Here is a 44,141-nt window from a genome sequence, read left to right on the forward strand (position 1 = left end):
TGAGGGCGCCCTTGCGCAGTTCCAGGGAACCGTCGGTGCGGCGTACCGGCACGAGCGGGATCCAGTTGCCGGGCACCGGTGTCTGCAGCAGGTAGTCCAGTTCGGCGTCCGGTTCGCCGCCCGGCGCGGGCGGCGGTGGCGGGGGTTCGTCGGCGCGGTTGCGGGGCTGGCCGCTCGGGCCGCGGACGGTGCGTTCCACGGCCCAGGCCAGGTTCGCGACCTCATCGCGCAGGTAGCCGACCTCTTCCAGGGCCGGGCCGTCCAGCACCGACGGCGCGGCGGGCGGCACCAGCAGGCCGGGCAGTCCGTCGACTTCGAACAGCTGGAACCGGCCGCCCTCGTCGGCGCGGTCCACCTCGTACTCGTCGCCGAAGGTGGTGGTGTAGGCGAGCCGGTCGATGACTGTCAGCGACCCGAAGGGCACCTCGACGGGCACGACGAGCCAGTCCTGGCTGTACACGAGCGCGAACTCGGCCAGTGCGAGCCGGGCCAGGTCGTGGGGTCTGGCTTCCAGCGCGCCGAGGTTGATCCGCCCGTCCTCGAACTGCCAGTAGCGGTCGGCGGGCATCCCGGCGAAGCGCAGCGGGGTGGCCCACACCGGCCGGGCGGTCGTCGTCGTGCCGCCGGTGCCAGGGGTGGAGGCGACGTGGGTGAAGTGGTACCAGTCGGCACGCCCGCCGGGAAATGCCGGTGCGGTGAGCAGGTGCGGGCCTGCGGCCAGGTCGAAGACGTACTCCAGGCGAGGGCTGACCCAGCAGTCGGGCTCGTCGGCGCCGCGGTACCAGCGCAGCCATTCGGCGGCGGCGTCGCGCGCCCCGGCGGGCAGCCACGGCGCAGTGGCGTCGAGGGCCGTGGCGATGCGTTCGGCATCGGGTATCCGGTCGCCGAACAGCTCCCACAGCTGCGTGGCCGGCTCGTCGAACGGGTCCGCGCCGGGCGCGGCCATGGCGCAGGCGGCCAGTACGTCGGCCGCCAGGGCAGGGTCGGCGAACCCGGCGTCGGCGAGCGCGGTCAGGAACTGCGCGCCTGCGCTGAAGCGCCGCCGCATCCCGGGTTCGGTGCGGGGTTCGCTTTCGACGGCGGCTTCGAGCAGGTCGTCTGGTTCCAGTGGCCGCAAGTGCGGTTCGCCGGGTGGACGCCAGCCGTCGACCCGGTTCGAGGTCCAGGTGACCTGGACCGACACGGGGCTGCCCGCGTCCTCGCCGCGGAACTCGCCGAGCTGCCACTGCCGGGCCAGCAGCCATGCCGGGTCGTGCACGCGGGCCTGCAGCCCGGGCGCGGGGTCGCCGGACACCGACTGCGGTTCGAGCCTGGTCCAGGCGGGCGAGTCGCTGAGGAAGACCTCGGCGAACTGTTCGGGCACCGGGTTGACGCGGGCGCCGAAGGCTTCGTTCATGGCGCAGGCTCCTCAGTCGCCGACGAAGGGGACGGGGTTGTCCAGGGGCTGTGCGGCGAGCTGTTTGAAGTCCAGGACCCGTTCGCCGGCCAGGGAGAAGGCCGGGAACATCAGCGCGGGCAGGACCCGGCCGAGCCAGGAGCTGAACTCCAGGGTGGTGGCGCGCAACCGGGCCAGGTCGAGGGTCTGGGTGAGGGTGGCGGCCAGCAGGTCGGCGGTCCAGTCGGTGTCGGTCGGCGGCACCGCGAGCAGGATCGCCTGTGGGGCGCGGGCGGCGGGCGCGTCGGCGTGTACGGCGACGCCGCTGGTCAGCAGTTGCCGGCCGTCGGCGCGGCGGCGGGGCACGACCTCCACCCATTCATCGACGAGCAGTCCCGCGACCGCCGCGCCTTCGGTGACCTCGTCGTCGGCGTCGACGACCAGGCAGGTGGCGGGTTTGTCGGGCGGTGGGCTGCCGTCGCCGAAGGGCAGGCCGAGCCAGTGCGCGGCGTCGGCGGCCCGGTGCTGCCCTGCGGCCGCGCCGCCGAACTGGGCGACCCGCAGCCGGTACGCGGTGGCGGCCGCGTCGGCGTGCAGGAGCGTGTCGGTGTGGCGGGCCACGGCCGTGCGTACCGTGGCGGCGTCGTGCAGGAACCGGCCGAGTTGCGAGCGGTCCGCGGCGACCGCGCCGAGCCGCCGGGCGAACGGGTCGCCGACGCCGAGCGGCATCCGTGGCACGAGGCGGGGCAGCAGCCGGAAGTCGGCTCCGAAGATCGACTGGGCGACGGCGGGCCAGTCGGGGCGCAGCTGCTCGGCCTTTTGGGCTCGGCGCTGCGCGACCGCCTTGGCCGCGGGCAGGTCGGCTGGGTCTATGCCGAACCTGGCCAGCGTCAGGGCCGGCGGCTCGCCGTCGTCCTGGTTGTCGTCGGCGGCGGCCCGCAGTGTGGCCAGCGCGGCGTTGATCCGGGCCGAGAGGTCAGCGGTGTCGACGGTATGCGACGCGTCTGCGCCGGAAGCGGCCAGGTCCAGCGGTTGCAGCGGCCGGGACGCGACCAGCAGCCGCCGCAGCGAATCGGCCCGTGCGACGAGCCGCCGCAGCGGACCAGCCCATGCCGTGTCGGCCTCGGGCCGTTGTGCACCTGGTGCCCGCGCGGGTGCAGCCGCAGTCCGAGGTCCGTCGCCCGACAGCGCGGTCCGCAGGGTGTCGCCGAGGTCGGGCCGCGCCGCCCGCAGCAGCCGGTGCAGCCGCGCGGGGTCACCGGACGCGTAGACCAGATCTGATGCGGACAGTCCCGCCTGCTCCAGACCGACCCCGGGGGCGACCTCGATCCCGGTCGCCGGGCCGAGTCTGGTCCGCAGCCAGCGCTCCAGCCACGGCTCCGCGGCCGCGAGCGGGCCCTCCGACGCCCAACCCGTCTCCGATGCGGTCGCGGGGCCGCCGGCCAGCACGAGCAGCCGGTGGGTCAGCGCGACCCCGAGGGTCGGGGTGCGGGCGAACTCCGGCTCGGGCGGCGGCACGTCGGCGCCGGCGGCGGCGTCGAGGTTCGCCGCGGCGCGGGCGGTGCCGCCGGACACCATCTGGTGCACGCTTTCGGCCAGCATCAGGTCCGCGGCGGCGTCGTGCGCGGCGGCCGCGTCGTCGAGGACCGCCGCGACGCGCGCGAGCTCGTCGTCGGACACCGTCCACGGCTCGGTGAGGTACGGGTTGTCGGGTGTGCGCATCAGTGCGGCGCGGACCTGGTCGCGGGACAGGTCGAGCAGGCGTACGCCGTCGAGGATGCCGGCGCGGGTCACCGCGTCCGATGCCCTAGCGCCGTCGGGGGTGTCGGCTGCGAGTGGGGCGGCGCCGCGCAGCGACAGTACGAACCGGCCGAGCCCGCCCTCGTGCAGCGCCCGCTCGACCCGGTAGCCGAGCACCGCGCCCAGCGGCTGGCCCTGCCGGACGCCGTCGAGCAGTTGCAGCCCGGTCCGGATCCGTTCACCGGACAGGTCGACGGCGAAGGCCTGCCCTCGGTGGGCGAGGTTCGCGCTGCGCAGCACCCCGGCGGTGGCGGCCTGGGCCAGGCTGGGCGCGTGCACATACCCGCCGCGCGGCGGCCGGGGGGCGCCCGGGCCGGGCAGTTCGTCGACCCAGCCGTAGGCGCCCAGGGTCAGTCCCGTGGCCGCCCGGGCTCGCAGGCCGCGCAGCCGGACCGTGGACAGCGACGTCAGCCACGCGTCAAGGCGGTGCGAGCAGCAGTCCAGGGCTTGCGCGACAGCGATGCGGCGCTGTTCCAGTGGTGCTGCGACGAGTTCCAGCAGGGCCTGCTCGAACCGTGACGTGTGGAACAGCGCCCGGCACCAGGCCTGCAGGGCCGCGACGAGCAGCGCGTCGCTGCCGCGGGCCCTGCCCTCGGCCAGCAGCGAGGTCCGCAGCGCGGCGAACGGCTGGTACTGCGCGAGCGTGCCCGGCCCGGCGTGGCCGAACCTGGCGGCGAGCCGGTCGGCGACCGAGCGCAGCAGGTCCACGTCGGGCTGTGCTGTGCCCAGGACGTGTTCGACGTCGGCGGCCAGTGCGGGTTCGAGCGCGGCGACGGCCGCCGGGAGGTCGCCGCCGGTGGCGTGGCGGAGGGTCCGGCTCTCGGCCTCGTGTCCCATCTCGATCAGCGCCTGCAGCACCGTGGTGATCCGGCGGTCCTGCCCGGCGACCAGGCTTCGGGCGAACCGCTGGTCGCCGTCGTCGCCGTCGGCGACCAGCGGCAGCAGCAGCGGCCGGGTGACCGAACCGAAGCTGACGTAGCCCAGGCGGCCGAAGTTGAGCCCGTACTCGGCGGCCAGCGCGTCGCGCAACGCGATCTCCTGGGAGTACTGGGGCAGGTCGCCGCCGAGCGGGTCGTAGATCGTCATGGCGGCGATGAGTTCGTCGAGGTCGGGCAGCCCGGCGCGCATCCGTACGCCGAGCATGGTCGGGGCGGTGCCGAGCACGTCGAGCAGGTTCGTGGCCGCGGTCGGGGCGTCGGAGGTCGCCGCGAGCGTGCCGCGGGCCTTGTCCAGGGTCCGCTGCAGGCCGGGCATCGTCCCGCTGACCTCGGCCGGTCCGCCGGTGGCCACGACCGGCAGCACGCCGTAGGGCTGGTTGCCGATGCGCAGCGCGGGCAGCGGACCGCCGCCGCGTACGTCGCGCTCGAACGTGTCGCGCAGCGCGGACCTGGTGTCTTCGCCCAGGGTCGGCCCGGTCGGGGTCGGCATGGTCGCCGTGTCGAGGTAGGAGTCCCAGGACGCGGGCCAGATCGTGACGTGCGCGGCGCGGGCCAGCCGCTCGCCGGTCCGGTCGGCGCCGTCGAGTCCGGCGAGCACCGCCGGGTCGATGCCGAGCGCGGCGCTGAGCCGGGGCCCGTCCGCGTCGGACGGTGGCGCAGTCAGGTTCTCCGCTGGTGGTGACGGGGGCCGGCGGTGGTGCCAGGTGGAGCGGTCGTGTTCGGTGTTGTTGGTCGGTGTGCCGGGTGCGAGGAACTCCACACCACCGGTGACCCGGTGCGCGGTGAGCAGCGACTCCAGTTCGGCGCGGCCGTCGTCGCCGCGTACGCCGAACACGAGCAGCCGGAACGGCCCGCTGTGCCCGTCGACCGGGACGGTGAACGCCATCCCGGCGGCCTCCGCGGCCGCGTGGTCGACCGTCCACTCGGCACCTTCGGGCACCCGCAGACCGGACGCCGCCTCCACGAAGCCGCCATCGGGCCGGGCGCCCATCACCAGCGGGTTCACCACCGGGGTGCTGCCGCCGACACCGACCAGGTCACGGCCCTGGTAGAGCATGCCGACGAACCGGTCCGGCAGCGCGCGGGCCACCGGCGCGGGCCGCCGGCGGGTGGGGACGACCGGATCCGCCGTTTCCGGCGCGATGCCGGGGCCCGGCGGGGTCAGCGCGGTGGCGACCCAGGCCGCCCGGTCCGGGCGCACCGCCTGCTGCAGCACCGCGTACGCCTGCTCGACTGGCGTGCCGGCCCGCACCTGCTGCCAGTACGCGACCCCGGCGGCCCGCTCGGCGTCGTCGAGCCCGCGGTCGAGCCGGTCCACGTGCAGGTCGTCGGGATACACCCGCACGCGAAGGCCTGTGCCGTCGGCGGTGTAGCGCGTCTCCAGCCGGACCGGCAGCAGCACCAGCGGCCGGGCGTACGGGGCGGTCAGGTCGACCGCATCGGGCAGCGTCACGGGTCTCAGCTCCTGTCCAGGGCGGGTGCGATCAGGTCCCAGGCGTCGAACACGGCCCGGACGGGGTCCTGCAGCAGCAGGTGCGCGGTGTCGGCGGCGGTGCCGCCCCAGCCCAGCGCGGCCGGACCGGAATCGGGCGACGGTTGCAGGAAGGCCCCGCCGGCCAGCGTGAAGTGGTTCCAGGCCAGCTCGTCGCGCGACGCCGGGTCGGGGGCGTCGGCGCTGACGTCGAGGCCGAACCGGGGCGCCGTCGGGTGCTCGGCCAGCAGGAACCACCACCGCTGCGGGCCGCCTGCCGCGGCGCGCACCTGCTCGGCGGTGATCCGGAATCCGACCAGCAGCGTGTCGGGGACGCGGTGCTCGGCGAACACCACGGCCGCGACGTCGCCGCGGCCGCCGAACACGGGCCGGCCCGCGGCGTCGACGCCGTCGGACCGCAGCGCGGTCACCATCAGGTCCGGGTGGCGGCGGACCAGCTCACCGCGTACCACCAGGACCAGCATGTCGTCCAGGCCGCCGGTCAGGTGGCTGCCCAGCGGCCCGCCGGTGGCCGGGCCCGCGGTGAGCTCGTCGCCGTCGGCGGACCAGAACCGGCGGAAGCCGACCCCGCGCGGGTCGGCCGGGTAGCCGCGCCAGAGCAGCTCACGAGACATCTCGTGGTTGAGCCCGGTGAGGAACGCCTCGACGAACCGCGGGTTCGAGGCGACCACGGTCACCAGGTCCGGTTCGGGCACCCGGTCCAGCCCCGGCAGCAGCCAGCTCGCGTCGCTGTCGAGCAGCGCCTGGTACATGGGCCGTTCGAACACGGGCGTGGCCTGCACCGGCCGCACCATCCCGTCGTCGAACCAGCCCGCCGGCACCCAGTCGGGCAGCTCACCCAGCCGGTCGCGGACCCGCTGCGGCACCGTCACCGCGGGATCGAGCTGCGCGAGCAGGTGCCCTCGGTCGACGGCCAGCGGGTCGCGGACCGGGGTGCCGGGCCAGGTCAGCGACACCAGGTCGGCGAACAGGGCACGCAGGCGGGCCACGGCCTCCGGGCTCGGGGCGACCGTGGGCAGCGGCTGGTGGATACGCAGGTAGTTGTCGATGAAGTAGGACATGTCCTCGTCGAGGCCGCACAGGTCGGGCAGCTCGCCGCTGGGCAGGCGTTCGCGGCCCAGCCAGGCCAGGATCGCCTCCACGATGCGCTGGTCGGGTACGAACTGCGGCTCCTCGAAGCAGCCGTGGGCGAGCAGGTCCGCGCCCGGCTCGCCGAGACCGGGGCGCAGCAGCTCGGCCAGCACCGGGTCCTCCAGGTGCAGGCGCGCGGCCTCGGCCAGCTGGTCGTCGTCCAGGCAACCCAGTGCCAGCTCGGCCAGCAGCTCCTCGGGCGGCTGCCCGCCGGCCAGCAGTTCGAGCTGCTCGGGGGTGAACCCCAGTCCTTCGAGGATTTCGGCCTCGGTCCGGCCCGGCACCTTGACGCCGCCTGGCAGCTCGCCGCCTGGTAGTTCGCCGCCCAGGTCACCCCCGAATTCACCGCCTGGTTCACCGCCGAGATCGCCACCGAACTCCCCGCCTGGCACTCCCCCGAGGTCGCCGAGGTCGCCGACGAGGTCGGGGGCGAAACCGGGATCGTCGGCGGCCAGCTGCTCGTCGACCAGGTGGATCGGGCCCGGGTCGAACTCGCGCTCGATCAGCTCGGTAACCGGCTCCGGCACGGTGAGGTCGGTGCCGGTGCCCACCGGCACCGGGAGATCGGTCCCGGCCACCTCGGTCTGCGGGATCTCGACGACGACCTCGCCGATGACGCCGGTCCGGCCGGAACCGGCGAGTTCCACCGCCGCGGCCGCGTACGCCGCCAGATCCAGTTCCTCGTGCGCGGCGGCCACCAGCACCTGCGGGTCGTCCTTGGCCGCCTGGGTTAGCAGCGGCGGGTCGACGCAGACCCGGGCCAGGGCGGCCAGCTGGGCGGTGTCGAGCAGTGCGGGCAGCACGTCGCTGTCGGCGAGGATCGCCTGCGCCAGCGTCTGCGGTGTCAGCCCGCTGTCGGGCTCGGTCGCCTTGGCCGCCACCGCGGCCGGTTCCGGTCCCCGGCCGAGCAGGTCGGCGGTGTTCAGCAGGGTCTGCGCGGCCAGCCGGCCGGTGTCGCCGTCGGCGGCCTTGGCCAGCGCGCCGAGCGGGCCGAGCAGCGCGGCGGCCCGGTCGGGGTCGGCGGCCGGATCGGCGGGCAGCGCGGCCAGCACCACGTCGAGGTTGCGGCGGGCCGCCCACGCGTCGACCGCGAACTGCGGGTACACCTCCGGCTCGGACGCGGGCAGCGCGACCGCCGCGACGACCGCGTCGGTCACCGTGGGAGTCTGCTCGACCGCCTGCGCCAGGGCGAGCAGGTCTTCGGGTCCGGCCCCGGGCTGCCCGGTGGCCTGCTGCACGGCCGCGGGGCTGATGGCGGCCGCCGCTGCCGGGCTGACCCGGCTGAGCCACCCGTCGTCGTACGGCCGCTGGAAACCCCGTTGCAGCTGCTCCTCGGTCAGCGCGAGCTCTGCCCCGTACCGGCTGGTCACCCGGCGGAACACGGTGGTGGACACCGCGTCCGGCAGGGACGAGGCCGCCACGGACTCACGCAGCGTCCGGTCGTCGACGGCGTCGGCGCTCACCTCGCCGTGCACCGGGCGGGTCACCTGGAGCAGCTCACCCAGCGGCAGCGGGTCCAGATGGCGGCGGTACACGGAGGCGCCGGTGAAGCGGGCCAGCTGTGCGTGGCGCAGCATCGCGTTGACTCCGGCAAGGTCGCCGAGCTGGGTCCAGGCCGCCTGCATGAGCGCTTCCTGGTCGTGCTGGACGACCCGGCCGCCGAGCCCGGCCGCGATGCGGTGGTCCGGCCGCAGGTTGAGTTCGGCCAGCCAGTCGCCGTCGTCAGGGCTGATACGGCGGCGGCCGGTGTGCGCGCCGCCGTAGATCGGCGGGCCGACCAGCGGCAGCGGCGGGTCGTCCGGCGACGGGGCACGGTCGGCATGGTCGGCGGGCAGGTTGAGCCTGGCCCGCAGCTGCCCGGTCACCGCCGCCGGCCAACCTTCGGCGGCCGCGCTGCCCCACGGGGCGATCAGCGGCCCCGCGACGGGTTGCCGCCGTCCCGCGGCCACCTCCGCGTCCAGCCACGGCCGGGAGGTGTCGACCAGCCGTTCGATCTGCCATGCGGCGCGCAGCGGGCGCAGCCGGGCCGCGAGCGCCTCGAAGTCGCCCTCCGCGCCGGTGCTGAACCACCATGAGTGCAGCACGGGCAGGTCGGTCTCCTGGTCGTCGTCGCCCGGACGGCGAGTCCATGCGGGCCCGAGGCTCCACCCCGGCTTCTGCTGCTGCCCGAGCGCGGCTCGTGCGCCCGCGTCGGTCGCGGGCACCACACACGCGAGGTGGCCGCGGCCGGGGCGCAGCCGTCGCGGGCACATCAGCCGGGACAGGTTGACAGGCCGGTACGCCTCGGTCAGGCGGTCGGCGAGCGACGGCCCGCTATCGGGCGGGCCGAGGACCTGCCCGTGCGCGAACGCCCAAGCCCCGTCCAGGGGCTGCAGCTCCGACAGACGGGCACGCACGACAGGCACGAAACCGGGGCGTGACGGCTGCGGCCGGTAGCGGCCGTCCTCCAGCACGACCAGGGCCAGCCACGGGGCCAGCCGGGTCCCGGCCGCCTCGGGCGCGCGCGGGGTGAACAGCCACGGCAGGTCGGGGCGGTCGAACTCGACGTGGGCGAGGTAGTTCGGCTCTACGCCGACCGCGCCCGCGGCCGGATAGCGGCGCAGCACCTGGCGCTCGTCGATGGCGAGCACGTCACCGGGCCCGTACAGCTCCAGCCGGCGCGACACCTCGCCTGCGGCAGCGCCGTCGGCGAGGACCGGCACACTGACCTGCACGGTGGTGCGCAGCGCACCGGCCGCCGGGTCGCCCGCGGCGGCGGCCAGGCCGGTGCGGACGTGCGACAGGAACGTGTAGGACGCCAAAGCGACGTCGTCGGGGCTGAACGGGCCGGTCATCGCACATCCTCCTGGAGCCGCAGCGGGCGGCCCGCCACCTGGTAGGGGTCGGCCGCGACACGGCGGCGCCCGGCCGGACCGGCGGCCAGCACCTGGGCGGCCGGCGGGTGGACGTGCGCGCCGTCGTGGCGCAACGCGGCGAGGTCGGCCCGGTGCGGGTAGACGGTCTCCCAGCGGTACTCGGTGTGCCGCACTGGTCCATGGGGTGCGGCGTGGAAACCCTCGGCCGTGCTGCCGCACCGGTAGCGGGCGTACGCCGGGGTGGACAGCTTCTGGTCCTCCGTCAGTGCCAGGTACAGGCCCGGCGCGAACAGTTCGGTGACCGCCGCGACCTGCTGCGGGCGCATCCCGCCGACGACGGGCTCGCCGAGGGCGAGCAGGTGCTCGCGGACGGGGCGGCCGCCTAGGTGCGCGATGGGCACGTCCAGCGGGACGGCGCGCTGCCGGACCCCGACGCCGCCGAGCGGGTGCGCGAACACGGCGTCCGCGCCGGGGGCGGTGTCGCGCAGCACCACCAGGTCCTTCGCGGTGGTCGGGGGCAGCACCTGCCATGACGCGGGGTCGGCGAGTTCGTCGCGCAGCACCTGCAAAGGCGAGGCGAAGCCCGGCAGTTCGTCGGGTTTGGCGCCCCATACCAGCGGCCCGACCTCCAGGTCGATGTCGGGCAGGAACGCCAGTTCGAGGGTGGCTGTGCCGTGCGCGATCCACCTTCCCGGACCCTGCAGGTGCAGGGACAGCGCGATCCCGGCGAAGGTCTCCCCCAGCACGCTGACCGCGATGCCGGCCCGGATGTCGACCTCGAAGTGGAACGGAGCCCACTGCACGAGCGCGTCGAACGACAGGTGCCCGTGCGCGGCCGCGACTTCGAAGTCGATCGTCGCCTCGACCCGCGCGCCGAGCATGAACGCGTTGCCGGTCAGCGCGACGTACGCCTCGGCGCGCAGTGACAGCAGCGCCGGTGGGGAGATGTCCACGGCCAGCCGCCGCATGCCCGACAGCTCCGGCGGGGCCGGGTAACCGGGGTGGAAGCCGCCGGCGGAGATCGCGAACCGGGGCTGCGCGCCGTAGGAGAACAGCATGCCGAGGTCGCCGGACAGGCCGAAGCCGGCCAGCCGGGACCCGGCGAGGGAGACCAGGACCAGCGCGCGCTCGGGTGTGATCTCCCCGTACACGGCGGCGCGCAGGTCCACGATGGGCAGTGCCGGGCTGGGCACCGCCACGCGGAGTGCTCCCAGCAGCATCAGCTTCGGCGCGGGCAGCGCGACGACGATGCCGACCTTCGCGGTGAGGAACGAGACCGGGGTGCCCCAGCCGAGCTGGAACGCCGGGCCGACGGCCACCGCGCCGACACGGGCCGGGAAGACCCGCTCCAGCAGCGCGGTGTCGACGCGGTCGAGGTCGTCGGGGAACAGCAGCGCGTCGGCGGTGCCGTCGTGGATACCGGCGATCATCGCTTCGGAGGAGACGGTGCGCGCGACGGCGAGCAGACCCCCGACAGCGTCGAGGGTGAACCCGAAGCCGACCTGGACCGGTGCGGCGAACTCGGAGGAGAACAGCAGCACCAGCGAGAACCCGGGCTCGGTGCCGATCAGGCCGACGGCGGTGACCTGCACCGGCCCGATGGACAATGCGAGGGTGCCGCGGTAGCCGCTGTCGTGGCGGGCCAGGTGCCCACCGCCGCGGAGCACTGCCGCGTTCACCGCGAGTCCGGCCCCGTCGGGCAGGCGGGTCGCCGCGGTCAGCGGGGCGGCGGCCGTCGGATCCACGGCCAGCACCGCACCGGCCCCCAGGACAGTGACGGCGACAGGCCCGAGCGTGCCGGCGAGTTCGGCGGTGAGCTCGATGTCCCGGTCGGGCACGGCCAGAGTCAGGTCACGGAGCGCGACCGCGCTGCCGTCAACGGCCGCCGGCAGGCGTAGCCGCTGGTCCGTGCCCTCGCCGACGGTGACCCCGTGTTCGTTGCCGACGGCGACGGTCAGCCGGGTGGCGGCGTCGGCACCGCCGGCGGCGAGCGCTGCGATCAGCGGGTCGGCCGCCAGCCTCAGCACCGCGTCGGCGGAAAGCCGCACCGACAGCGCCGGGGCGGCCCAGTCGAAGCGGACGGTGAGTTCGGGGCGGTGCAGCGCGACGGGGCCCAGGTCGACGGTGCTGTCGGCGTGGGCGGAGGCGGCGAGCACCGTCCCGGACACCGTCCACTGCCACGCCGCGCCGAGCCCGAACTGCGCCGCCAGGCCGCCGCAGTCGCCCACGGCGTGGCGTACGGCGGCCGCCAACAACTGCTCGGCGGTGCCTGCCTGCGGTATGGCTACGGCAATGCGGCGGCAGGCGGCGGCCGCGTGACCCAGCGCGGCGGCGAGGTGGTGTACCGACTCGGCAGGTTCGCCACCGGCAGCGGCGAGTTCGGCGCGGGCCGCGGCCAGATCCTCGTCCACTTCGGACAGCAGTGCCGGTGTGGCGGCGGCACCCGGCGCGACCGTGTCCAGCAGCCCGCCGGCGGTGTGGGCGAGCAGGCGGGTGAGGCGATCCCGGGCGAACGCGACGACCGCAGGCAGCAACTCGACGGTCGACACGTCAGTTGCCTGCGGTCGCGGCGGACCGGCGGTCCGGGAGGGCGGCGCAGCCTTGCGGAGCCCCGTGGTCTGCGAACCCTGCGCTGCTCGGCATGGTGCTGCCTCCGTCCCGATCGGTGAGTTCGGATCGCTTCCCGATTCACCGTCCAAGGGGCGTGGGAGCGGCCTCAGATACATCAGGCGGCCCCGGAATCCGGACGGGGCCGCCCGTGCGCTCGAACGGCATGTGCGGGTGCATGGCCTGCACGTCAGGGGTGTCGGCGGCGTCGGCGTCATGCGGTGCGGTCGAGGTGGCTGACCGTTCACCGTGATCGGCGTTCACTCTTCATCCACACGTCGCGGTCATGAGGTGCCTGACGCGTGTCGGCGGCGCGTGTCGCCAGCTTGTGCATCGGCGACAACATCACCCGCTTCCGCCCGAACCGCCTGGCCTGCCATCAGACGCCGACGCACAGCCGAAACGCATCGCGCAAAGCGCGAACGGCCTGCGTCGGTGTCAACGGAGCGGTCATCGGCGAGCGGTGGTGTGTCGGTCCTTGGCTGATTCTGCAGCCTGTGTTCGGCCGTATCCCGGGCATCACGTTCCAGCGCATGATGGGTGAGCCGCGTTGGAGAAAGACCTTCGCCGGGCGGTTCGCCAAGGTGCCTTTCTGTGGGTGCTGGAGCAGGCGAGGTGTGGGCGGGCGATCCGGTGACCGCGCAAGACCGTGCGGTGCGCGGGGTGACGATCGCCCAGGCCTTCCGCGCGTACGCCGCTGAGCCGCTCTGGCCAGGTCGAGATGGACCTTGGCTCGCCACCCGACGGCGCCTCGGTGGATCGCACGTCGGTCGGTCCGAACGCGGTCCACTCAGGGAAGACAACGCGGCGCGCACGAGATGGCAGCGGTATGCTTCGGTGCCTCGAGGATCACTTGATCTCTTTGACGAAGCTTCGCTGCCGCCTGCTCAGATACTGACCCAAGCCTTCGAGATCGGGGAAGATTGTGCGCGCGTCGATGCCGGTCCGCTCCAGGCTGTCTAGCAGATCGGGTTTGGCGGCGCTCGGCACAACAAGCTTTTCCAACATCCTCGTCCCAGTGCGGGACTCAACGGCCCGTATATAATCCTCGTGATCCACGACCACTTCATCTCTCGCCTCGCCGAAGTAGACCGAGAAAAGCCCGGTCTGCGCAGCAATTCGCGTATTGCTGTTGTCGGCCGCCAGAAACGCCAGGATACCTGAGAGGTCAGGAATTCCACTTTGATCAAAACGGGGTCGCGCTGAAGGAGTGACGCCGGGCGGAAGGACTGGCTTGCTTACAGCCAGGCGGAATGGCAGGTCCAACTCGCCGACGAACTGCGCCAGGCGCTCCTTGCGATACCCGAGGCCATCGTGGATGCGTCCGATCCAGGGTGGCATAGGAAGCCGTGACGGCGTCGCACACCAGACGGCGCCATCCGTAGAAGGCGATGAAATGGCCGCAAAGTAGAGCGCTGTATAGGCGTTGGTAGTCCAATCGATCAAGCGAGTAGGACTTCCGTAATGTTGGGCGAGTATCAGGATGTCCCAGGCGGATTGGCTGGATCGGTGTGGTAATGACTTGTCGCTGAACTCCCTGAATAGGTCGCGCTCGCTGTCGGCGATGAATTGCCCCCAGTCCTCCGTGCAGGCCGGATCAACTCCGCGGTATATCGACGGCACCAATCCCCAGTTCGCGTCGGCTTGACCGCGGAAGACCATACGTTCGGTGCCAGGATTGTCAACATACTGCGCCAGGTGCGAGAGCTTCTCGATGATCATCGTCGAATACCCCAAATGTTGTAGTGGACACCGGCCGTGCTCATCCGCCCCTGGCCCGAGGGTGCTCTGCGAGCTGACGAGACATCATTCGCAGCGGCGTTCGGCGATGCTTCAGGATGGCCCGGTTATCGACGTCGGTCGTGCAAGGTCGAAGTGCCGGCGACGGCGATGGCGAAGCGGATCGATGTCACGTCGAAACGTACCACCCACGCATCTGGAGCGGCTCGGAGCGGGTGCATTGTCGCCCGTCGACAAGATCAGCCGCCAGCCGGCGGCGAGCCTGCAGCCGAGCGGCAAGTCCTGCTCGACCACGGTGTCCACATCAAACTGGCACCAAGGTACTCCGACGATCTCTTTGAGGTGGTGCAGTCGAAGTTTGTAGTGCGACATGTGGACGCCAAGTTGAGCCGGCTTCACGTGGCCGGCCTGCATCCGCCTGGATGCCAACTCTATGGCGGGAGCCGCGGCCAGCATCTGTACGCAGGGCGGACAGGTGGGCGCCTGGTGATGGTCGTGCTCTTCGATACGTATCGCCTGCGACTCCGTGCCGTTAGACGGTCACGGGTGGGTACCGCGGGCGGACGGAGGCTGATGAGTAAGACGGTCTTGATTGGCAACGGGTTCTCCATCGCCTACAACAGGGAACTTGCGTGTCCCGCAATTCTCGGAACTGTGCTGAAGCGATTTCGGGAAGAGGGCGCCGGCAGCGACGCCGGTAGCGCGCTGTACCGGCTGGCTACAGATGTCGATCCAGCGGCGACGGACGGCCTGGAGGACCTACTTGGTCCGCTGGATGTGGTCGGCGGCGCGCTCATGCACCTCCACGAGCTAGTCGGTCTTGCTGGCAGGCTAGGGCCGTCCGAGGTGACGCGGGGTCTCGGCATGGTCACCGACTTCATGGCGGCGCTATACCAGCGGGGTGTCGGACATGTACTCGAAGTCGTGGCCGAACGCAGCAAGCAGACTGAGGGCGATGCAGACGCCACTGACCATGAGGTGCTGAGGGATTTCCTCCGAGCGGTGGTTGACGCTTCGCCCGGGAGGACCTCCATCGCGACACTGAACTATGACGGGCTGTTATTTTCTGCGCTTCCTGATGATGTCTCTAAGTCCGACATGGCGGAAGGTTATGACGCTAGGTATGTCGCGGTGGTCGAGGGTGGCCCTCTGCTAAAGGGTCAGCCGCTACGTAGTTACGACAACCAACCAGGCCAGTACCGGATTCTTAATCTCCACGGATCACTTGGCTGGCTACATGACCGCGGCCAACTGCTCAGCTTCAGAATCCGCGATCTGGAAAGCGTCGACTATTGGCGCGCGTGGCGTAGTGGCGAATCGACATGGTCACCGGTCGTTGTTCTGACGAACCAGACTTCAAAGACGCGCCGCATCGGGGAGCATCCCTTCCGACTCGCTTATAACATTTTCGAGGCGGAGCTGGTCAACTCGACTCATTGGTTGATCGCTGGCTATGGATTCGGGGATGACGCGCTGAACGAGGCGCTTCGTAGAGCAGCGGCACCACGCGCTGGCCAGCAAAGGCGAACCTGTCTGGTGGTCACCTACGGCGACTGGCCGACCGCCGAGCACCTGCGCGGCGTCCTGGGCGGCGATATCGAGTTGTTCATCTCCCGTGCGGGGATTGCGGGAGTGGTTGCCAGCGAGCATTGGGCGGCGTTCGCGACGTAGTGCGTGACTCGAAAGTGTGAGCGAGGCGCTGATCAGCCGGGGTTCGTCATCGGCGAAACCGGGTTCGCCGAAAAGGGGCGACAAGTCCGCCGGGGTCCAGCGCCAGTACTCCGGCACCATCGTGCGGACGAAGAACTGCCAGCTCGGCGTGTTAATGGCGTATACGTCCCAGCACGGGCGCACGCTGATCGACTGGGAGCGATACCGACCGCAGGGCTGGTGCGACGACACGGCGCGCCGGGCCGAGGCCGCGGTGCCCTCACCAGCGGTGTTCGCGACCAAGCCGGCTCTCGTGCTGGCGATGCTGGGCCGCGCCCCGGGCGGCCGGGCCGGACCGGCAGCGCCCAGCCTGCCCGGCCAGGGCGGGAAGGAGCGGGTCATGTCCAGCATCAAGACGACCTCGGCATGGCGCGGGCCATGCCCGCCATCGTGATCGGACGCATCCTGCTGGATGCGTCCACGCCTGCCCTGGCGACGCCCCGCCTCGCAGTGACCCGACCGGACTCCGCCACGCTGCCCTCGGAGACGAACCTACGCTCCGCTCCCGACACCCATTCCGCAGATCAAGTGGCGACACAACGGTCCTAGATGCCGAAGGACGCCGACGCCGACCTCCGTGCGGAAGTCGGCGTCGGCGTACGTTGCGAGACTAGAACGGTGGGTTGTAGCAGTCGATGAATTCGACCTCACCGTTTCGGGGATCACGCCAGTAGTCCGGCCACTCCATCGCCTGACGGGTCGCCGGCCCGTACACGCCGTCGGCGCTCACGCCGAGGCGGTTTGCCTGAAGCCACCGAACGGCATCGACCGTGCCGGTGCCATAGGCGCCGTCTGCCCCTCCGGTGTCGCGGATGCGTTGGGCCGCAGGGGTACTGCCGTAGCAGCGAAGGATGGCCCGCTGCAGCGCCTCCACCGCATTGGAGCTGCCCGTCTGCCACTGCATGTAACAGCTGAGACCGTTGCCGGTACGCGCGGGAACCACGTAGTAGTTGTTGACGGCCAGTCCATCGGTGCGATGCACCGTCGTGTTGCACGGACCGTAAGCGGCGTGGGCCGGCGCAGCCGCCATCGGGCTGGCCACCAGGCCGGCGGAGAACAGGAGAGCCAAAGCTCCCAACAATCCGATCCGCATGCGGAGCGTCATGGATACTCGTTGCACGGTGCAGTCCTTCTGTCGGTGATGTCGCCTCGGCGACGGCCTCGCCGTGAACCATAGGGTTATCGTGGGTTTCGGACTTTGCCGTCCGTGCAGAGAACTTTGTCTGTGATGCACCGCCTCAGTCGATGCCGCATCACGCGAGAGCCTGCGCCTGCCGGGCAGCAGCCATTGCCCGGCGGGCAAACTCATCAGAGTCGGGACCGAACTTGTCGAGGGGGTGCGTGTGGCGGAACCCGCGGACCGCCTGCATGGGCGACGTGGACGACGGCCTGCCTCATGAGTCCCGTCCTGGACACGGCGTTCATACCGCCGCACGACCGGGAGGAGGCGATCCGGCACGCGGTGTGGGACTCCGTGGTCGCGGTCGACATCGACCACCGGCCTCCGGCTGAGGACATCGCCGTCCGCATGGGTCTCAGCGCCATCGGTCCCGTCAGGATCTGTTCGGCGCGGGCGACCGCGGTCACCGTCCATCGGACGCAGCGGCTGGCCCAGGTGGACGAGGAACCGGCCGTCTTCCTCGGCCTGCAGGTGACGGGCACCAGCCTCGTGGCGCAGAACGGTCGCGAGTGCACACTGGGGCCGGGGGAATTCGCCGTGTACGAGTCGATCGCTCCCTACACCCTCAGCTTTGACGAGGGAGTCGACCACCACTTCGTGCGGTTCCCCCGCGCGGCACTCGCGCTCCCCGACTGGATGATACGAGACACCACCTCAGTCACCTTGGGATCCGACAACCCGCTGGCGCGCCTCGCCTCCACCTACTTCCATCAGCTCGTCGTCGACGGCGAGCTGCACCAGGGCGGGCACGCCGACGCCGCCGTGGAGCCCAGCGTCGAACTCCTGCGTGCCGTCCTGACGTCCCAGCACGGTAACTTCGGCCTGGCCAAGGCACCGCTGGAGGCGACCCTCAGCCTGCGCGTCACTCATTACATCCGGCAGAATCTGGCTGATCAGGATCTGTCCGCGGCGCGAATAGCCGCCGCACACAACATCTCCGTACGTCACCTCTACGCTGTGCTGTCCCGGTCGGGAATCAGCCTCGGAGACTGGATCCGTACACGCCGCCTGGCCGAATGCAGGCGAGAGCTGGCCGGCCCGAGCGGTCGGCTACGGACCATCGCGGCGATAGGACGGAGCTGGGGCTTCATGGACGCGACCCATTTCAGCAAGGTTTTCAAACACGCCTACGGAATCTCACCTCGGGCCTGGCGCGACCAGAACCACCCCCGCGCCTCCGCGTGATAGCCCCACGCGCTCGCGTTCCGGGGAACCGGACCATGGATGCCGGTCTGGGCGTGGCCAGACCGGCGACGCCATCCGCTGCCTCGACCACGACAGCCGCGTATGCCCGTGATCGACGCGTCGCGGCTCAGCGGCCGAGGGCAAGGTAGTGCCGCCGCTGCTCGGGCTCCAGATGCTCGATCGCAGCGCGCAGCAGTACGCGCGGCGCGGTGGCGGCGTGCCGGTCGAGGTGGCCCAGCAGCCGGGCCCGATCGGTCTTGCCCGCCTCGCGCAGCATGCCTCCGGTGGTCGAGGCGAGCATCGGGTGGTCGTCGTCGGCCAGGATCTCGGCGAGGGCGAAGGTGTCGTCGACCTGCCCATGGCGCAGAAAGTGCAGCGTGCAGAAGATCGCGATCCGGCGCTCCTGCGGCAGCGGCGACCGGGCCAGCTCGCGGAGCACGTCGCGGGGCTTGTCGAACAGGTAGCGGCCGACGACGTGGTGGGCACTCACGTCCACCAGGTCCCAGGTCGCGATCCGGTCGGTGCGGCGCAGGTAGAGCTCGTACAACTCGCGCAGCCGGTCCGGCGTGGTCTGCTTGCGCTGCGCCTGGTGGCCCATGACGCTCACCGCGCCGACCCGCTCCTCGTGGGTCGCCCCGTCGAGGAGCTTTTCGATCTCGGTGGGTTGCAGCTGGGCGTACTCCTTGGCGAGTTTGAATATCTCGCGCATGGGCAGCGAGCCGTCCACGGACCGCAGCCCGCCGAGCCGCTCGCGAAATTCGGCCGCGGTGAGGTTCATGGCGAGTATCAGACCACGTCCTACGAGTTCCCAGCACGATCTCGCGCAGTGACCAGCTTCCGGTGAAACCCGTTTTCGCCTGCTGCCAGGCTCGGGAGACGAGTGTTGCCCCGCGCGCCGCCTCGGCCGGGCGGCCACGCTCAATCGAAGTGGACGACCAGGCGCACGCCTTCGTCGCCGAACTTGCCTGCCAGTGCGCTCATGACGGCGAACACGTGTTCCCATCCGCTACCGGGACCGATCACTTCGGCGCGGCTGCCGGCGTCGTACGTCAGCACTGCCCCGGGAACCTCGTGCCGGCCGTAGGTGTCGCCGGGCACCTCGCCCCACGGCAGTTGGCCGAACTGTTCGATGATCTCGGCCGGCCACTGATCGCTGACCCACCACCTGCGATGCGATGCCTTCTCGTGAAGTCGGATGCGTCCTCGGGACCCGGGTGGTCGCACCGCCATGTCAAGATCCCTGAGTTCTCCCCAGCCCACCCACGTCAGTCCATGGATGTCGTTCGGATCGAACTTCGCGATCCTCTCGCGCAACTCCGTGCTCGCATCGGCGGGCAGCCCTCGGCCTTCGGCCAGTGGTGTCCATCCCTGGTAGTTGCGCACGCCGAACAGGCATCCGAACGCCGCGTAGTCCTGATCGGTGAGCAGCGGGAACAGGTCCATGGCCACGGTCCACGGCTCTTCGTCCGACCAGTACTCATGATCTGCGAACGGGTAGCGGACTTCGACGCAGCCGTAAATGTCCGTGGTCACGGGCGCATCCTGCCAGCTCAGGAGGTGTTGCGCCAAGCACATTGCGGCGGGAGTCGACCGGTCCGCCTTCGACCTCATGCAGTTGGAACGGAGGACGAAGGAGCCCGGCGGTCGGCCGCGCGCGACCAGCCACCGGGCTCCAGGGCGGGGTCAGCCGGTGGCGGCCAACCTCGGCGTGCCCGCCGCAGCCGCCTGCCGCCGTTCCAGCAGCGTCTTGCCCCACCAGAACATGCCGCGGGCCAGACACACGATCGTGACCGCGAAGAACAGCGTGTAGACGATGTTGAACTGCATGAGCGCGCCGTACACGAAGGCCACGCTCGATCCGAACATGAACTGCCACTTGAACGGCGTCGGCGTCGTGCCCGGGTCGGTGATCATGTAGTTGGTGAACAGGACGAACGCGACGCCGGTCATCACGGCCAGGGACGCCCACAGGGCGACGTCCCAGATCCAATGCCGCAGGAGCGCCTGGATGACGAACGCGCCCAGCCAGCCGACGATGAGGCCGACCTTCTTGGTGAGTACTGCGTTGAGCACCGTGCCGGCGGTGAGGATGATCAGCGGAACGGCGATACGGATCATGTCCGGCACGTTCTCGGTGAAGTGGTACGGCGGTGCGACGTTGACCCACGAGAACGCCAGCAGGGTGATGGTGATGCCGAAGTTCGACGGGTTCATGAAGTGGCGCATCCGGCCCTTGATCGGCGCCTGGAGCACCGCCTTCTGGCCGATCGCGACGACCACGGCGAAGGCGATGGGCCAGAAGATGTCGTTGGCGTAGAGCAGCATGTTCGCGGCCAGCGCCGTGATGTGGGTCGGCAGCAGGAAGGTGTAGACGCCCCAGACTCCGTGCCCGCGGAAGCCCACCGGCCGCCGCTGCGCCCAGGCCGAGACGAGCTCGACCACGATCTCGGTGGTGTAGCCGACGGCCAGGGCGAACAGCGGCCAGGTCCAGGGCTGCTCGAAGCCGAGCACCGTGTACCCGAGGATGTTGAAGACGCTCATGGAGATGGCGAAGTTGCGCAGCGCCTTGTAGCGGGGGTCGGCGTTGTCGACCCGCTCCGGCTTCGTCGCCGGCGTGACGCTGGTGGCAGGCGCCGTTTCGGTGCGGGCCTGCTGCCCGGGTGTTCTGCGGACCGTGATGGATGGCGTGGCCACCTGTTCGACGTGGGTCATCGCGACGGCACCTCCTGGGCCTTGTCGGTGAGCATGATGTCGTGCCAGCCTGCGGCCAGGTCCAGCCGCTGGCGGTGGGCGCTGCCGTCCAGGGAGCGCCAGCACAGTTCGACCGCGACCGGCTTGCCGCCGGCCTGGCCGAGGCCGAAGAAGACGTCGAAGCTGCGCTTGCCGGAGTGGCCGCCGCCGCCGTCGAGCTGTGCGACGCGGGTGCTGCCGTCGGCCATGGTCACCTTGGCGACGGCGCCGTAGGCGGGGGTGCCGATCGGGCCGCCGGGGGCGCCGTTGGTGACCGGGCGGTGCAGCCGCAGGCCCAGGAAGTCACCTTGGGTGGGGCCGGTGTTGCGGTAGTAGACCGGGGGTCCCCACTGCCGGGCCACCGCGAAGTCCTGGTGTCCGTCGCCGTTGGTGTCGGCGACGGCGATCCCCCGGCTCGGGGTGGTGTCGGTCATGCCCAGGTCGGCGCTGATGTCGACGAACTTCTCGCCGTCCTCGCGGACCCAGAACGCGAACGGCTGCGAGCCGGAGATGTCGTCGCCGGGCTCGGCCTTGGGCCACATGTCGGGTTCGCGCAGCAGCAGGTCGTTGGTCATCGCCAGTTCCTGCAGCCAGTTGAACCGGTTGATGTTGCCCTTGACGAAGCCGACCGCCTGCACGAGCGCGACCTGGCCGCTGTTGTCGAAGTCGGCCATCTTCGCGTCCCAGCCCCAGCCGATCCAGGCCATGTTCATCTTGGCGGCCTGGTTGCGGAACGGTGCGTCGCCGTCGGCCATGCGGCGTCGGGCGTCTTCGGGGTCGGCGGCGTCGTTGCGCCAGACCATGTTGCTCTCCTCCAGGCCCCAGCTGGAGGTGATGTTGCTGACGAACATGTCGAACTTGCCGGTGCCGGCGAGGTCGCCGAACTCGATGGACATGCCCTTGAACGAGTCGTGCCCGACCACGAGCGACTTCGGGTCCAGCGGGCCGCGGCTGCCCTCCGCCAGTTCGAACTTGATCCGGCCGGGTGTGGAGGCGTTGTGGAAGAAGCGGTCGTTGCCGAAGTCGTTGGCCAGGTAGAGCTCCGGCAGCAGGTCGCCGTCGAGGTCGGCCGAGGAGGCGCCCAGCGTCCAGCCGGTGGCGAACGCGGGGTCGATGGCGACCTGCTCCTCGAACTTGACGGAGGTCGCGTCGGCGCCCGTCCAGCGCAGCACGTGGGCGCCGCCCGCGTTCTGCGCCCGTGACATCGAGTGGTTCATCTGCACGATGGGCTGGCCCTGCGGGTCGAGCACCGCCGTGTCCGGGAAGTAGTTGAAGACGCCGATGTCGGGTCCGCCGTCGCCGTCGAAGTCCGCGACCGCGACCGCGTTGGTGTTCCACAACTTGCCGTAGTAGGCCCCGCTGGGCGAGGTCGGGCCGGGGATGAGCTCAGTCGGCAGGAAGCTGCGCAGGCTCAGCGGCCCGGCCTGGGCGCGGTTGAGGAAGAGCACCGGGGTGCGTCCCCAGTAGTAGACGAGCAGGTCGTGCCAGCCGTCGCGGTTGAAGTCGCCGGGCACGCAGCCCATCGGCGAGATCGTGGCGCCGGTGGGTAACGGGGCCGGGTCGAGCACGAACGGCGGGTAGTTGTCGCCGCTGTCGGGGGCGGGGGTGACGATGGCGGCGTCGGAGCGGGTGTCGACCAGGCACAGGTCGTTGGGTCGCCCGCCGCCGTCGAGGTCGTTGACGGCGATGGCGGCGCCGACGGACGAGATCCAGGCCCGGATGTGCTGGTACTTGGGGTTGACTTCGCGCACGGTGCGCTGCGGCAGCCCGGGTGGCAGGGCGATGGGCAGTTCCCGGAAGGAGAACCGGGACGCCAGCGACGCCCGGTCGGCGGCCGAGACCTCGGGTAGTTGTGCTACGACGAACAGCGTGCCGACCATGGCCAGCACGAGTGCCGCCGGACTCAGCCGACGGAGCAGGCCGGGTGTTGGGTGCATGGAATCCCCTCGGTGGCAGGGCTCACCGCCCGAGGCACGACGACGCCGGGCGAGGAGACGGACTGGTTGTTTCGTGCCGTTGGCTACCGAGGCCGACAGGATTTCTCGACGCCGTCCTCGACCTCGATATCGTGGCGGGATCCGGCGGGGCGTGTCTTCTCGGGGAATGCTCATACGGCGTTTACGGAAGCAGCCGAGCACGATTGAAGAGGTCGCCGGGAATGCGTTACCGGTGGGATGCCCGAGGCACCGGTGATGCCGCCCCGGCCGAGCGAGAGTTTCGCTATCGCTCGGGTGCGAAAAGAGGCGTCGAAGCGCCCTGGGGAGAGCTTTCCGCGCGGGCTGCCAAATGGTGGCTGAAGGCCATCCTGCGCACTATGGCGAAGGCGACTTCGAACAGGACGATCCTGGCCACGATCGTCGCGGCGTCGTTGATGGACTGCTGGCGGTCCAGTTCGGCCGCGGTTATCCGGTCGGCCGCCTCGACGTACGGCTCGAGTTCCTCGAGCAGGCCGGGCAGGCCCAGGCCTTCGAGCGCCGCCAGCACGCGGACCAGGCTCTCGCGCTCGGGCGAGCCGGTCGACTGCTGCCAGCCCATGCCGGTCAGGAAGCCGTCGACGCGGCGTCCGACTTCGGCGTACGCGGCCGGGCTGCCGGGGGGCACCGGGTATTCGTCCCGGAGCGCCTGGTTCACCACCTGCGCCAGGCCGGCCGGTGAGACGTCGTCGCCGTCGACGGCGGCCAGCACCTCGCGTACCGCGGCCAGGCTCATGTCACCGACGCCGGTCAGCAGCCGGATGAGGCGCAGCCGGGCGAGGTGGGCCTCGTCGTACTCGGCCTGGTTTCGCGCCGTCGGCACGCCGGGTGGTAACAGCTGTTCCCGTAGGTAGAACTTGATGGTTGGCACTGAAACACCGCTCAGCCTGCTGAGATGCGAAATCTTCATCGAACTCCGTCAGGTCGGAAACTGGTTCATGGTTCCACATTGATCGAGACTGGGCAACCTTCGGGCCACCAGGCGCGGAGGCTTGAAAGCCCTGCCCACCTGTGGTTTTTCACTCGGCGACGGGCACCCGACAGGACGCCGGCGGGCCCGCCCTCGATCGCTCGCCGCGGTGCCGAGCGAGCACTGCCCTACCCAGAATTCGTTGCGTACGCACCTGACTACTCAGCGTTGCTCTCGGAGAGCGCGTTCCCGGCCAGTTCAGCGGGCGTCCCGGTGCCCGCGCCCGGGCGGCGCGGCCGTGCGGGCGATTGCATTCAGTGACTGGAATGGATAGCGAATAGTGCCAACCGCACCTCTCCAAATAGTTGCTTAGTTGGCCGGGAAGCTACTGTCGAGTCACATTGAATGCCCAGGTGGGAGCCGTTCTGAAGCGCTCCTGGGCGGGGGCTGAACGATCTCGGGCGGACACTTTACGAGACGGGTGTTGTCCCGTGGATCACTTCTCCCTAGCATCGACTTCGGTAACCCGACCGAATGACCGAAGTGGAATCGACCGCACGGACGGCACCCCCGGCCATGTGGACTCGTTCCCCGGAGACGCACTCAAGAAACCGTTCGGCACCACGACAAATGCCTGACGCGCAATGCGGTCACGCCTTTCATCGGCGTGCCCGAAAGCATTCGTCGACTCGCGCCGAGCGGTTTCTTGATGGCGCTGCGCGCTTCGACCCGAGGAGGCAGTGAGGTCCCATGAACACCGACGCGGAAAGAGCTGTCGAGCGTGTCATCACCGTGATGCGCGACAACCTGGAAGAGCAATTGACGATAGACGACATGGCCCGTGTGGCGATGTTCAGCAAGTTCCACTTCTCCCGGATGTTCCAGCGGGTCACCGGCCTGTCGCCCGGGAGGTTCCTGTCGGCCCTGCGTCTTCAGCAGGCCAAGCAGCTGCTGGTCACGACGTCGTTCAACGTCTCCGACATCAGCCTGCGGGTGGGCTACACCAGCGTCGGCACGTTCAGCACCCGGTTCACCCGCAGCGTCGGGCTCTCCCCCACGATCTACCGCCGCCAGCACGGCGTCACCCCCGAGATCCAGACCGGTGGGGCGTTCGTGCCGCCCGGCAAGCTCGCCACGGTGCGGGGGATCGTCCGCCCGCACGACCCGGACCGGCGGGAGAGCATCTTCCTCGGCCTGTTCCGCGACCGCCTCCCCGAGGGAAAACCGATCGCCTGCGCGGTGATGCAGGAGCCAGGGCCCTATCTGCTGGAGAACGTGCCGCCCGGGATGTGGCACCTGCTGGCCCACTCGGTGCCCTTCGACACGGCCAGACCCGACAGCGCCGACCGGCAGGTGTGCGTGGCCTCCGTCGGCCCGGTCACGGTCAGCCGCGACATGACCGTCGAAGGCGCCGACGTACAGCTCAAGCCGGCCCGTTCCCTGGACCCGCCGGTCCTGATGGCCCTGCTCGACGTCCGCACTGCCGCGCTCGCGCGTGTCGCCGCCTTCGGCGCCGCCTGAACCCTCCCCTTCCCCTCCCGCCGCAACCCCCGCCCCCCAGCGGGGGTTCTGTCCTGCGTGCGCGGGACGCGGCCCGGACACGCCGACGGGCTCGTGCCCGACGTGGACACGAGCCCGCAGCCGCCCGCCGGTTCAGCCGGCCGGGTCGACGGTCATCGGCAGGCCGCCGCGGATCCGCAGCGACAGCATCGGCTCCGCCACCACCTGGCGGCCCGGGGCCAGCGTGAGGCGCAGGTCGCGGGCCAGCATGGCGACCACGAACGTCGCCTCCATCATGCCCAGGTGGTTGCCGACGCAGAAGCGCGGACCGGCGCCGAACGGGATGTAGGCGTATCTCGGCCGGTCCGACGGCAGCGAAGGGTCGAACCGCGACGGGTCGAACCGGTCCGGCTCGTCCCAGAACCCCGGATGCCGGTGCAGCGTGTACGGGCTGATCAGCACGTCGGCGCCGGCCGGCACGCGGTAGCCGCCGATCACGTCCTCGGCCAGCGACTTGCGCGGCAGCAGCCACACCGGCGGATAGAGGCGCATGACCTCCTCCACCACCATCGCCGTGTACCGCAGCCCGGCCAGGTCCTCGTAGCGCGGCAGCCGGTCCCCGAGCACCGACACCGCCTCCTCGCGCAGCCGCTCCCGCACCTGCGGATGCCGGTCGATGAGGTACAGCGTCCAGCTCAGGGTGCTGGCCGTGGTCTCGTGCCCGGCCAGCAGCAGGGTCACCAGCTCGTCGCGCAGCCGGATGCGCCCCACCGCCGGATCGGCCTCCTGGTCCGTGGAGACGATCAGGCGCGACAGGACGTCGTCCCGGTCGGCGACGCGGCTGCGCCGGCGGCGCACCAGCTCGTCGACCACCAGCTCCAGGTCCCGCCGGGCCCGCCGGAAACGCAGCTGGTGCGGCAGCGGCAACCAGGTCGGCACCGCGCTGAGCGTCTCCAGCTCGAACATCGCCTGGTCCTGCACCACCCCGAACATGGCGCCGATGTTGTCGAACTCGCCCAGATCGGCGTCGAGCAGCGTCCGGCCCAGCACCCCGAGCGTCAGGCCGGTCATCTCCTGCACCACGTCGACCGGCCCGCGGCCCTGGTAGGCCCGCAGCCGCTCGACGAGCGCGGCCCCCTCCTGCGCGAGCGCGCCGGCCTGGGCCGCGATCCGCTTGCTCTGGAACGCCGGCTGGATGACCCGGCGCTGCTTGCGCCACAGTTCGCCCTCGCTGGTCAGCAGCCCGTCGCCCAGCGCGCGCCGGGCGTGGACCAGACCGATGCCCTTGTGGTAGTTGGCCGCGTTGTCGGCCAGCACGTGTTTGGCGTGGTCGGGGTGGTTGAAGAAGTACAGCGTCTTCGGGCCGACCGGCAGCTTGGCGGCGTCGCCGTACTCCTGCGCGGCCATCGTCAGCATCGCCAGCCGGTCCCGGTTCATGATCGCCAGCTGGCGCAGCGAATCCGTACGCGGGGGGCCGGGCGGCGCCGGCAGGCGCCGCCCCACGGACGTGGTCATGCGGTGGCCTCGCTTCGTTCGGATTCGACCTGCCGGAACCGGCCGTTGAGGAACAGCAGCGCCTGGTCGTCGGCGCAGCGGTGCAGCGAGACCGGCTCAGCCAGGAATATCGTGTGGTCCCCGCCCTCGTAGGTGCGCCGTACCACGCACTCGAAGTGCGCCAGCGCCCCTTCGAGCAGGGGCACCCCGGTCAGCTGGCCGGTCTGGCAGGCCACCCCGGCGAACTGCTCCGACCCCAGCGGCCGGTTGCGGTCGGCGAAGTAGCTGGCCAGATGCCCCTGGTCCGCCGCGAGCACGGAGACGCCGAAGCGGCCCTGATCGCAGAGGACGGCGTGCATGACGGCCTCACGGCCGACGCAGATGAGCACCAGCGGCGGGTCCAGCGAGACGGTGGTGAACGAGTTGGCGGTCATGCCGTGCGGGGTGTCGCCACCGGCGGTCACGACCGTGACGCCGGTGGCGAACGTCCCGAAGGCACGCCGCAGCACTTTGGTGTCCCCGGGTTCCCCGCGGATCATCAGTCGGGTGTCCACGTGCGTCTCCGATCACACTCGTGCGGCCGCGAGCTGGTATGGCTCCAGCGCGCGGACCAGCGGCTGCGGGACCCGGGCCGGCACCGTGCGCGTGTTGGGCCCGCGCATGCAGGCCACGCGCTGACCGCCCCGGGCGATGAGCGTCTCGCCGTGCGGGTCGAGGCGCACGTAGTCGAATCCGAACTGGATCTGCGTCTGCGCCAGCTCGATCAGCCGCATCCGGATCGACAGCGAGTCGAAGGCGGTGATCTCGGCGAAGAATTCGCAGTCGACCTTGAGAGTGAACAGCTTCAGGTCGTCCTGCAGGTCGGCCAGCACCTCAGGGGCGCGGTCCTTGAGGAACATCTCCCGGCAGCGGCCCTGCCAGCGCAGGTAGTTCACGTAGTACACGTTGCCGACGATGTTGGTCTCCTCGAACCCGACCGTGTGCAGGTATTCGAAGTAGTTGTCCATCAGTTGCGCCCTTCGGTCAGGATGGCGAGCACGACCGGGTCCGCCCATCCGCGCAGCGTGCAGGCGAAGGTCGCGATCCGCAGCTCGCCGTAGGAGAACAGGGTCCAGCCGGGACGTGGCGAGGGCAGCAGGGTCAGTGGGCCCTGTGCCGGCTGCCCGGCCTTCTGCAGGCATTCCATGGCCGCCCACACCCGGGTCGAGGCCGTGTCGGCGTCCTCGCCGAGGGCTTGGCCGGCCAGTCGGGCCAGGGTCGTGTGCGCGCCGAGCAGCCCCTGCCAGTCCGCTTCGGCGCGGGCCCGTACCGGCTCGACGTCGCAGCCCAGCGGGCCGGAGCCGGTCACCGCGAGGGTGATTCCGGCGCCGTGGGCGCTGGACACGGCGTCGCTTTCGACGATCTCGGGACGGCCGTCGGGCCGGTACGCGACGGCGACCGGACCGGCGTGCGCCCGGCTCAGTGCCAGCGCGGTCGCCGCCCGCCGCCGGGCGAGGTGGTCGTCGCCGACGATCGGCCCGTCCGGCTCGGCCACCACGGCGATCTCGGCGCCGACCAGGTCCTGCAGTGAGCGCTCCAGGAACGGCCCGACCAGCGGTTCGCTCCAGGGGCCGCGCCCGTCGTTCTTGCGCACGGCGCGCAGCCGCAGGCCTTCCCAGCGCTCCAGCACCCGCCCGGACTCGTCGCGCAGGGCGAGGTCGTAGACGTAGGTGTCGCCGTCGCGCAGGCGTTCGACGGCCGTGTACCGCAGCACGGCGGCGGTGAACATGGCGTCACCGGCCGGGATCACCCGGTCGATGCTTTGCGGCAGCAGTGTCGCGTCGGGTACGCACACCTGGTTGCCGTGCATCATCGCGTCGCGTACGCCGGGATCGCCGAGCAGCAGGGTGGCGGGCAGGTAGTCGGCGAACCAGCCCGTGGCGGCATCGGCCGCCAGGCCGGCGTCGACCCGCCGGGCCGCCGCGTGGTGGTAGTGGCGCAGCCGCTGGAAGCGCCGCCCCTGGAACAGCACCGGCCCGTAGAGGTCGGTCTGCGGGTTGAGCACCACCTGGGGCAGCCCGTCGACCTGCTCCGGGGAGCCGTCGCCCGGCTCGGGCGCGGTCAGCCGCAACCGGGCGCGGAAGTGGTCGGCGGCGAAGCCGGTCTCCTCGCTGTGGATCGCGACCTCGACGGTGTCGGTGCCGGTCACCACGGCGGCTATCCGGATCCGGGTGCTGCCGCCGGGCGGCACCACGATCGGGCGCAGGAACTGCGCCTGCTCCACCACCGGCGCGGTGTGCCGGCCGGTGACCGCCGCCGCGGCCTGCGCCATGGCCTCCATGCCGAAAACCGCGGGGAACAGCAGGTTCCCGTCGAGGCGGTGGTCGGCCAGGTACAGGTCGGTGCCTTCACTCAGCTCCACCTCCGACACCAGCTCCACGCCGTGGTAGCGCACCAGTGGCCGCTCCACGAACCGCAGCAGCGGCAACTCGGGCAGGTCGTAGCGGACCGTGTCGATGCCTTCGGTCCGTCCGCTGATCACGGTGACGGCCGGGGCGTCGGGATCGGCCAGCAGCCGCCGCAGGATCGCGATGCCCTGCTCGGGGGTGACCGGGGTGATGCCGTCGCGGGTCAGCGACTCCACCACCGACAGGCGCTCGCCCATGCCGACGCCCGACCAGACCGACCATTCCAGGCACAGGCTGCGGCAGTTCGGGAACTGCCGTCCCACCTCGACGGTCAGGTCCGCGAGCCACTCGTTGGCGGTCGCGTAGTGCGCCTCGCCGCGCAGGCCCGCCCGCCCGATGATGCTGCCGAGCGTCACCAGCAGCTTCAGGCGCTGCGGCTCGACCGCCGCGAGGACCGTGCGCAGCCCGGACACCTTGGGTGCGAACGTCGACCGGACGGCGGCCATGTCGACCCCGGTCAGTGCGGCGGGTTCGTTGCGTCCCGCCCCGTGCAGCACGGCCGTGACCGGGCCGAGGTCCTCGGCGATCCGGTGCACCGCCTGGGCGACCGCGGCGGTGTCGGTCACGTCGGCGCGGGCGTACGCGACCCGGACGCCCAGCGCCCGCATGCGGTCGAGGTTCGCCGCGAGCTCGGCGTCGTGGGCCGGGTCGGAGCGGCCCAGCAGACCCAGCGCCGCACCGCTGTCGACGGCCATGGCCAGCGCGCACTCGGCGGTGATGCCCTTGCCGCCGCCGGTGACCAGCAGCACATCGGAGTCGTCGAGCGCGGCGGCGGTGCGCTGTGCCTCGATCGGCAGCGCCCGCAGGGTCGGCACCCGCCGCACACCCTGCTCGTCGTAGTGCGCCTCGGCGAAGCGGGCCGTGGCGGCCACCTCGGCGACCACCCAGTCGACAGCGTCCGGCGAAGCCGGCACGTGCACGATGGTGGTGCGCAGGTGCGGCGCCTCCAGCTGCAGCGTCTTGGCCAGCCCGGCCGCGCCACGGTCATGCTGGACCAGGACGAACCGGGTGTCGCCGCCGCCGGCCAGGGCCGCCTTCGCGCCCTGCAGCGCCAGCTCGATGTGCTGCTCGGCGCACTGCTCGGGCAGGCAGACCAGCACACCCGCGCCGAGCCCGGAGCGCTCAAGCTCCCGGCGCAGCGACGCGGCGAACGGGCTGCGCTCCTCCGCGAAAACCTGCCACTGCCCGCCTTCCTCGCGCGCGGCGCGCGCCGGGCGCGGCAGCTCGTCCAGGTCCAGCGCCCACGCCCTGGCCCAGGGTGCCGCGCCGGCGACGAGCCGCTGCGGCGCGGCGTCGCCGGGCCGGGCGGTCTGGGCCAGTTCGTCCAGGGCGACGGCCAGCTCCGACACCGTGGCGGTGGCGAAGTTGGTCGGCGCCTGGGCCGCGGGAACACCGAGCCGCCCGGCGACCTCGTTGACGATCTGCCCGACGGTGATCGAGCTCAGGTGCAGGTCGTCGAGCAGCCTGCTGTCCTGGCGGACCAGGTCCAGCGGCAGCTCGGCACGCGCGGCGGCGAGCCGGCGCAGCAGGTCCAGCCCGGACTCGCCGTCGACGGCCTGCGCCGCGTCGGTCTTCGCCGCCACGGCCGCGCGCGGGCCGGCCGAGGTGACCGAGATGTCGGGAGCCGACTCGCATGGGCTGGCGAAGAACTTGAACTCCGCCCCGACCTGCAGCGGGCGCACCACCCGGCCTTGGAACAGCGCCGCGTCGACACCGGCTGCGCCGAGCACGTACGCGGCCGCGACCACGCGCAGCACACCGGCCAGCGACTCGTCGTCGGTGTCCAGTGCGACGGCGGGCACGTCGGTGGCGGCGGCGGCCAGCCCGCTGAGCACCCGGCCCGGCCCCACCTCGACGAACAGGTCGACGTCCTTGGCCGCGCGGGTCACCGCCTGGTTGAACAGGACCGGGTCGGTGATCTGCCGGTGCAGCAGGGCCCGCACGTCGGTGTCGGCGGCGAGGATGTCACCGGTGACGGTGGAGACCACGCGCCGGCTGACGGAGGTGAACCGCCGCGCCGCCAGCTCCTGGCCGAACGCGTCGGCGGCGGGGGCGACCAGCGGCGAGTGGAACGCGTGCGACACGGACAGCCGGGTCGCCGACAGGCCGTGCTCACGGGCCCGGGTGCACACCTCCTCGACGCCCTCGACGGTGCCCGTCACCACGGTCTGGTGGGGGCCGTTGTAGCCGCCGACCACCACGGGCAGCCCGGTGACCAGCTGGTCCACCAGTTCAGGGCCGGCTCCGATGCTGGCCATCGTGCCCGACGAGCTGTGCCGGCTCATCGTCGCGCCGCGCACGGCCGCCACGTCGAGCAGGGTCTGCTCGTCCATCGCCCCGGCCCACTGCAGCGCGGTGATCTCGCCGAGGCTGTGGCCGACGGCGACGCTCGCCTCCAGCCCGAGCGCGGACAGCACCCGCAGCCCGGCCAGCGAACCCGTCACGATGCGCGGCTGGGCCACCTCGGTGGCCACCGCGTCGGCGCCGACGGGCAGCGCCGCCCGCAGGTAGGTCTCGTCCGCCTCGGCGAAGCGCCGACGCATCGCGCCGCCGCTGACGCCGCGCCCGGAACCCTGGCCGGGCAGCAGGAAACCGATCCGGCCGGGCCCGCTGACGTGGCCGAGGAAGCTGCGCCCGTCGGCGGCGATCATCGTGGTCTCGCCCGAGTCGAGCTTGGCGATCAGCCCCTCCAGCCGCGCGGTCGCGTCCTCGGGCGAGGTGACGACCACCGCGGCGCGGTAGGGCAGCTCGCGCAGCTCCTGGTGCAGCGTCGCGGCCAGGTCGGCGAGCTGGGCGTACGCGATGGCGGGCACGAACCCGGCCAGCTGCGTCAACCTGTCGCGCAGCTCGGCCGTCGAGGCGGCGTCCACGACGAGCAGTTCGGCGTCCTGCAGCGAGGCGGCCAGCGCCCGGGTGCGGGTGTCCAGGGTGGCCCGGCGGCGCGCGCCGGTGCTCTCCAGCACGATGTGGGTGTTGATGCCGCCGAAGCCCATCGCGGTGATCCCGGCCCGGGTCGGCGCGTTGGCGGGGAACGGCTCGGCCTTGCGCAGCACGCGCAGCTGGGCGCCATCGGTGCCGAGCAGTTCGTGCGGGTCCACGCAGCCGATCGCGGGCGGAAGCACGTGCTGGTGCACGGCCATGGCGGCCTTGATGAGCCCGGCCACCCCGGCCGCGGCCTTGGTGTGGCCGATCATGCCCTTGATGGAGCCGATCGCCGCGGGGGCGGTCGCTCCGGCCGCCTCCCGGGCCAGCGACAGCGCCTTGAGCTCGGTGGCGTCGCCGACGGCGGTGCCGGTGCCGTGGCCCTCGAACAGGTTGACGGTGTCGATGCCGAACCCGGCCCGCTCGTAGGCCCGCCGCAGCGCGAGCTGGTAGCCGCTGACCTCGGGCCGGGTGATGCCGCCCTTGCCGTCGGAGGAGATGCCCCAGCCGGCGATGGTGGCGTAGACGCGGTGCCCGGCCGCGCGGGCCTCGTCCTCGCGCATCAGCACCACCATGCCGCAGCCCTCGCCGGGCCAGAACCCGTTGGAGCCCTTGTCGTAGACCTTCATCTCGCCGGTGGCCAGCGCGCCGGTCTTGGCGAACCCGATGATCTCGAACGGGTCGATGGACAGGTCCACGCCGCCCGCGACCACGACGTCCAGCTCGCCGTCGATCAGGCCCTTGCAGGCGGTGGCGACCGACAGCAGCGACGACGAGCATGCGCCGTCGACGGTGTAGCCGCCGCCCTTGAGGTCGAAGTGGTTGCAGATCCGCCCGGCGATGGTGTTGGACAGGCCGCCGGCCAGGGTGTCCTCGTCGATCTCGGGGAACGGGCTCTTGAAGGTGGCCTCGAAGTCGTCCAGGAACGTGCCGAGCTGGTCGTCGTCCCAGTCCTGCTCCTTCAGCGCGGCGGCGACCATCCGCCGTACGAACGGCCAGCGCAGCCGCAGCTGGTTGGCGCGGGAGAACTCGCCGGTCAGGCTGTTGCCGACGATGACGCCGGTGCGTTCGCGGGGCAGGCCCTCGGCCATCGGGAAGCCGGCGTCGGCCAGGGCCATGGCGGCCACGTCCAGGGCCAGCCAGTGGGTCAGGTCGGTGGAGCGGTACGTGCTGCCGGCGACCTTGTAGGCGATCCGGTCGAACTCGTATCCCTCGATGACGGCGGCGTTGCGGGCGTAGAAGCGGTCCGGCACGGACGGGTCGGCGTCGTAGTAGTCCGCAAGCCGCATCCGCACGTCGGGCAGCCGGCGGAAGGCTCGGCGGCCGGAGACCGCGTTCTCCCACAGCTGCCGGGGCGAGGCCGCGTCCGGATACCGGCAGGCCATGCCTACTATGGCGATTCTGGTCATCTTGAGCCTCTCTCCTGCCTGGCCGCGACGCGGCCGGGGTGGATCAGAACTGCCGCTGCGTGGCGAGGGTGTCGGCGATGCGCCGGCGCCAGACCTCCCACGAGGGCGTGCTGCCGTCGTCGGCCAGGTCCGTCAGTGCGTCGTCGGTGACCCGCTTGGCCTGCACGGGGTTCAGCCCGCAGAACAGCTGGGTCGCCGTCTCGGTGTGCGGCACGTCCAGGCCCGCCCGCACCCGGGCGCCCGCGGCGAACGCCGAGCCCTGCGCGATCTGCGGCCGGTACGCGCGTCCCAGGTCCCAGAAGCAGGCCAGCTCGTCGCGGTCCGCGCCGCCGGCGTAGGTGGCCGCGAGTGCGGCGCCGGCGTACAGGTCCGCGCGGCGCTGCGCCGGGAACCGGTTGATCATCCGGGCGACGAGTTCGGCGTCGGTGCCGCCCACGAACCACATGCCGCGGCCGATGCCCTGGTCGATGGCGTGCTGGGCGTACCAGCGGAACGGGTCCGCCGGCCACGGGAAGTCGGTCTCCTGGTGCTGCTGGTAGACGTAGCGGTCGGTGTGGAAGTACGCCTGGTGGAAGCCGTAGCCGTCGAGCACGAGCCAGCGCAGCAGCGGGTCGGGGGCGTACAGCGTGGACCAGCGCCACCGGGGCAGCCGGGCCATGGCCCAGCCGACCCCGACGTACACCATGTACACGTGGTCGGCGGCCCGGCCGGCCAGGAAGTCGCGCACCAGTCCGCGCCCGCCGACGGGCAGTCCCTCGCGTACCGCGAAGCCCATTGCGGCGCCCTCGTAGGCGAATCCGCGAAAGCGCGTCGGGAGGGTTTCGAGCCCGTGTTCGGCGTCGGCCGCGCGCCGCGCCTCGGCGGCATAGCCATAGCCTTCGAGGAAGCTGCGACCTATTGTCTCCAGCAGGTCGCGTGTCTCGGCGTTCTTGACGTGAAAGCCTCTGACATCGACTTTCGTCTCGGCGATGTCGGGTGTGAGAATGCGCCTGCGTAGGCGTCGATAAGGTCCCATGAACAGCTCCCGGCCGTCGTCGTGTCGTGATTCGATGACGTTCCAGGAAATCGTTGCAGTGAAATTGAACTATTTCTTCTTCTGCGTTGCCGAACGCTCCGGTGCGCAATTTCGCGCCGGACCCCCGCGGGCCCGGCGCGAGCCGGCTCAGCCCGGCAGCGGCGCGGCCCGGCGCGACAGCGCCGCGCGCAGGCGTGCGCGCCACGTCTCGTACCGGGGCAGGTCTTGCTCATCGGGACCGTCGGAGGTCACCTCGTCGGCCAGCGCCGAGGCCGCCGCCACCGGCAGGCCGGCCAGGATGCCCGCCGCCTGCTCGGTGTGCACGGGGACGAAGCCCGAGAAGTCACGGGCCTTCGCCGCAAAGACCGCGCCCTGGCCCAGGTCGGCGACGTGCGATCCGGCGAACCGGCGCAGCGCCACCAGCTCCTCGCAGTCGCACCCGCCGGCGAACGTGGCCGCCAGGCCCACGCCGCTCCACAGGTCACCGTGCCGGTCCGGCTCGAACCGCTCGACCGCGTCGGCGACCGCCCCGGGACGCCCGCCGTTGATGAACCACAGCGCCCGCCCGATACCCTGGTCGAACGCCCTCGGGAAGTAGCCCGCATGGCCCTGCCACGGATAGGGCCGCGGCCGCTGCCTGCGCGCCACCCAGCGGTCGGTGTCGAAGTAGGCCCGGTCGAACCCCAGCCCGTCCACGGCCAGCCAGCTCATCGTCGGGTAGTACGGCGTGCCGGTCAGGTCGGGCAGCACCCGGGCCCACAGCGGCCTCGGCAGCCGGGCCATGGCGAACCCGATGCCGATGTAGGTGAGAAACACGTGCGGCTGCGCCGGGCCCCGCAGCAGGTCGCGCGCCCGGGTGCCGCGCCCGCCCGCCATCGCATCGCGGATCGTGTACGCCATGGTGGCGCCCTCGTAGGCGAAGCCCCGCATCTCGGGCTCCACCAGGTCCAGCCGGCGCTCGACCTCCCACAGCGTGCGGGCGTCGATCGCCCATTCGAACCCGCACACCACCGCCTGCGGGATGGCCTCCAGCCGGCGGGTCGCCGCGGTCTCCTCGACCGGGAAGCCTCTGGCGGCAAACCCGACGGAGGCCAGCGACGGAGTCATCGCGAGGCTGCGCAGCGCACCGAGTGTCGTAGGCATCGTCCCTCCGTACTGTGCTCGAACCCGCCGACGGTCGGCGGGCGCACCTCATCGTGGGCGACAGGGCCCCGCCGCGGCCCCTTCGAGGATGCGCAATCGGTCGCGAGCACGTGCCGGCCGCAGCCGGTCGGCGCCGCTCAGTCGCGCACCTTCGGCCGGCTGAACAGCAGTGCCAGCAGCGCCAGGATGAGCACGGAGGCCAGGGCGGTCAGCGCGAGGTTCAACGGATCCGGGGGCGGCACGTGGGCGTGCTCGGCCTCGGCCAGGGGTGCCGCGACCTCGGCGGTGTTCGGGGCGGCCGACGGCGCGGCCGGGTCGACGGCGAAGCGGCTGGTGCCGGAGATCGACCTGCCGTCGTCGAGCAGCAGGTGGTAGACGACGAGGTAGGCGCCCGGCGCGGTCGCGCTGAGTGCGGTGGTGACGGTGCTGCCCGACAGGGCCGGCGGCCCGGCCGACACGGTGACTCCCTTCGCGTCCGCGACGGTCACGTGGACCTCGCGGGCGGCGAGATCGCCGGTGAACCGCAGCGCCACCGCCTGCGGCACCGCGGCCAGCACCACGTCGGCCGCCGGGTCCACCGCGGCCAGCCGCACCGGGGCGGGCTCGGCGGTGAGCAGCGCGGGCGCGGCCACTGCCGCCAGTGCGACGACGAACGCGAGCAGGGCCAGCCGGGAAGCCGTGACGCGCCTCCCGGTGGCCCGCTGCGTATCGGTGTCGGTCACGCCGGCACCGGCACCGCGGCCCTGCTGGCGCAGCCGCACACCGCCTGCGACAGCTCGGCGCGGTTGGGCCGCAGGTGGAGGTAGACGGCCACCACCATCGGCAGGAACACCACGGTGTTGTAGAACAGGTGCAGCTCCACGCGGGGAATGATCAGCTGCGCGATGCTGGTCGGGACAGCCTTGCCGAAGAACGGTGTGGCGGTCTGCGCCTGGATGAACAGCAGCAGATGCTCGATGTGGTGCCAGAACTGGATCGCGAAGGCCACCGTCCACCAGGTGCGGGCCCGGCCCACGAAACCCTTGCGCAGCACGAACAGGCCGACCACCATGACCAGCGCGTACCCGTAGTGCAGCCACTCCGATGTGACCAGCCACGGGAAGAACTGGCCCAGCACACCGCGTGACTGCGGCGGCGTCCGGCCCAGCACGTAGATCTGGTAGGCCTGGGTCAGGTGCTCGGCCCAGTGCGCCAGCACGACGAACATGAACACGTTCAGGGCCGTGCGGTGTCCTGCACCGTTGAGCCAGCCGACGCTCGTGGGCGGGCTCGTGGTGCGGTCGATCGTCACGTTGCCTCCTCAGGGTTGCGGACCGGGTCCGGCCGGACGCGCCGGCCCCCAACAGGTTGCCGGTCGCGGGCGGCAGGCCGAATCTTCGAAATTGCGCTGTCTGCCTCTGGTCACGACCGCACCGGATCAGGTATCGGCAGATGTCGACTGCCGACTCGGCGCGCTGCCGTGTAGGACGCCCACGACGCCGCCTGCACCAGTGCCGCGTCCCCTGGGTGATGACGCCGGAACTCGGCCACGACGTCGGCGTCCACCTGGTACGACGCGAACGCCGTGAGCAGTGCCAGCCGTGCCGCTGCCTGCTCCGGCTCGGGCAGCGGCTGCACCAGCCGCTCGCACCAGGCGCGGCTCAGACCTGTCTCCTCACCGTGCCAGCTCTCCAGCCGGCCCAGCACGACCTCGCGCACCGCGGGTGTCAGCGCCTGCCGCCCCGCCGCCTCGAACGCGGCGAACGAGCGGGCCGTGGCCGCCGCCACCGAGGGGCTGGCCTGCGCCCAGGCCGCGTCGGCCGGCAGTTCGGCCGGTGGCAGCAGCTCCACCGCGCGGCCGGGTGCGCGGGGATCGCGCAGCGTGGGGCGCAGCACGCGGCTGGCGCCCTGTTTGAACCTGCGGCGGCCGGAAGGGCCCAGCCGGGGTGGCAGCAGGAAGCTGGACAGGAAGACGTTCACCATCCGGGTCAGGTAGTGCATGCCGACCACCACTCCGACCAGCTCCGCGCGCGCCTGCTCGTCGAACGGCACCGGACCGGTGTGGCCCGGCTGCCGGGCCCAGGCGGCCAGCGTCCGCAGCCGCGGGTCGGCCAGGTCGTCTATCCGGTCGCCGGCCAGCGCCTCCGCGTCGCGTTCGGTGGCCAGGTCGTACATGCCGACGCTGTGCATCTCGACGCAGTAGGGGCAGATGTTGGCCACGGCCACCGCGGTGGCGACGGCCTCCTTGGCCGCTCGGTCCACGTGCACCGTGGGCAGCATGGGCTCGCGCATCAGCATCCAGTAGGCCGCCGCGAGGTCCGGCACCGGCGAGTGCAGCTGCACGGGCGGCACGACCAGGCCCATCTCGTCGAGGACCTGCGCGTACACCTGCCCGAGGACGCCGTCCACGGCCGCCAGCGGGGTCGGGGTGACGTACTTGACCTGGCGCTGGATGACTGACGACGCGATCCGCCCGACGACCATGGTTACCTCCGTGACCCGGCGCCGCACCGGCGGTGCCCGGGCGGCGTTTTCCCAGTATTCGCGCGCCGGATAAGGCGACAACGCCTCGCGGACAACCGCGCACGATCGGAGAAACCCGCCACGGCAATGGCGTACCGGCAATGCCGGAAAGGACCCGCACTATCGAAGAAGGCGCACCGTGACGACGCCTCATTCAGCCGGGAACTGCCAGCTCATCGCGTTTGGCTCGCCCTCGGGCCGCTGCATGGGAGTTGCCCGGACAGCAGGCAGAAGCCCAGGGCACTGTGGAAGATGAACCGGCCGTGAATGCCACTGCACGATGACTCGGGTTCCCCACCACGCAGGGAGGCGACATCGTGCAACCCGACTTTCCCGCGGCGACCGATCCCACGTCCATGACGCTGGAGGCCTTCGCCGACACCATCATCCCGGGCGAGAAACGCCATCCGCACGACCACGCCGTCGCGGGTGTGAGCACCGGCGGCGGCGCCGTCGCCTCCGGTGCGCTCGAACTGCTGCGGCACCCGGCCGGCGGGCTCGCCGACTCGCTGGACGGCTTGGCCATGATGCTCAACGGCCACACCCAGCAGTACGCCGGCGAGCACGGCCTGGCCCTTTCCGAGGACCTGCCGCCGTTCGTGGCGCTGGCGTTCGCGGACCGGACCGCGCTGGTCGCGCAGCTCACCGCCGTCGACCATCCGGAGAAGGCGCTCTGGGTCGGCATGGCGCTGTTCAGCAACATGGCGTTCGACTCCGCCGCGCACCTGAGCACCCCCGACGCGCTGCGCGACGGGCACCCCGGCCTGCTGGCCATCGGCTACTCCGCGCCCGACGCCGACGGCGCCTGGCGGTTCCCCCGCTTCTCCTACGGCCGCGCGCTGGCCGACATCCACCCGAACACGACACCCACCGGGAGCCCGGCATGAGCGCCGTCGAGAGCACCGACGTCCTGGTCATCGGCAGCGGATTCGGCGGGGCGATCGCCGCCTACCACCTGGCCGCCGGCGGCGCGCGGGTGGTGGTGCTGGAGCGCGGGCCGTGGCTGAACGCCGACGAGTTCGACCACGACTTCAAACTGGGCTCCTCCTACACCCGGATCTTCGACTTCACCATCGGTGACGGGATGAGCGTGCTCAGCGGCAACTGCGTCGGCGGCGGCAGTGTGGTCTACTTCGCCACGATGCCGCGCGCGCCGCGGTTCGTGTTCGAGCGCCACGGCAGCATCGGCCGGCGCATGTGGCCGGAGGCGATCAACCGCGACACCCTGGACCCCTGGTACGACCGGGTCAGCGAGGCCCTGCCGGTGACGCAGCAGAGCTGGGACGCGATCCCCTACGGCGGCGGCCTGTGGGCGGCGGCCTGCCACCATGCCGGGCGCACCGCCAACCCGGCCCCGTCGGCGGTGGACGTCGCGGAGTGCGTCAACTGCAACTGGATGGCCGCGGGCTGCAAGTTCGACGCCAAGAAGTCGCTGCTGCTGAACTACCTGCCCGGCGCGCTGGAGCACGGCGCGGAGATCCGTCCGCTGCACGAGGTCCAGCACCTGTCGCGCAACGATGACGGCAGCTACCGCGTCCACTACCGGATCGTGGACGGCGAGGACTACCGGATCCTGCACGACGAGGGCGCGATCGACGCCCAGATCGTCGTGCTGGCCGCCGGCACCGCCGCGACGCCGGTGATCCTGCAGCGCTCCGAGGCGACACTGGGCACCATGCCGCACGCCGTGGGCCGGTACTTCTCCGGCAACGGCGAGCGGCTCAACACGGCCGTGTTCGACGAGGAGAAGGTGCGCGACGTGCTCGGGCTGTCCCGCGGGGACGGGGTCGCGTACGAGGCGTACCAGATCGGCCGCGGCCCCACCGTGGCCAGCTGGGACCGGCTCGACGGCAGCCTGCCGGAGTACGAGCGCTACTCCCTGGAGCAGCTGTACTTCCCGCCGGGCCTGGGCACGATCCTGGCACAGGCCGCCGACGCGGCCGGGCCGACGTGGTTCGGCCCGGAGAAGAAGGAGATGCTGCGCCGCTGGCGGTCCTGGCTGACCATCTTCACGATGTCCGAGGACGACAACGAGGGCGTGTTCGGGCCGCCGCCGGAGACCGGCGCGGCGAACCGGTTCTCCCAGCAGATGCTGGGCCACAACTCGCTGACGTACCGGCCCACGGCCAACACGCGGCGAGGGTGGGAGCTGTCGGACGCCGACGTCAAGGACATCCTGGAGCGTGACGGCCTGGCCACGGTCACGCCGTGGACCAACGACGTGGTCGGCGCGTACACGGTGCACCCGCTGGCCTCGTGCCGCATCGGTGACGACCCGGCGACCTCCGCCCTCGACGACCGGCATGAGCTGCGCGGGCATCCGGGCATCTTCGTCACCGACGGCTCGGCCGTGCCGGGCGCGCTGACGGTGAACCCGGCGCTGACCATCTCGGCGCTGGCCGAGCGGGCGATGCCGGGCATCGTGCAGGCGGCGCAGCGGCGCGGCGTGGCCGTGACCTATGTGGGCGACCTGCCCAAGCCGGTGGCGTCGAGCCGGGTTCCGGCGCGCAACCGCTGACCGTCCGTGGCCGCGCCGGCTCGCCGGCGCGGCCACGGCTCGTACCTGAAGCGTCGCTTAGGAGACGATCATGGGCGCATTGCTGGTCTGGGCCACACGCGGCGCGGCGCAGCGCCACGTCCGACATGTCACGCCGGTGCCCCCGGCAGCCGCGACAGGGCTGGTCGGCGAGGTGTACGGCCAGGTCGAGGCGGAGTTCGGGATGCTGGCCCCGCCGGTCGCCCTGCACTCCCCCGACCCGCACCGCCTCGCCGCCGCGTGGACGATACTGCGCGAGACGCTGCTGGCCGACGGCCTGACCACGCGCCTGGACCGGGAAGCCGTGGCCGCCGCGGTATCGGCCGCCAACAGCTGTCCATACTGCGTGGACGTGCACGGCAACACGCTGGCCGGGCTCGGTGGCCGCCACGCGGTGGACGCGGCCGGGCCGGGCGGCACGCGGCTGCGTGAGCTCACCGTGTGGGCCGGGCAGGCGGGCGCGCCCGCGCCGTTCCCGCCGGAGCAGGCACCCGAGCTGATCGGCACGGCGGTCACGTTCCATTACCTGAACCGCATGGTCAACGTCTTCCTCCCCGATTCGCCGCTGCCCCCGGCGGTGCGCGGCACGGCGCGGCAGGCCATGGGCCGGGTGGCGGCTCGGCTGCTCGGTGCGCTCGCCCGGGGCCCGGTGACGCCCGGCGGATCCGCGGGGCTGCTGCTCGCCGCCGAGCTACCCGCCGATCTCGCCTGGGCGCGTGGGCGCCCGTCCGTGGCTGCGGCGTTCGGCGCGGCGGCCGCCGCCTTCGACGAGGCCGGGCGGAGCCTGCCCGATGAGGTGCGCGAGGTGGTGTCGGCGCAGGCGGCCCGGCTGCCCGACGGCGGGCCCGGCCTGCACGCGCAGGACTGGCTGGACGGGGCGGTGTCCGCGCTGGCACCCGAGCATCGCGGCATGGCGCGGCTGGCGCTGCTGACGGTGTTCGCCTCCTACCGGGTGACGCCCGCGGTCGTCGCGGAGGCCGGGCTGGCCGATGACGGCGCTCTGGTCGGGCTGACCGCCTGGTCCAGCATGACCGCGGCGCGCGTGCTCGGAGCGAGGATGCACGCCGCGGGCCGCCTCGGCGGCGCGGTCGGCGGCTCGCGGTGACCGGCGGCGGCCCGGCGGCCCGGCCGTGGGCCGCGCTGGCCGTGCTGTGCCTGGGCAACTACCTGATCCTGCTGGACACCAGCATCGTGAACACGGCCGCGCCGGCGCTGATGGAGTCGCTGGGCATCGGCGTCGACGGGCTGCTGTGGGTGCTGAACGGCTACCTGCTGGCCCTGGCGTCGCTGCTGATCGTGTTCAGCCGGCTGGGTGACCTGTGGGGCGCGCGCAGAGTGTTCGTGGCGGGGCTGGCCGTGTTCGCGCTGGCGTCGCTGCTGTGCGCGCTGGCGCAGGACACCGGGCAGCTGGTCGCGGCGCGGGTGCTGCAGGGGGTGGGCGCCGCCGCCATGCTGCCGCAGGCCCTGGTGCTGATCGCGGCCGTCTTTCCCGAACAGCGGCGCGGCGCCGCGTTCGGGATCTTCACCGCGGTCGGCGGGGTGGCCGCGGTGACCGGCCCGACCGTCGGCGGTGTACTGGTCACGTACGTCGGCTGGCAGTCGGTGTTCGTGCTGAACGTGCCGCTGGCGGTGTGGGGGCTCTTCGCGGCCCGCCGGTTCGTGCCCGACGTGCGGACACCGCGCCCGCCCGGGTTCGACGTGGTCGGGGTGGGGCTGGTGACCTTCGGCCTGTTGGCGGTCGTGTACGGGCTCATCGAGGGTGAACGGCACGACTGGGGGGCGCTGGCCGGGCCGGTGACGGTCCCGGCGGTCCTGGCGACCGGGGTGCTGGTGCTGTTCCTGTTCCTGTGGTGGGAGCACCGCCATCCGGCACCGCTGGTGCCCACGGCGCTGCTGCGCGAGCGGTCGTTCGCGGTCGCTGCCGTGATCACGTTGGTGACGTCGTTCGCGCTGCACGGTTTCCTGCTGGTCTTCGTGATCACGACGCAGCGCGCGCTGGGCATGAGCCCGCAGCTGTCCGGGATGACGGCGCTGCCGTGGACGTTGACGTTGAGTGCCGTGGCACCGCTGGCGGGGCGGTTGTCGGACCGGGTCGACGTGCGCAGGCTGCTGGCGGCCGGTCTGCTCTGCCACGCCGCCGCGGTCGCGGCGGTGGCGCTGCTGGCCGAGCCGGACTGGACGAGCCGGTCGTACCTGTGGGTGCTGATGGCGCTGGGGGCCGGGATGGGGCTGACCATCGCGCCCACCACCAGCGCGGGGATGCGAGCGGTGGCTGCGCCGCTGGCCGGGGCCGCCTCCGGCGTCCTCAACACGGCCCGTCAGATCGGCGCGGCGCTGGGCGCGGCGGTCACCGGGGCGGTGCTGCAGCACCAGCTCGACGCGGCCGCGCCGGCCGGATCGCCGGGCGGCAGGCTGTCGGGGTCCGTGCCGGACGCGCTGCTGGCCGCGGCCCGGCCGGCGCTGGGCGTGTCGGCGCTGCTGCTGGTGCTGGCCGCCGTGGCGACCGCGCTGATGACACCGGTGCGGACAACGGCACGCAGCGAGAAGACAGCCGGGAACCGCTGAGCGGAGAATTTATACCTATATATGCGATGAGTCCGGCGTGATCGCGTCGCCCGGCTCGCCGCAGCCCGACGAGAGGAGCCCTGGTGACCAGCAACGACGTGCTCAATGACCTCGCCGCCGAAGGCGAGGCGATCGACAGCCTGGTAGCGGCGATCACGCCCGAGCAGTGGCAGACGCCCACCCCCGCCGAGGGTTGGACGGTGGCCCATCAGATCGCGCACCTGACCGCCACCTTCCGGATGGCGGCGCTGGCGGCCGGTGATCCGGCCGCGTTCACCGCGATGACATCGCGCCTGAGCCCCGATTTCGACGCCAACGTGGTGACCGCGATGGCACCGTTCCTGGCGCTGCCGCCCGACGGGCTGCTGGCGCAGTTCCGGCAGGCCCGCGCGGCGGCGCAGGGGGCGCTGGCCGCCGTGCCCGAGGGGCAGGCGGTGCCGTGGCTGGTCCGCCCGCTGCCGGCGCCGGTGCTCGCGGCCGCCGGGATGATGGAGCTGTTCGGGCACGGCCAGGACGTGGCCGATGCGCTGGGCGTGCGCCGCGAGTACACCGACCGGATCGGCCATCTCGCGTTCTTCGCCGTACGCACCTGGGACTTCGGTTACCTGGCCAGGCAGTTGCCGGTCCCGGACGTGGCGTTCCGATTCGAGCTGACCGCCCCGTCGGGGACGGTGTGGCGGTTCGGGCCCGACGACGCCGAGCAGTCCGTCACCGGACCGGCGGTCGACTTCTGCCTGCTGGTGACCCGCCGCCGCAACCGCGCCGACCTCGCCCTGAAGGCCGTGGGCGAGGACGCCGAGCAGTGGCTCGACCTCGCGCAGGCCTACCGCGGCCCGGCCGGCCCCGGCCGCCGACCGGGTCAGTTCGCGGCGTGAGGAACGACGAGGCTCCGGCGGCCCAGGGCCCCGGTCGCTGGGCGACAGCAGAACCTGCCGCCCGTCGGTGGGGTGCGGCGTCCGGCTGATCAGACCGCGTTCCTCCA

Annotated in this window: 29 protein-coding genes (1 of these 29 cut by a window edge); 9 read left to right on the forward strand and 20 right to left on the reverse strand. The window is 71.9% G+C overall.

Features of this window, described 5'->3' with window-relative positions:
- The 5 genes from AB0B35_RS12985 to AB0B35_RS13005 form a co-directional block, all read right to left on the reverse strand.
- Nucleotides 1-1,396, reverse strand: partial view of a hypothetical protein gene (locus AB0B35_RS12985; protein WP_361044395.1) — the 5' portion only. It extends 236 nt beyond the left edge of the window; the window shows 1,396 of its 1,632 coding nt (coding positions 1-1,396); its start codon is at nt 1,394-1,396; its stop codon lies beyond the left edge, outside the window.
- A 12-nt stretch (nt 1,397-1,408) separates the two neighbouring features.
- Complete coding sequence (locus tag AB0B35_RS12990) at nt 1,409-5,566, reverse strand: hypothetical protein (RefSeq protein WP_361044397.1); 4,158 nt, start codon at nt 5,564-5,566, stop codon at nt 1,409-1,411.
- A gap of 5 nt (nt 5,567-5,571) precedes the next feature.
- The gene (locus AB0B35_RS12995) at nt 5,572-9,570 is read right to left on the reverse strand and encodes a hypothetical protein (protein WP_361044399.1); all 3,999 of its coding nucleotides are present in this window, start codon (nt 9,568-9,570) and stop codon (nt 5,572-5,574) included.
- Nucleotides 9,567-12,140, reverse strand: coding sequence for a DUF6603 domain-containing protein (locus AB0B35_RS13000; protein ID WP_361044401.1), 2,574 nt, complete (start codon nt 12,138-12,140; stop codon nt 9,567-9,569). The genes AB0B35_RS12995 and AB0B35_RS13000 overlap by 4 nt, the downstream gene beginning before the upstream one ends.
- Nucleotides 12,141-13,047: 907 nt before the next feature.
- On the reverse strand, nt 13,048-13,920 hold the full coding sequence (locus AB0B35_RS13005) for an FRG domain-containing protein (RefSeq protein WP_361044403.1): 873 nt from the start codon (nt 13,918-13,920) through the stop codon (nt 13,048-13,050).
- Nucleotides 13,921-14,511: 591 nt separating this feature from the next.
- On the opposite strand from AB0B35_RS13005, the gene AB0B35_RS13010 reads away from it, so the two are divergent.
- Together AB0B35_RS13010 and AB0B35_RS13015 are read left to right on the forward strand one after the other, a co-directional pair.
- Nucleotides 14,512-15,609, forward strand: a complete 1,098-nt coding sequence (locus AB0B35_RS13010; protein WP_361044406.1) for an SIR2 family protein — start codon at nt 14,512-14,514, stop codon at nt 15,607-15,609.
- A gap of 16 nt (nt 15,610-15,625) precedes the next feature.
- On the forward strand, nt 15,626-16,042 hold the full coding sequence (locus AB0B35_RS13015) for a transposase (protein WP_361044409.1): 417 nt from the start codon (nt 15,626-15,628) through the stop codon (nt 16,040-16,042).
- 216 nt (nt 16,043-16,258) lie between these two features.
- On the opposite strand, the gene AB0B35_RS13020 is transcribed toward AB0B35_RS13015, so the two are convergent.
- Nucleotides 16,259-16,753 carry a peptidoglycan-binding domain-containing protein gene (locus tag AB0B35_RS13020; RefSeq protein WP_361044411.1) on the reverse strand — a complete coding sequence of 165 codons (495 nt, stop codon included), beginning with the start codon at nt 16,751-16,753 and terminating at the stop codon, nt 16,259-16,261.
- A 291-nt stretch (nt 16,754-17,044) separates the two neighbouring features.
- Between AB0B35_RS13020 and AB0B35_RS13025 the strand changes: the two genes are divergently transcribed.
- The gene (locus AB0B35_RS13025; RefSeq protein WP_361044413.1) at nt 17,045-18,013 is read left to right on the forward strand and encodes a helix-turn-helix domain-containing protein; all 969 of its coding nucleotides are present in this window, start codon (nt 17,045-17,047) and stop codon (nt 18,011-18,013) included.
- A 127-nt stretch (nt 18,014-18,140) separates the two neighbouring features.
- Here the strand turns inward: AB0B35_RS13025 and AB0B35_RS13030 are convergent, their stop codons facing one another.
- The 5 genes from AB0B35_RS13030 to AB0B35_RS13050 all read right to left on the reverse strand — a co-directional run bounded on the left by AB0B35_RS13030 (nt 18,141) and on the right by AB0B35_RS13050 (nt 23,626).
- On the reverse strand, nt 18,141-18,791 hold the full coding sequence (locus AB0B35_RS13030) for a DNA alkylation repair protein (protein ID WP_361044416.1): 651 nt from the start codon (nt 18,789-18,791) through the stop codon (nt 18,141-18,143).
- A gap of 140 nt (nt 18,792-18,931) precedes the next feature.
- Nucleotides 18,932-19,546 carry a hypothetical protein gene (locus AB0B35_RS13035; protein ID WP_361044418.1) on the reverse strand — a complete coding sequence of 205 codons (615 nt, stop codon included), beginning with the start codon at nt 19,544-19,546 and terminating at the stop codon, nt 18,932-18,934.
- A gap of 150 nt (nt 19,547-19,696) precedes the next feature.
- Nucleotides 19,697-20,725, reverse strand: coding sequence for an enediyne biosynthesis protein (locus AB0B35_RS13040; protein WP_361044420.1), 1,029 nt, complete (start codon nt 20,723-20,725; stop codon nt 19,697-19,699).
- Nucleotides 20,722-22,680, reverse strand: coding sequence for a CRTAC1 family protein (locus tag AB0B35_RS13045; protein ID WP_361044423.1), 1,959 nt, complete (start codon nt 22,678-22,680; stop codon nt 20,722-20,724). The genes AB0B35_RS13040 and AB0B35_RS13045 overlap by 4 nt, the downstream gene beginning before the upstream one ends.
- Before the next feature lie 283 nt (nt 22,681-22,963).
- Nucleotides 22,964-23,626, reverse strand: a complete 663-nt coding sequence (locus AB0B35_RS13050; RefSeq protein WP_361044425.1) for a MerR family transcriptional regulator — start codon at nt 23,624-23,626, stop codon at nt 22,964-22,966.
- A 750-nt stretch (nt 23,627-24,376) separates the two neighbouring features.
- On the opposite strand from AB0B35_RS13050, the gene AB0B35_RS13055 reads away from it, so the two are divergent.
- Nucleotides 24,377-25,147, forward strand: a complete 771-nt coding sequence (locus AB0B35_RS13055) for an AraC family transcriptional regulator (protein ID WP_361044427.1) — start codon at nt 24,377-24,379, stop codon at nt 25,145-25,147.
- 132 nt (nt 25,148-25,279) lie between these two features.
- Here AB0B35_RS13055 and AB0B35_RS13060 read toward each other — a convergent pair whose 3' ends face one another.
- From AB0B35_RS13060 to AB0B35_RS13100, 9 genes are all read right to left on the reverse strand, one after another.
- Entirely contained in the window at nt 25,280-26,641 is a 1,362-nt protein-coding gene (locus AB0B35_RS13060) for a cytochrome P450 (protein WP_361044429.1), read from the reverse strand.
- On the reverse strand, nt 26,638-27,159 hold the full coding sequence (locus tag AB0B35_RS13065) for a flavin reductase family protein (protein ID WP_361044477.1): 522 nt from the start codon (nt 27,157-27,159) through the stop codon (nt 26,638-26,640). Before AB0B35_RS13065 ends, AB0B35_RS13060 begins: the two co-directional genes overlap by 4 nt.
- 27 nt (nt 27,160-27,186) lie before the next feature.
- A complete protein-coding gene (locus tag AB0B35_RS13070) occupies nt 27,187-27,627 on the reverse strand; it encodes an acyl-CoA thioesterase (RefSeq protein ID WP_361044432.1) in 441 nt (146 codons plus the stop codon).
- Nucleotides 27,627-33,398 carry a type I polyketide synthase gene (locus tag AB0B35_RS13075; protein ID WP_361044435.1) on the reverse strand — a complete coding sequence of 1,924 codons (5,772 nt, stop codon included), beginning with the start codon at nt 33,396-33,398 and terminating at the stop codon, nt 27,627-27,629. Before AB0B35_RS13075 ends, AB0B35_RS13070 begins: the two co-directional genes overlap by 1 nt.
- A 43-nt stretch (nt 33,399-33,441) precedes the next feature.
- Nucleotides 33,442-34,413: a DUF1702 family protein gene (locus tag AB0B35_RS13080; RefSeq protein WP_361044438.1), complete on the reverse strand. Its 972-nt coding sequence runs from the start codon at nt 34,411-34,413 to the stop codon at nt 33,442-33,444.
- Nucleotides 34,414-34,560: 147 nt separating this feature from the next.
- The gene (locus AB0B35_RS13085) at nt 34,561-35,556 is read right to left on the reverse strand and encodes a DUF1702 family protein (protein WP_361044441.1); all 996 of its coding nucleotides are present in this window, start codon (nt 35,554-35,556) and stop codon (nt 34,561-34,563) included.
- 137 nt (nt 35,557-35,693) lie between these two features.
- Complete coding sequence (locus tag AB0B35_RS13090) at nt 35,694-36,278, reverse strand: copper resistance CopC family protein (RefSeq protein ID WP_361044444.1); 585 nt, start codon at nt 36,276-36,278, stop codon at nt 35,694-35,696.
- Nucleotides 36,275-36,847 (reverse strand): hypothetical protein, encoded by a 573-nt coding sequence (locus AB0B35_RS13095; RefSeq protein WP_361044447.1) that lies wholly within the window; start codon nt 36,845-36,847, stop codon nt 36,275-36,277. The genes AB0B35_RS13090 and AB0B35_RS13095 overlap by 4 nt, the downstream gene beginning before the upstream one ends.
- 110 nt (nt 36,848-36,957) lie before the next feature.
- Nucleotides 36,958-38,019, reverse strand: a complete 1,062-nt coding sequence (locus AB0B35_RS13100; protein ID WP_361044450.1) for a carboxymuconolactone decarboxylase family protein — start codon at nt 38,017-38,019, stop codon at nt 36,958-36,960.
- A gap of 395 nt (nt 38,020-38,414) precedes the next feature.
- Between AB0B35_RS13100 and AB0B35_RS13105 the strand changes: the two genes are divergently transcribed.
- The 5 genes from AB0B35_RS13105 (at nt 38,415) to AB0B35_RS13125 (ending at nt 44,034) form a co-directional block, all read left to right on the forward strand.
- A complete protein-coding gene (locus AB0B35_RS13105) occupies nt 38,415-38,945 on the forward strand; it encodes a DUF5987 family protein (RefSeq protein ID WP_361044479.1) in 531 nt (176 codons plus the stop codon).
- Complete coding sequence (locus tag AB0B35_RS13110; RefSeq protein ID WP_361044452.1) at nt 38,942-40,576, forward strand: GMC family oxidoreductase; 1,635 nt, start codon at nt 38,942-38,944, stop codon at nt 40,574-40,576. Before AB0B35_RS13105 ends, AB0B35_RS13110 begins: the two co-directional genes overlap by 4 nt.
- A 70-nt stretch (nt 40,577-40,646) precedes the next feature.
- Nucleotides 40,647-41,699, forward strand: a complete 1,053-nt coding sequence (locus AB0B35_RS13115) for a carboxymuconolactone decarboxylase family protein (RefSeq protein WP_361044455.1) — start codon at nt 40,647-40,649, stop codon at nt 41,697-41,699.
- Nucleotides 41,696-43,159, forward strand: coding sequence for an MFS transporter (locus AB0B35_RS13120; protein ID WP_361044458.1), 1,464 nt, complete (start codon nt 41,696-41,698; stop codon nt 43,157-43,159). Before AB0B35_RS13115 ends, AB0B35_RS13120 begins: the two co-directional genes overlap by 4 nt.
- A gap of 80 nt (nt 43,160-43,239) precedes the next feature.
- Nucleotides 43,240-44,034, forward strand: coding sequence for a TIGR03084 family metal-binding protein (locus AB0B35_RS13125; RefSeq protein WP_361044482.1), 795 nt, complete (start codon nt 43,240-43,242; stop codon nt 44,032-44,034).
- The last annotated feature ends 107 nt before the right edge of the window (nt 44,035-44,141 follow it).

This window comes from Catellatospora sp. NPDC049133, assembly GCF_040648455.1.
GTDB classification, from domain to species: Bacteria; Actinomycetota; Actinomycetes; order Mycobacteriales; family Micromonosporaceae; genus Catellatospora; species Catellatospora aurea.

Bases quoted from the DNA above. Each gene is read 5' to 3' on its own strand.
- AB0B35_RS13045 (WP_361044423.1), bottom strand. From the start codon at position 22,680: ATGCACCCAACACCCGGCCTGCTCCGTCGGCTGAGTCCGGCGGCACTC.
- AB0B35_RS13005 (WP_361044403.1), bottom strand. From the start codon at position 13,920: ATGATCATCGAGAAGCTCTCGCACCTGGCGCAGTATGTTGACAATCCT.
- AB0B35_RS13110 (WP_361044452.1), top strand. From the start codon at position 38,942: ATGAGCGCCGTCGAGAGCACCGACGTCCTGGTCATCGGCAGCGGATTC.
- AB0B35_RS13060 (WP_361044429.1), bottom strand. From the start codon at position 26,641: ATGACCACGTCCGTGGGGCGGCGCCTGCCGGCGCCGCCCGGCCCCCCG.
- AB0B35_RS13055 (WP_361044427.1), top strand. From the start codon at position 24,377: ATGAACACCGACGCGGAAAGAGCTGTCGAGCGTGTCATCACCGTGATG.
- AB0B35_RS13010 (WP_361044406.1), top strand. From the start codon at position 14,512: ATGAGTAAGACGGTCTTGATTGGCAACGGGTTCTCCATCGCCTACAAC.
- AB0B35_RS12995 (WP_361044399.1), bottom strand. From the start codon at position 9,570: ATGACCGGCCCGTTCAGCCCCGACGACGTCGCTTTGGCGTCCTACACG.
- AB0B35_RS13020 (WP_361044411.1), bottom strand. From the start codon at position 16,753: ATGACGCTCCGCATGCGGATCGGATTGTTGGGAGCTTTGGCTCTCCTG.
- AB0B35_RS13085 (WP_361044441.1), bottom strand. From the start codon at position 35,556: ATGCCTACGACACTCGGTGCGCTGCGCAGCCTCGCGATGACTCCGTCG.
- AB0B35_RS13075 (WP_361044435.1), bottom strand. From the start codon at position 33,398: ATGACCAGAATCGCCATAGTAGGCATGGCCTGCCGGTATCCGGACGCG.
- AB0B35_RS13105 (WP_361044479.1), top strand. From the start codon at position 38,415: ATGACGCTGGAGGCCTTCGCCGACACCATCATCCCGGGCGAGAAACGC.
- AB0B35_RS13065 (WP_361044477.1), bottom strand. From the start codon at position 27,159: ATGATCCGCGGGGAACCCGGGGACACCAAAGTGCTGCGGCGTGCCTTC.
- AB0B35_RS13040 (WP_361044420.1), bottom strand. From the start codon at position 20,725: ATGACCCACGTCGAACAGGTGGCCACGCCATCCATCACGGTCCGCAGA.
- AB0B35_RS13025 (WP_361044413.1), top strand. From the start codon at position 17,045: ATGAGTCCCGTCCTGGACACGGCGTTCATACCGCCGCACGACCGGGAG.
- AB0B35_RS13070 (WP_361044432.1), bottom strand. From the start codon at position 27,627: ATGGACAACTACTTCGAATACCTGCACACGGTCGGGTTCGAGGAGACC.
- AB0B35_RS13080 (WP_361044438.1), bottom strand. From the start codon at position 34,413: ATGGGACCTTATCGACGCCTACGCAGGCGCATTCTCACACCCGACATC.
- AB0B35_RS13115 (WP_361044455.1), top strand. From the start codon at position 40,647: ATGGGCGCATTGCTGGTCTGGGCCACACGCGGCGCGGCGCAGCGCCAC.
- AB0B35_RS13100 (WP_361044450.1), bottom strand. From the start codon at position 38,019: ATGGTCGTCGGGCGGATCGCGTCGTCAGTCATCCAGCGCCAGGTCAAG.
- AB0B35_RS13050 (WP_361044425.1), bottom strand. From the start codon at position 23,626: ATGAAGATTTCGCATCTCAGCAGGCTGAGCGGTGTTTCAGTGCCAACC.
- AB0B35_RS13030 (WP_361044416.1), bottom strand. From the start codon at position 18,791: ATGAACCTCACCGCGGCCGAATTTCGCGAGCGGCTCGGCGGGCTGCGG.